This window comes from Marinobacter manganoxydans MnI7-9 (assembly GCF_000235625.1).
Taxonomy (GTDB): domain Bacteria; phylum Pseudomonadota; class Gammaproteobacteria; order Pseudomonadales; family Oleiphilaceae; genus Marinobacter; species Marinobacter manganoxydans.
Map to the genome: position 1 here is coordinate 1 of NZ_AGTR01000013.1, position 57671 is coordinate 57671.

53 protein-coding genes (1 of these 53 running past the window's edge) are annotated in these 57671 nt (G+C 58.1%); 30 read left to right on the forward strand and 23 right to left on the reverse strand.

The window, feature by feature from the left end; all coding sequences use genetic code 11:
• From tsaE to KYE_RS02480, 10 genes are all read left to right on the forward strand, one after another.
• A partial coding sequence (tsaE, locus tag KYE_RS02435) for a tRNA (adenosine(37)-N6)-threonylcarbamoyltransferase complex ATPase subunit type 1 TsaE (protein ID WP_008170049.1) occupies nucleotides 1-350 on the forward strand: 350 nt, incomplete at its 5' end.
• 92 nt (nucleotides 351-442) lie between these two features.
• Nucleotides 443-1747, forward strand: a complete 1305-nt coding sequence (locus KYE_RS02440; RefSeq protein ID WP_413540216.1) for an N-acetylmuramoyl-L-alanine amidase — start codon at nucleotides 443-445, stop codon at nucleotides 1745-1747.
• Nucleotides 1748-1767: 20 nt separating this feature from the next.
• Nucleotides 1768-3678, forward strand: coding sequence for a DNA mismatch repair endonuclease MutL (gene mutL / locus KYE_RS02445; RefSeq protein WP_008170053.1), 1911 nt, complete (start codon nucleotides 1768-1770; stop codon nucleotides 3676-3678).
• Nucleotides 3679-3706: 28 nt separating this feature from the next.
• A complete protein-coding gene (miaA, locus tag KYE_RS02450) occupies nucleotides 3707-4711 on the forward strand; it encodes a tRNA (adenosine(37)-N6)-dimethylallyltransferase MiaA (protein WP_081467497.1) in 1005 nt (334 codons plus the stop codon).
• A 33-nt stretch (nucleotides 4712-4744) separates the two neighbouring features.
• The gene (gene hfq, locus KYE_RS02455; protein ID WP_008170056.1) at nucleotides 4745-4996 is read left to right on the forward strand and encodes an RNA chaperone Hfq; all 252 of its coding nucleotides are present in this window, start codon (nucleotides 4745-4747) and stop codon (nucleotides 4994-4996) included.
• Nucleotides 4997-5113: 117 nt separating this feature from the next.
• The gene (gene hflX / locus KYE_RS02460; RefSeq protein WP_008170060.1) at nucleotides 5114-6412 is read left to right on the forward strand and encodes a ribosome rescue GTPase HflX; all 1299 of its coding nucleotides are present in this window, start codon (nucleotides 5114-5116) and stop codon (nucleotides 6410-6412) included.
• An 83-nt stretch (nucleotides 6413-6495) separates the two neighbouring features.
• On the forward strand, nucleotides 6496-7683 hold the full coding sequence (hflK, locus tag KYE_RS02465) for an FtsH protease activity modulator HflK (RefSeq protein WP_008170062.1): 1188 nt from the start codon (nucleotides 6496-6498) through the stop codon (nucleotides 7681-7683).
• A gap of 2 nt (nucleotides 7684-7685) precedes the next feature.
• On the forward strand, nucleotides 7686-8561 hold the full coding sequence (gene hflC, locus KYE_RS02470; protein ID WP_008170064.1) for a protease modulator HflC: 876 nt from the start codon (nucleotides 7686-7688) through the stop codon (nucleotides 8559-8561).
• A 174-nt stretch (nucleotides 8562-8735) separates the two neighbouring features.
• The gene (locus KYE_RS02475) at nucleotides 8736-9917 is read left to right on the forward strand and encodes an ATP phosphoribosyltransferase regulatory subunit (RefSeq protein ID WP_008170066.1); all 1182 of its coding nucleotides are present in this window, start codon (nucleotides 8736-8738) and stop codon (nucleotides 9915-9917) included.
• Between the two features lie 83 nt (nucleotides 9918-10000).
• Nucleotides 10001-11296 (forward strand): adenylosuccinate synthase, encoded by a 1296-nt coding sequence (locus tag KYE_RS02480; RefSeq protein ID WP_008170068.1) that lies wholly within the window; start codon nucleotides 10001-10003, stop codon nucleotides 11294-11296.
• A 54-nt stretch (nucleotides 11297-11350) separates the two neighbouring features.
• On the opposite strand, the gene cmoB is transcribed toward KYE_RS02480, so the two are convergent.
• Genes cmoB through KYE_RS02505 form a run of 5 tightly spaced genes read right to left on the reverse strand, consistent with a single transcriptional unit; the run spans nucleotide 11351 to nucleotide 14967 of the window.
• Nucleotides 11351-12343 carry a tRNA 5-methoxyuridine(34)/uridine 5-oxyacetic acid(34) synthase CmoB gene (cmoB, locus tag KYE_RS02485; RefSeq protein WP_193364066.1) on the reverse strand — a complete coding sequence of 331 codons (993 nt, stop codon included), beginning with the start codon at nucleotides 12341-12343 and terminating at the stop codon, nucleotides 11351-11353.
• A gap of 2 nt (nucleotides 12344-12345) precedes the next feature.
• Nucleotides 12346-13122 (reverse strand): carboxy-S-adenosyl-L-methionine synthase CmoA, encoded by a 777-nt coding sequence (gene cmoA / locus KYE_RS02490; protein ID WP_008170072.1) that lies wholly within the window; start codon nucleotides 13120-13122, stop codon nucleotides 12346-12348.
• Nucleotides 13115-13483, reverse strand: a complete 369-nt coding sequence (locus tag KYE_RS02495) for a hypothetical protein (protein WP_008170074.1) — start codon at nucleotides 13481-13483, stop codon at nucleotides 13115-13117. Before KYE_RS02495 ends, cmoA begins: the two co-directional genes overlap by 8 nt.
• A 34-nt stretch (nucleotides 13484-13517) precedes the next feature.
• A complete protein-coding gene (locus tag KYE_RS02500; RefSeq protein ID WP_008170076.1) occupies nucleotides 13518-14534 on the reverse strand; it encodes a serine/threonine protein kinase in 1017 nt (338 codons plus the stop codon).
• Nucleotides 14535-14544: 10 nt separating this feature from the next.
• A complete protein-coding gene (locus tag KYE_RS02505; RefSeq protein WP_039881815.1) occupies nucleotides 14545-14967 on the reverse strand; it encodes a hypothetical protein in 423 nt (140 codons plus the stop codon).
• A gap of 164 nt (nucleotides 14968-15131) precedes the next feature.
• Here KYE_RS02505 and KYE_RS02510 point away from each other — a divergent pair, with 164 nt between their 5' ends.
• Nucleotides 15132-16229, forward strand: coding sequence for an NAD(P)/FAD-dependent oxidoreductase (locus tag KYE_RS02510; protein WP_008170080.1), 1098 nt, complete (start codon nucleotides 15132-15134; stop codon nucleotides 16227-16229).
• Here the strand turns inward: KYE_RS02510 and KYE_RS02515 are convergent.
• The gene (locus tag KYE_RS02515; RefSeq protein WP_227497727.1) at nucleotides 16226-16747 is read right to left on the reverse strand and encodes a ComF family protein; all 522 of its coding nucleotides are present in this window, start codon (nucleotides 16745-16747) and stop codon (nucleotides 16226-16228) included. The genes KYE_RS02510 and KYE_RS02515 overlap by 4 nt on opposite strands.
• Before the next feature lie 263 nt (nucleotides 16748-17010).
• On the opposite strand from KYE_RS02515, the gene bioB reads away from it, so the two are divergent.
• The 9 genes from bioB (at nucleotide 17011) to KYE_RS02560 (ending at nucleotide 26640) form a co-directional block, all read left to right on the forward strand.
• Nucleotides 17011-18069, forward strand: coding sequence for a biotin synthase BioB (bioB, locus tag KYE_RS02520; RefSeq protein WP_008170083.1), 1059 nt, complete (start codon nucleotides 17011-17013; stop codon nucleotides 18067-18069).
• A 73-nt stretch (nucleotides 18070-18142) separates the two neighbouring features.
• Complete coding sequence (gene bioF, locus KYE_RS02525) at nucleotides 18143-19318, forward strand: 8-amino-7-oxononanoate synthase (RefSeq protein ID WP_008170085.1); 1176 nt, start codon at nucleotides 18143-18145, stop codon at nucleotides 19316-19318.
• A complete protein-coding gene (locus KYE_RS02530; RefSeq protein ID WP_008170087.1) occupies nucleotides 19315-20070 on the forward strand; it encodes a hypothetical protein in 756 nt (251 codons plus the stop codon). The genes bioF and KYE_RS02530 overlap by 4 nt, the downstream gene beginning before the upstream one ends.
• Nucleotides 20058-20882, forward strand: coding sequence for a malonyl-ACP O-methyltransferase BioC (bioC, locus tag KYE_RS02535; protein WP_008170089.1), 825 nt, complete (start codon nucleotides 20058-20060; stop codon nucleotides 20880-20882). The genes KYE_RS02530 and bioC overlap by 13 nt, the downstream gene beginning before the upstream one ends.
• 22 nt (nucleotides 20883-20904) lie before the next feature.
• Nucleotides 20905-21597 (forward strand): dethiobiotin synthase, encoded by a 693-nt coding sequence (gene bioD / locus KYE_RS02540; protein ID WP_008170092.1) that lies wholly within the window; start codon nucleotides 20905-20907, stop codon nucleotides 21595-21597.
• A 51-nt stretch (nucleotides 21598-21648) separates the two neighbouring features.
• Nucleotides 21649-21894, forward strand: a complete 246-nt coding sequence (locus tag KYE_RS02545; protein ID WP_008170094.1) for a flagellar basal body rod C-terminal domain-containing protein — start codon at nucleotides 21649-21651, stop codon at nucleotides 21892-21894.
• A 22-nt stretch (nucleotides 21895-21916) separates the two neighbouring features.
• Nucleotides 21917-22567: a putative metalloprotease CJM1_0395 family protein gene (locus KYE_RS02550; protein ID WP_008170096.1), complete on the forward strand. Its 651-nt coding sequence runs from the start codon at nucleotides 21917-21919 to the stop codon at nucleotides 22565-22567.
• Between the two features lie 271 nt (nucleotides 22568-22838).
• Nucleotides 22839-24638: an acyl-CoA dehydrogenase C-terminal domain-containing protein gene (locus KYE_RS02555; RefSeq protein ID WP_008170097.1), complete on the forward strand. Its 1800-nt coding sequence runs from the start codon at nucleotides 22839-22841 to the stop codon at nucleotides 24636-24638.
• A gap of 211 nt (nucleotides 24639-24849) precedes the next feature.
• Complete coding sequence (locus KYE_RS02560; protein ID WP_008170099.1) at nucleotides 24850-26640, forward strand: acyl-CoA dehydrogenase C-terminal domain-containing protein; 1791 nt, start codon at nucleotides 24850-24852, stop codon at nucleotides 26638-26640.
• Between the two features lie 89 nt (nucleotides 26641-26729).
• On the opposite strand, the gene KYE_RS02565 is transcribed toward KYE_RS02560, so the two are convergent.
• The 5 genes from KYE_RS02565 to leuS all read right to left on the reverse strand — a co-directional run bounded on the left by KYE_RS02565 (nucleotide 26730) and on the right by leuS (nucleotide 32106).
• Nucleotides 26730-27365, reverse strand: coding sequence for an endonuclease (locus KYE_RS02565; protein WP_008170100.1), 636 nt, complete (start codon nucleotides 27363-27365; stop codon nucleotides 26730-26732).
• A gap of 187 nt (nucleotides 27366-27552) precedes the next feature.
• The gene (locus tag KYE_RS02570) at nucleotides 27553-27816 is read right to left on the reverse strand and encodes a hypothetical protein (RefSeq protein WP_008170101.1); all 264 of its coding nucleotides are present in this window, start codon (nucleotides 27814-27816) and stop codon (nucleotides 27553-27555) included.
• A gap of 111 nt (nucleotides 27817-27927) precedes the next feature.
• Nucleotides 27928-28935, reverse strand: a complete 1008-nt coding sequence (holA, locus tag KYE_RS02575) for a DNA polymerase III subunit delta (protein ID WP_008170102.1) — start codon at nucleotides 28933-28935, stop codon at nucleotides 27928-27930.
• Nucleotides 28932-29519: an LPS assembly lipoprotein LptE gene (gene lptE / locus KYE_RS02580; protein ID WP_008170103.1), complete on the reverse strand. Its 588-nt coding sequence runs from the start codon at nucleotides 29517-29519 to the stop codon at nucleotides 28932-28934. The genes holA and lptE overlap by 4 nt, the downstream gene beginning before the upstream one ends.
• 1 nt (nucleotide 29520) lies before the next feature.
• Nucleotides 29521-32106 (reverse strand): leucine--tRNA ligase, encoded by a 2586-nt coding sequence (gene leuS, locus KYE_RS02585; protein WP_008170104.1) that lies wholly within the window; start codon nucleotides 32104-32106, stop codon nucleotides 29521-29523.
• A gap of 483 nt (nucleotides 32107-32589) precedes the next feature.
• Here leuS and KYE_RS02590 point away from each other — a divergent pair, with 483 nt between their 5' ends.
• Complete coding sequence (locus tag KYE_RS02590) at nucleotides 32590-33138, forward strand: zinc ribbon-containing protein (protein WP_008170105.1); 549 nt, start codon at nucleotides 32590-32592, stop codon at nucleotides 33136-33138.
• Here KYE_RS02590 and lnt read toward each other — a convergent pair.
• The 5 genes from lnt to miaB form a co-directional block, all read right to left on the reverse strand.
• On the reverse strand, nucleotides 33107-34669 hold the full coding sequence (gene lnt, locus KYE_RS02595) for an apolipoprotein N-acyltransferase (protein WP_008170106.1): 1563 nt from the start codon (nucleotides 34667-34669) through the stop codon (nucleotides 33107-33109). The two genes, KYE_RS02590 and lnt, sit on opposite strands and share 32 nt — an antisense overlap.
• Nucleotides 34659-35504 (reverse strand): HlyC/CorC family transporter, encoded by an 846-nt coding sequence (locus KYE_RS02600; RefSeq protein WP_008170107.1) that lies wholly within the window; start codon nucleotides 35502-35504, stop codon nucleotides 34659-34661. Before KYE_RS02600 ends, lnt begins: the two co-directional genes overlap by 11 nt.
• Nucleotides 35501-35974 carry an rRNA maturation RNase YbeY gene (gene ybeY / locus KYE_RS02605; protein WP_008170109.1) on the reverse strand — a complete coding sequence of 158 codons (474 nt, stop codon included), beginning with the start codon at nucleotides 35972-35974 and terminating at the stop codon, nucleotides 35501-35503. The genes KYE_RS02600 and ybeY overlap by 4 nt, the downstream gene beginning before the upstream one ends.
• Nucleotides 35971-36954 carry a PhoH family protein gene (locus tag KYE_RS02610; RefSeq protein WP_008170111.1) on the reverse strand — a complete coding sequence of 328 codons (984 nt, stop codon included), beginning with the start codon at nucleotides 36952-36954 and terminating at the stop codon, nucleotides 35971-35973. Before KYE_RS02610 ends, ybeY begins: the two co-directional genes overlap by 4 nt.
• A 555-nt stretch (nucleotides 36955-37509) precedes the next feature.
• Nucleotides 37510-38856: a tRNA (N6-isopentenyl adenosine(37)-C2)-methylthiotransferase MiaB gene (gene miaB / locus KYE_RS02615; protein ID WP_008170114.1), complete on the reverse strand. Its 1347-nt coding sequence runs from the start codon at nucleotides 38854-38856 to the stop codon at nucleotides 37510-37512.
• 185 nt (nucleotides 38857-39041) lie between these two features.
• On the opposite strand from miaB, the gene trmH reads away from it, so the two are divergent.
• Nucleotides 39042-39779 carry a tRNA (guanosine(18)-2'-O)-methyltransferase TrmH gene (gene trmH, locus KYE_RS02620; protein ID WP_008170116.1) on the forward strand — a complete coding sequence of 246 codons (738 nt, stop codon included), beginning with the start codon at nucleotides 39042-39044 and terminating at the stop codon, nucleotides 39777-39779.
• A 162-nt stretch (nucleotides 39780-39941) separates the two neighbouring features.
• Here the strand turns inward: trmH and KYE_RS02625 are convergent, their stop codons facing one another.
• The gene (locus tag KYE_RS02625) at nucleotides 39942-40958 is read right to left on the reverse strand and encodes a nucleoid-associated protein (RefSeq protein ID WP_008170118.1); all 1017 of its coding nucleotides are present in this window, start codon (nucleotides 40956-40958) and stop codon (nucleotides 39942-39944) included.
• 611 nt (nucleotides 40959-41569) lie between these two features.
• Here KYE_RS02625 and KYE_RS02630 point away from each other — a divergent pair.
• The gene (locus tag KYE_RS02630) at nucleotides 41570-42778 is read left to right on the forward strand and encodes an alginate export family protein (protein WP_039881807.1); all 1209 of its coding nucleotides are present in this window, start codon (nucleotides 41570-41572) and stop codon (nucleotides 42776-42778) included.
• A 68-nt stretch (nucleotides 42779-42846) separates the two neighbouring features.
• Here the strand turns inward: KYE_RS02630 and cysN are convergent, their stop codons facing one another.
• From cysN to KYE_RS02645, 3 genes are all read right to left on the reverse strand, one after another.
• On the reverse strand, nucleotides 42847-44505 hold the full coding sequence (cysN, locus tag KYE_RS02635; protein ID WP_008170122.1) for a sulfate adenylyltransferase subunit CysN: 1659 nt from the start codon (nucleotides 44503-44505) through the stop codon (nucleotides 42847-42849).
• A gap of 1 nt (nucleotide 44506) precedes the next feature.
• Nucleotides 44507-45415, reverse strand: coding sequence for a sulfate adenylyltransferase subunit CysD (gene cysD / locus KYE_RS02640; RefSeq protein ID WP_008170124.1), 909 nt, complete (start codon nucleotides 45413-45415; stop codon nucleotides 44507-44509).
• A 159-nt stretch (nucleotides 45416-45574) separates the two neighbouring features.
• A complete protein-coding gene (locus tag KYE_RS02645; RefSeq protein WP_008170127.1) occupies nucleotides 45575-45985 on the reverse strand; it encodes a PilZ domain-containing protein in 411 nt (136 codons plus the stop codon).
• Nucleotides 45986-46300: 315 nt separating this feature from the next.
• Here KYE_RS02645 and rimO point away from each other — a divergent pair, with 315 nt between their 5' ends.
• Nucleotides 46301-47647, forward strand: a complete 1347-nt coding sequence (gene rimO / locus KYE_RS02650) for a 30S ribosomal protein S12 methylthiotransferase RimO (RefSeq protein ID WP_008170129.1) — start codon at nucleotides 46301-46303, stop codon at nucleotides 47645-47647.
• Between the two features lie 455 nt (nucleotides 47648-48102).
• Here rimO and gatB read toward each other — a convergent pair whose 3' ends face one another.
• From gatB to gatC, 3 genes are read right to left on the reverse strand one after another with little or no spacing between them, the layout of a single operon-like run.
• Nucleotides 48103-49554 (reverse strand): Asp-tRNA(Asn)/Glu-tRNA(Gln) amidotransferase subunit GatB, encoded by a 1452-nt coding sequence (gene gatB / locus KYE_RS02655; protein ID WP_008170130.1) that lies wholly within the window; start codon nucleotides 49552-49554, stop codon nucleotides 48103-48105.
• A 34-nt stretch (nucleotides 49555-49588) separates the two neighbouring features.
• Entirely contained in the window at nucleotides 49589-51046 is a 1458-nt protein-coding gene (gene gatA / locus KYE_RS02660) for an Asp-tRNA(Asn)/Glu-tRNA(Gln) amidotransferase subunit GatA (RefSeq protein WP_008170131.1), read from the reverse strand.
• Nucleotides 51047-51057: 11 nt separating this feature from the next.
• Nucleotides 51058-51345, reverse strand: coding sequence for an Asp-tRNA(Asn)/Glu-tRNA(Gln) amidotransferase subunit GatC (gatC, locus tag KYE_RS02665; RefSeq protein ID WP_008170132.1), 288 nt, complete (start codon nucleotides 51343-51345; stop codon nucleotides 51058-51060).
• Nucleotides 51346-51719: 374 nt separating this feature from the next.
• Here gatC and KYE_RS02670 point away from each other — a divergent pair, with 374 nt between their 5' ends.
• The 6 genes from KYE_RS02670 to KYE_RS02695 all read left to right on the forward strand — a co-directional run.
• Nucleotides 51720-52760: a rod shape-determining protein gene (locus KYE_RS02670; RefSeq protein ID WP_008170134.1), complete on the forward strand. Its 1041-nt coding sequence runs from the start codon at nucleotides 51720-51722 to the stop codon at nucleotides 52758-52760.
• Between the two features lie 92 nt (nucleotides 52761-52852).
• On the forward strand, nucleotides 52853-53686 hold the full coding sequence (mreC, locus tag KYE_RS02675; RefSeq protein WP_241956165.1) for a rod shape-determining protein MreC: 834 nt from the start codon (nucleotides 52853-52855) through the stop codon (nucleotides 53684-53686).
• Nucleotides 53686-54162, forward strand: coding sequence for a rod shape-determining protein MreD (gene mreD / locus KYE_RS02680; protein ID WP_008170138.1), 477 nt, complete (start codon nucleotides 53686-53688; stop codon nucleotides 54160-54162). Before mreC ends, mreD begins: the two co-directional genes overlap by 1 nt.
• A gap of 2 nt (nucleotides 54163-54164) precedes the next feature.
• The gene (locus tag KYE_RS02685; protein WP_008170141.1) at nucleotides 54165-54770 is read left to right on the forward strand and encodes a Maf family protein; all 606 of its coding nucleotides are present in this window, start codon (nucleotides 54165-54167) and stop codon (nucleotides 54768-54770) included.
• Nucleotides 54767-56248 (forward strand): ribonuclease G, encoded by a 1482-nt coding sequence (gene rng, locus KYE_RS02690; RefSeq protein WP_008170144.1) that lies wholly within the window; start codon nucleotides 54767-54769, stop codon nucleotides 56246-56248. The genes KYE_RS02685 and rng overlap by 4 nt, the downstream gene beginning before the upstream one ends.
• A gap of 40 nt (nucleotides 56249-56288) precedes the next feature.
• Nucleotides 56289-57671: the beginning of a YhdP family protein gene (locus KYE_RS02695; protein ID WP_008170146.1), read on the forward strand. It continues 2373 nt past the right edge of the window; 1383 of the gene's 3756 nt are visible here — the first part of the coding sequence; its start codon is at nucleotides 56289-56291; its stop codon lies beyond the right edge, outside the window.

The following is a 57671-nucleotide window of genomic DNA, read 5'->3' on the forward strand; positions in this document are numbered from 1 at the left end:
CCATCAGTCGGGGCGTCATGCGCGGATTGGGTCATGAGGGGGCCGTAAAGAGCCCGACCTATACCCTGGTAGAGCCCTACGAGACTCTGAATCCACCGACATACCATTTTGATCTTTATCGCCTGGGCGACGCCGAAGAACTGGAATACATGGGCATCCGCGATTATTTTTCCGCCGAAAACCTGTGCCTGATCGAGTGGCCCGAGAGAGGCAAGGGCATATTGCCCGAGCCGGACCTGGAGGTTCATCTCGAAACCCGGGGAGAGGGGCGCTCTGTAGTCCTCAGGGCCCGCTCAGAGCTGGGCGCCGGGGTGCTGAACGAACTGGAGTTGATTGGTCCGGCGTCATAGTGAGCCCGGAACCGGGAATAAACTGGCAGGTAAGCTTTATGAATTGTGCAAAGCTGAGTAAACAACTGGTCTGGCCGATTGCGCTATTGCTTATGACATTGGCGTTTCACGGTTCGGCGGCGACACAGGTTGAGAGTGCCCGTATCTGGCCCGCGCCCGATCATACCCGGCTGGTTCTGGACACTGGCGGGCAGGTGGAGCACAACATTTTCTCCCTGAGCGGCCCGGCGCGGCTGGTGATCGATCTCAAGAATGCCAACCTGAAGACCGATTTTTCCGGTCTGGACCTTTCCGGCAGTCCGATCAAGAGAATCCGCAGTGCCCCCAGAAACGGCACCGATTTGCGCGTCGTTCTGGATCTCAAGGCTGACATCAAACCGCGGAGTTTTCAGCTCGAGCCGAATCAGCAGTACGGCCACAGACTGGTGGTCGACCTGATTGATGAAAGCGGTAGCCGGCTGGAAAAGGCGACAACGCCCACAGTGACCCAGGATTCATCAGGGAAGCGGGACGTTATTGTGGTCATTGATGCCGGGCACGGCGGGGAAGATCCGGGTGCTATTGGTCCGCGGGGAACCCGTGAAAAGGATGTGGTTCTGAAAATGGCGAAAACCCTGGCCAACCTCATCAATGATCGGCCGGGTTATACCGCCAAGCTGACCAGAACCGGGGACTACTACATTGGCCTTCGCAATCGCACGATTCTGGCCAGGAAATACAACGCTGACCTGTTCGTCTCGGTCCATGCCGACGCCTTCCGTACACCACAACCCAAAGGTGCCTCGGTCTTCGCCCTTTCCCAACGCGGCGCCACCAGTGAAACCGCCCGTTGGCTGGCCAATAGTGAGAACCGGTCGGATCTGATCGGTGGTGCCGGCGGGCTGTCCCTCGATGGCCGTGACGACATGCTTGCCGGTGTTCTGCTGGACCTCTCCATGACGGCCAGTATCAACGCCAGTCTGGGGGTTGGCAGTTCGGTCCTGGGCAAATTGGGCGGCGTGGCGAAGTTGCACAAGCCTGGCGTTGAGCAGGCCGCTTTTGCGGTTCTGAAATCACCGGATATTCCCTCCATCCTCGTGGAAGCAGGCTTCGTATCGAATCCCCAGGAAGAGAAAAACCTGGCCACTGAGTGGTATCGCAACAAGCTGGCCGGCGCCATCATGAAAGGCATAGATGACTACTTCCAGAAAACGCCCCCGCCTGGAACCCTGCTGGCGTGGCAAAAACAGAATCGCCAGGGTGGAAACAGCATCAGCCACTATCGGATACAGCGTGGAGACACGCTATCCGGCGTGGCCCGGAAAAATCAGACGACCGTCAGTGAGCTGATGCAGTTTAACGACCTTCGGGACGACCGTGTTATGGTAGGGCAAACCATTCGTATTCCCGCGTCCTGATCAAGAGGTTTTTCTGTAACATGCCCCCCATTCGATTGCTGTCACCGCGGCTCGCGAACCAGATTGCCGCGGGTGAGGTGGTTGAGCGCCCCGCGTCTGTCGTCAAAGAACTGGTTGAAAATGCCCTGGATGCCGGCGCCAACCGCGTCGATGTTGAGGTGGAGCAGGGCGGCGTCAAGCTGATTCGAGTTCGGGATGACGGCAGTGGTATTGAGGAAGACGATCTTCCCCTGGCGCTAAGCCGCCATGCGACCAGCAAGATTGCCAGTCTGGACGATCTGGAAGCCGTGGCGTCCCTGGGTTTCCGGGGAGAAGCGCTTGCCAGTATCAGCTCTGTCTCTCGTCTTACCCTGACCTCAAGGACCGAGTCGCAGGAAGCGGCCTCTCGGGTCGAGGTCGAGGGCCGGGAAATGGACGCGAGAATTTCGCCTGCAGCGCATCCGGTCGGAACGACCGTTGAAGTGCGCGACCTGTTTTTTAACACCCCGGCTCGCCGCAAATTCCTGCGTACTGAAAAGACAGAATTCAATCACGTCGAAGAATGTGTGCGGCGCCAGGCGCTGAGCCGTTTCGATGCTGGCTTCACGTTGCGCCATAACCAGCGTGTCGTTCAAAGCCTCAGGCCAGCGGAATCGGCCCTCGATCGCGAGCGTCGGATTGGATCCCTGTGCGGCCAGCAGTTTATCGATAACGCGGTGGTTATTGATGCGGAGGCCACCGGGCTGCGCCTCTGGGGTTGGGTCGCTCTTCCCACATTTTCGCGCAGCCAGGCCGATCTTCAGTATTTTTTCGTCAACGGCCGCGTTATTCGTGACCGCCTGGTAGCTCATGCCGTGCGCCAGGCCTATCGGGATGTACTCTACAATAACCGGCACCCGGCGTTTGTATTGTATCTGGAAGTCGACCCCGCCACCGTCGATGTAAACGTCCACCCGACCAAGCACGAGGTCCGGTTCCGGGATGGTCGGCTGGTTCACGATTTCATCTTCAGAACCCTGCACAAGGCGCTGGCCGATGTCCGGCCGGACGATCATTTCCGCGGCGCGGTGGCGCAGTCCTTTGGTCGCGAAGCAGTCACCCAGGGTCAGGAAGCCGTTCCGTCCACCGGTGCCTCTGCAGAGGCGGGCTGGAACGGCCAGCCATCGGTATCCAGCTATGGTTACCCCGGCAGCTCAGGCGCCGGCTTTGGCGGACAGTCGCAGCCCCAACAGGAGTGGCGCGCCAGCGATCAGATGGCGTTTTATCAGTCCCTGAATGCCGGTGGCGGAAGCGACGGACAGCAGGCTATGCCCGTAAGCGATCGCGCCGCCACACCAATGCCAACACCGCCTGCAGACAGTGACCAGGAGCCGCCGCTCGGATATGCCATCGCCCAGCTGCACGGGATCTATATTCTTGCCCAGGGTCGTGCGGGGCTCATTGTTGTGGACATGCACGCGGCCCACGAGCGCATTACCTATGAGCGAATGAAGCGGGCGCTTGCCGAGCAGGACCTTAAAAGCCAGCCGTTGCTGGTGCCGCTGTCGCTGGCGGTCAGCCAGAAAGAAGCCGCCCTGACCGAGAGTCACGGTGAAGAACTGCAGAAGCTTGGTCTCCAGATTGAGCGGATTGGTCCGGAAACCCTCGCTGTGCGGCAGGTGCCCGCGCTTCTGCGGGGTGCTGACACAGAACAGCTGGTGCGTGACGTTCTGGCGGATCTCATTGAGCACGGTCAGAGTGATCGTGTCGAGGCGGTGACGCATGAGCTGCTCGGCACCATGGCATGCCATGGTTCAGTGCGTGCCAACCGGCAGTTGACCATTCCGGAGATGAATTCGCTGCTCAGGGACATGGAGGCGACCGAGCGCAGTGGCCAGTGCAACCATGGCCGGCCGACATGGACCCTGGTGACCATGTCTGAGCTGGACAAGCTGTTTCTCCGGGGGCGCTGAGGTGTCACTGCCTCCTGCCATCTTTCTGATGGGGCCCACGGCTTCCGGAAAGACAGACCTGGCCATGGCGCTCTGCGACCACCTGCCTTGCGACATCATCAGCGTAGATTCCGCAATGATCTATCGGGGTATGGATATCGGAACGGCCAAACCCACGGCCGCAGAGCTCGCGCGGGCGCCCCACAGGCTGATTGATATCTGCGATCCGGCGGAAACATACTCCGCTGCGGATTTCCGTCGGGACGCGCTGACCGCCATGGCCGAAATAACGGCCGCAGGCAGGATCCCGCTTCTAGTCGGCGGCACCATGATGTATTTCAAAGCGTTGCTGCATGGAATGTCCGGTCTGCCATCGGCCAGCCCCGACGTACGACGGGCGCTGGAGCAGGAGGCAGAGGAGCGGGGTTGGGAGGCTTTGCATGAAGAGCTGCGGGCCAGTGATCCGGTGGCAGCCGAGCGGATCCATCCGAACAACCGGCAGCGTCTGATGCGGGCCCTGGAGGTATTGCGCCTTACCGGCAAGCCGATTTCGGAGTTCTGGCGAGCCGATCAGGGTGGCTGTGAGCAAACGACGGCAGTGGCGCAGGTCGGCGACATTGAGGATTACACCTATTTCACTCGCTGGCAGGCAGACGAAACATCTTTGCTTCCGTATACTGTAATTCAACTTGCCGTGACGCCGCCTGAGCGGCGGGTGCTTCATGAGCGGATTCGCCTGCGGTTTCTAAAAATGCTGGAGGCGGGGTTCGTTGATGAAGTTCGGGCTCTGATGATCCGGGACGACCTGCACCCTGATCTCCCTTCCATGCGTTGTGTCGGATATCGCCAGGCCTGGAGCTATTTGTCCGGGGAAGACGACTACGAGACATTTGTCAGCAAGGGAGTGGCAGCAACACGCCAACTGGCGAAGCGGCAGTTGACCTGGTTGCGCAAGTGGTCAGATGTGGACTGGCTGGACAGCGGCGACAAACATATCGCTGAGGTAGCCTTGAAAAAAATCCGACTTCGCACCACATTTAATTTTGACAAATGACGATCTGCATTTACTAAAAACAGGAGAAAACACATGTCAAAAGGGCATTCGTTACAAGACCCTTACCTCAATGCATTGCGCAAGGAACGCATTCCGGTTTCCATCTTTCTGGTCAACGGTATCAAGCTTCAGGGCCAGATTGAGTCTTTCGACCAGTTCGTGATTTTGCTGAAAAATACTGTCAGCCAGATGGTCTACAAGCACGCTATTTCCACTGTGGTTCCTGCCCGAAATGTCCGCATTCCGCAGCAGGCTCCGGGAGGAGAGGGCGAGTCTGAAGACTGATCCATCCGTTTCCCGATCTTGCCACCCGCGTTCCAGAGGATCCCGACAAGGGGTCTTGTGGCTGCGGGTGTTTGTTTTTATGACCCTCATCATGTGTTTACCCGGAGTTGATGCCAATTGTTTGAACGTCCTGATGTCGGTGAGCGCGCGGTCCTCGTCCACATCGATTTTACTGCCCACGATGGTACCGAAGACCCCGGTGAGTTCCGGGAGCTGGTCACCTCTGCCGGTGTTGAGCCTGTCTCAACCGTTACCGGGTCCCGCAAGCAGCCCAGCCCCAGATTTTTCGTTGGTGAGGGCAAGCTGGAAGAAATTCGTGATGCAGTAGCGGCGAACGAAGCGGATGTGGTGTTGTTCAACCATGCCCTGAGCCCACGCCAGGAGCGCAACATTGAGCACGAGCTCAAGTGCCGTGTGCTGGACCGCACCGGTGTGATTCTTGATATCTTCGCTCAGCGGGCACGGACTCACGAAGGTAAGCTTCAGGTAGAGTTGGCGCAGCTCGAGCATATGTCCACGCGACTGGTTCGGGGCTGGACCCACCTTGAGCGACAGAAAGGTGGTATCGGGCTGCGCGGGCCTGGTGAAACCCAGCTGGAAACCGACCGCCGGCTCTTGCGGGAGCGCATCAAGTCTATCCACAAGCGTCTGGAAAAGGTTCGTCGCCAGCGCAACCAGGGCCGCAGGGCCCGTCAGCGGGCTGACATCCCCACCGTATCGCTGGTTGGATATACCAACGCCGGTAAATCCACTTTATTCAACCGTATTACCACTTCCTCCGTATATGCTGCAGACCAGCTGTTCGCCACGCTGGATCCGACGTTGCGGCGGCTGGAACTTCCGGATGTCGGGCCGGTCGTAATGGCGGACACCGTGGGCTTCATCCGGCATCTGCCGCACAAGCTGGTTGAGGCGTTCCGGGCGACGCTTGAGGAAACAACGCAGGCGACGCTGCTGCTTCACATCATCGACAGCCATGACCCGCGCCGCGAGGAGAACATTGAGCAGGTTGAGGAAGTGCTTGCGGAGATCGGGGCGGACGACATTCCCATGCTGCAGGTGTTCAACAAGATTGATCTGCTTGAAAATTTCACGCCTCGGGTTGAGCGCAACGAAGAGGGTATCCCGGTGAGAGCGTGGGTTTCCGCGGTTACTGGCGAAGGCCTGGACGGCTTGTTCGATGCGATCGTGGAGCGTGTGGCCGAAGACGTCGTTCACCACTTTGTCCTGCTGGGTCCCGCGGATGGCAAACTGCGTGCACTTTTGCATGAGGCAGGATCGGTGATCAGCGAGGAATACCGGGATACCGGCGACACGGTGGTTGAGGTGCGCCTGCAGAACCGGGATTGGCATCAGCTGCTGAGCCGCGCCGGTGTGAATGAAAAGTCAGTCAGGCTGGACGTGGGTCACGCCTGAAACCGCAGCGGCTATTGCCGGGGCGGAGATAAATCCCTAGTATTTGCAGTCATTCTATTTATAAGTCAGTAACGGAGAGCACTATGGCCTGGAACGAACCGGGTGGAAACCGTAACGACAATGACCCCTGGGGTACCGGTGGTGGTCGACGCGGCAATGATCAGGGGCCGCCAGACCTCGATGAGGCGCTGAAAAAAGGTCTCGACAAGCTCAACAAGATGCTGGGCGGCAAGGGTGGCAAGTCCGGCGGCAGCGGTGGCAGTAGCGGCGGCAGCGCCGGTGGTTTTGGTGCGATTCTCGCACTGGCAGCCATACTATTGGTCGGCTATGTCATCTTCCAGTCCTTCTATACCGTGGACGAACAGGAGCGGGCGGTGGTTCTCCGTTTCGGTGAATACCACCAGACCGAGAATCCTGGCCTGAGATTCAAGGTGCCACTGATCGATAGCGTCACCAAGGTCCGCGTGACTAACGTGCGTACCGCTGAGTCCAGTGGCCAGATGCTGACCCAGGACGAAAACCTGGTAACGGTTGACCTCCAGGTGCAGTACCGCGTTGGCGACGCAGAAGCCTACGTGCTGAATGTGCGTGACTCCAACCAGGCGCTGGCCTTTGCAACGGATAGTGCGATCCGTCACGAGGTCGGTAGCTCGACACTCGACGACGTACTGACCGAAGGTCGTGCAGAACTGGCCGTGCGGGTCGAGCAAAGGCTCCAGATGTTCCTGCGGGAATACGGCACTGGTCTGGAGTTGGTGCGGGTTAACGTTGAAAGCACCCAGCCACCACCAGCGGTCCAGGATGCCTTCCGTGAAGTCCAGAGGGCCCGTGAGGACGAGCAGCGGGTGAAGGAAGAAGCTGAAACCTACCGCAACCGGATCGTTCCGGAGGCTCGTGGTGAGGCCCAGCGCATGATCGAAGAAGCCAACGCCTACAAGGAAGAGGTGATCGAGCGGGCCCGTGGTGAGACCTCGCGTTTCCTTGAGCTACTGGCCGTCTATCAGATGTCTCCGACAGTCACTCGCGAACGTTTGTACTTACAGACGGTCGAAGAAGTCCTTGCTAACAGCAGCAAGATCCTGGTTGATACGGAGAGCAGTGGCAACATGATGTACCTGCCGCTTGATCGACTGACCCAGGGCTCGCTGCCCCGTACCGGTGGATCATCCTCCGGCAACAACCAGGGCAACGTGGACATCCAGACCCTGACTGATCAGGTTCTTCAGGAACTGCGAAGCAGGCAGGATACTACCGTTCGGAGGAGCAGATAATTATGGGACCTAAAGGTGTAGTGGGCCTTGCAGGCGCCCTGATCGTTGTCCTGCTGGTACTGTCCAGTGTTTACATCATTCCGGAAACCCATCGGGGTGTTCTGCTCCGGTTCGGTGAGCTGGTAGAGACCGATATCCAGGCCGGTATCCATTTCAAGGTTCCGGTCATCGACCAGGTTCGTGAATTCGACATCCGGGTTCTCACCATGGATCTGCCCTCGCGGCAGTATCTGACCGTGGAGAAGAAACCGCTGGATGTGGATTCGTATATTGCCTGGAAGATCCGTGATGTGGACCAGTTCTATCGAGCGACCGGCGGTGACGAGTTCCGCGCTCAGTCCCTGTTGTCCTCCCGTGTTGATAACGGCCTGCGGGACGAGTTTGGTATCCGGACCATGGTCGAAGTGGTCTCGGGCCAGCGGGATGAGCTGATGCACACGCTGCGGGATCGCGTAAACCAGACTGCCCAGAACGAATTCGGTATCGAGGTTCTCGACATTCGTGTAAAGGCTATCGAATTCCCGGGTCAGGTGAGCGAAAACGTCTACCGTCGGATGGCGACCGAGCGTGAGAAACTGGCTCAGGAATTCCGTTCGCGGGGTCGGGAGTTGGCCGAAGGTATTCGCGCCGATGCGGATCGTCAGAGAACCGTTATTCTCGCGGAAGCCTTCGCTCAGTCAGAAGAAACCCGGGGTGAAGGTGACGGTCAAGCGGCCAGAATCTACGCCGATGCCTACGGCTCCGACGCGGAATTCTACAGCTTCTACCGAAGCCTGCAGGCTTATCGCAATACCTTCATGAGCAAGGATGACATCATGGTGATTGATTCCAACAGCGCGTTCATGAAGTTCCTGAACGATCCGCAGGGTGCCCGTTAACCCTGCACGTTCAGACCAAAAACCGGAATACCTCTGTATTCCGGTTTTTTTGTGCCCGGCAACCGTGTAAAATTCTGCCGGTTTTGTGTAGGGCTTTTGCCGAGTGCCGCCTTAAATCCTGTGTGATCCCCCAGCCGACTGTGCCGGTGCGGATATAACGGACAACGGAATCTCATGACAGTATCTGATCGCTGGTTACTGCCAGACGGGGTAGAGGATATTCTTCCCCCGCTGGCCGGACGGATCGAATCCCTGCGTCGGGATGTAATGGATACCTGCCAGCGCTGGGGCTACCAGCTGGTAATCCCACCGCTCATTGAATATCTCGAATCCCTGTTTACCGGAACCGGAAACGATCTGGAGCTTCAGACCTTCAAGCTCACCGATCAGTTGACCGGGCGGATGATGGGTGTTCGCGCCGATATGACGCCTCAGGCGGCGCGCATTGATGCCCATACCCTGGGCCAGGAAGGGATCACCCGTCTTTGCTATGCAGGGCACGTACTCCACACCCGCCCAAGGCACATGCTGACAGGTCGAACACCGATTCAGGCCGGCTGCGAACTGTTTGGCAGTGGCTCCGAAGCAGCGGATATGGAAGTGATCAGCCTGATGCTGGAAACCCTCAGGGTTGCCGGCTTGCCCCGTATCCATCTGGATCTGGCTCATGTTGCCATCTATGAGAGTCTGATCGGCGAGGCGGATTTTGATCGGGATACGGAGAGCGCCATTTTTGACGCCATGGCCCGCAAATCGGTGCCGGAGCTTGATCAACTGTTGGGTCAATGCCCTCCAGGCTCTGCGGGTGCTCGTTTGCGTGAGCTTGCCCGGGTCAGTGGTGGCCCGGAAGCCTTGAACGAGGCCCGTCGGATCCTGCAGGGTGCCTCTGACAGCCTGGACGCGGCACTCGACCAGCTTGGGCGTGTGTCTGAAATGCTGGGAAGGGATTACCCGGATATCAGCTTCGGATTCGATTTCTGTGAGCTTCGTGGCTACAACTACCACACGGGCCTGGTGTTTGCAGCCTACGTGCCGGGCCACGGCGATTCCGTGGCCAAGGGTGGCCGTTATGATGCGATTGGAAGTGACTTTGGCCGCGCCCGCCCGGCAACGGGGTTCAGTCTTGATATTCGCTCGCTCGTCTCTCTTGGCGAGCGCGTGACTCGCAGTGCCGGCGCTGTCTGGGCGCCGGCGGATGACGACCCCGCCCTGGAAGGCGTGATCTCCGGTCTGAGAATGACGGAAACCGTTGTTCGTGCACTTCCCGAAGACGAGGGCGTTAACCCTGCCGCCAGAGGCTGTGACCGTGAGCTGGTCAAACAGAGTGGCCAATGGGTTGTGCAGAAGCTGGGCTGATGCCCCCGGGGCCTCGGTGAATTCATTTACAGGTAAACTTGCGAAACGCCTGTCCTGCGGGGCAGCCGCATTGAGAGAGAATCATGGGTAAAAATGTTGTTGTGCTGGGCACCCAGTGGGGTGATGAAGGCAAGGGTAAGATTGTTGACCTGCTGACCGACAAGGTTGCAGCGGTTGTCCGCTTCCAGGGCGGGCACAATGCCGGTCATACCCTTGTAATTGACGGCAAGAAAACAGCGCTTCACCTGATTCCTTCCGGCATTCTGCGGCAACACGTCTATTGCCTCATCGGCAACGGTGTTGTCCTGTCGCCCGAGGCTCTGCTGAAAGAAGTGCGCGAGCTGGAAGCCAATGACGTGGCGGTTCGCGATCGCCTCCGCATCAGTCTGGCGTGCCCGATCATTCTGCGTACTCATGTTCGAATTGATCAGGCCCGTGAAAGGGCTCGTGGTGTCGACAAGATCGGCACAACCGGTCGCGGTATTGGCCCGGCCTATGAAGACAAGGTTTCCCGTCGTGGCCTGCGCCTGGGCGATCTGTGCAATCCCGCCGACTTCGAAATGAAGCTCCGGGAGATCATGTCATACCACAACTTCATCCTGACCGAGTACTTCAAGGAAGAGGCTGAGGACATTGATGCCGCACTGGAAGAGCTGAAGCAGATGGGCGAGGAAATTTTGCCCATGGCGGCAGACGTGACTGACATGCTGCATGATTTCCGTAAGCGTGGAGAGAATATCCTGTTCGAGGGTGCCCAGGGCTCGCTCCTGGATATCGATCTTGGCACCTATCCGTATGTGACTTCTTCCAACACCACCGCTGGCGGCACGGCCACCGGTTCCGGCTTCGGCCCGCTGTTCCTCGACTATGTGCTGGGAATCACCAAGGCGTATACCACCCGTGTAGGCTCCGGACCGTTCCCGACCGAACTGTTCGACGATATGGGCAACCACCTGGCGGTGAAGGGCAACGAAGTCGGCACTACAACCGGGCGCGCCCGCCGTTGTGGCTGGTTCGATGCGGTGGCTCTGCGCCACGCCATCCAGATCAACAGTGTGTCCGGTATCTGTCTGACCAAGCTGGACGTGCTGGACGGACTGGAAACCGTGAAGGTTTGCGTAGGCTACAAGACGCCTAACGGCGAGATTTTCCGGCCGCCCATCGGCTGCGACAGCTACAAGGACATCGAGCCGGTTTATGAGGAACTGCCCGGCTGGAGCGAAAGCACCGTTGGCCTGACCAGCGTTGATCAGTTGCCGGAGAACGCCAAGGCCTACATCCGTTTCCTGGAAGAGCAGATCGAAGCGCCGATCGATGTGATATCTACTGGTCCGGATCGTATCGAGACGATTACATTGCGTCACCCGTTCGGCGAGTAATCGCCAACGTTAAAAAAACCGCCCTGCTTAAAAGGCACGGCGGTTTTTTTGTGTTCAGGGCTTCTCGGCAATCACGGTAGCACGCAACGGCCCCGGGTATCCTTCCACGGTTTTTGAGGGGTCGTTCGGATCCAGAAAATCCTGGAGGGAGTTGAAACGCATCCAGTCGGTGCTTCGCTGTTCGTCTGTGGTCGTAGGGGTGACATCGACCACCCGGGCATTCCGGAAGCCGGTGCGGTCCAGCCAGCGCAGCAGTGTGTCGCAGGACGGGAGGAACCAGACGTTCCGCATCTGCCCATAGCGATCCTCGGGCATCAGGCTGAAGCCCTCAGGGCCTTCAACGACAAGTGTTTCCAGCACCAGTTCCCCGCCCCTGCGAAGCGTCCCCTTCAGTTCAAGCAGATGATCGAGCGGTGAGCGCCGATGATAGAGAACCCCCATGGAAAAGGTGGTGTCGAAGGTTTCAAGGTCGGCGGGGAGGTCTTCCATCCGAACGGGCAGCAGGTCTATCGGGACATCACCGAGGTAGTCCTTGACGCTGAAGAACTGGAACAGGAACAGCAACCCCGGGTCGATGCCGATCACCCGACCCGCGCCTTCGCCCAGCATGCGCCAGCAGTGATACCCGGAGCCACAACCCACATCCAGTATGCGACGACCGGAAAGGTCTGAAAGGTAAGGCGACACGCGGTCCCATTTCCAGTCAGAGCGCCATTCGGTATCGATGTACGTACCGAAGAAGTCGAAGGGGCCTTTGCGCCAGGGCATCAGGCCGCGTAATCCGAGTTCCAGTTGCTCCCGTTGTGCCACGGTCAGGGGCTGCCTGGAGGTCAGGGTTACCGCGGATTGGTCCAGTTGCGCGTCTATCTGAGTCAGACCGGGTAGCTGGTCAAGGGCAGCTTGCCAGCGATCGAGATCGCCGTGGGGGCGGTCCTCAAAGCGGTGGGTCAGTTGCTGTTGGAGTTGCGTCGCCCAATGCTCCAGGCCGTCTTTCTCAAGTTCATCGATGATAGGCCCGAACCGGGCTTTCCAGTCAAAGTCTGCCATGGTCATTCGGTGGTTTGGTTGGCCTTTATGGCGAGCATGGAAACAAAGTTGAAGCACTGATACCACACCACCACGTCATCGAAACCTGCCGACAACAGGCGCGCCTTGTGCGCAGCCAGTGTTTCGGGAATCAGCACCTGTTCGATCGCCGTGCGTTTCTGGCTTATTTCAAGATCCGAATAGCCGTTGGCGCGCTTGAATTCGTGATGCAGTCGGGTCTGAATGGCTTGCTCGTCGTCAGATTCAAAGCGAACTTTCTCCGACAGGATCAGGACACCGCCAGGACGCGTGGCATCAGCAATGCGCGCAAGCAGGCCGGCCCGCTTCTCCGGATCGACAAACTGCAAGGTGAAATTCAGAGTGGTCACCGAGGCATTACTCAGCTCGGTGTCCAGAATATCCTCGCACCTGAGGGTAACGGGGAGCGCACTGTCGTCCAGTGCAATGTAATGCTCGCAGCGTTCGATCATGGCGCTCGAGTTATCCACTCCGATCAGGTTGCAGTCCGCATTGGCGATACCATGGCGCATTGCCAGCGTGGAAGCGCCGAGTGAGCAGCCCAGGTCATAGCAGTTGGTGGCGGGCTGGGCATATTGCTCCGAGATAACCTCGATCATCGGAATGACGGTGGTGTAGCCCGGCACCGAGCGCCGGATCATGTCCGGAAACACCCTTGCCACCGATGCGTCGAATCGGAAGTCCTCCGGCCGGCGCTCTGTGGCAAACAGCCGGTCCGTGGTCTGCTCGGGTGCCTCCGACGGCTTGCGGGATTTATTCATTGGTGTCCGGAGTCTCGGGAGCGGGCAGAACGGCAGGCCCGGTCGGGGAGGGCCTTGAGCAGCGTACGCCGCGATTTTTATAGTCCACCAGGATTCCCCGGAACGAGGGATCCACATCGGCGGCAATTGCCAGGTAACCATTTTCGCAAACGGCGTGCAGTTCCGAGGCTTTGGGCGACATGCGAAACGGATCCTCCTCGGTTACATGGATGGCCTGGAAATCGCCAACAGGCATATGATCCTTGTTCTCGCTGTGGTTGATCCTGCCGCTCATCTCCAATACAAGAACGGTGCCAATAGCCGCAACCACAGCGGTTACGATCAGGCTACGGACGGTGTAACGGGCCTCATTCTGGCTCATGCATACCTCAAATCAAACGAATTAAAAGTGTTGGTCAGTATTGTCCCGGCACCGTGATGGCCGGTGACTGCAAGGCTGATAACTGCTCCCGGAGCGACAGAATCTGGTCTGACCAGAACCGTGGCTGGGCAAACCAGGGAAAGAAGCGCGGAAATGCAGGGTCGTCCCAGCGCTTTGCCAGCCACGCGCAATGGGCAATCTGCCGGTAGCAGCGCAGCGGCTCAATCAGGTGGCGCTCGCGGCGATTGAAATCACGGAACATTTCATAGCCCTCCAGCAACTCTCCCAGCTGGGCGCCGCGCTCGAAGTCGTCTCCGTTCAGCAGCAACCACATATCCTGGATCGCGGGTCCGGTGCGGCAATCGTCGAGATCCACGAACAGCATCTGTTCGTCCCGGCAGAGAATATTGCCGGCATGGCAGTCGCCATGAAGTCGCAGGGTTTCCACCGGACCGGCTTCGTCAACCCGAGCGGCACAGAGTCTTTGCAGGTCAGGAATCAGGCTGTCCCAGGCTGGCCTCAGATCCGTGGGAATCCAGTCTCCCCGTAACAAAAGCCGATTGCTGGCTTCGATGCCATCCAGCAAATCCATGCCCGAGCGATGGGCAAACGGTTTTTTGGCGCCAATATTGTGGATCTGACCCAGCCATTGCCCCAGCCGGTAAAGGGTATCGGTAACACTGGTGTCTGGTGCTTGCCCGCCACGCTGCGGAAATACCGCAAACAGGAACTCACCATGGCGCCCGAGCGTGTCCCCGGTCGCCAGCTTCATAGGTGCTACAACCGGAATGTCGGCTTCCAGGAGCTCCAGGGTGAATGTATGTTCCTCGCGGATTTCCGCTTCGCTCCATCGGCCCGGCCGATAGAACTTGGTAATTACCGGGGCGCCTTCATCCAGGCCTACCTGATAGACCCGGTTTTCATAGCTGTTCAACGCGAACAGTCGGCCACTTACCGCAAACCCTGCCTCTTCCATCGCATCCAGAATGATATCCGGCGTCAGGGAATCGTAGGGGTGGGTGGATGCCGCAAGTGAGGGGTCATGGGTCATAAAGGGCGTTTCAGAGCCTTGTGTCGTATTTGGATTTCATGGTTTGCAGATGGTACCAGTTTTCGTCCAGCTCCCAGCGGATACGGCTGATGCCAGAAGCCCCAAGAATAACGTCTCCGGCACGGGCCTGAACCTGTGCAAGCTCGCGTTCTGCCCGCTGCCAGTCGCGATGACTGTCCCCAAGATTGCGCATACTCGGAAATACCGCACTCAGCGCCTTGTGGGTGGACGTGGTGTGGGACCGCAGTGAGCTCATAATGGCCGTGTCGCCCTCCACCCTCAGTACCCGGTGCTTGTAGGGGTAGCTGGCAACCACCTCATCCGCTTTCAGCCGCTCGTTCAGGCTGATTACTTCAAAGCCCCGCCAGCCTAGCCACCCGACAAAGAGGGCCGCCACCACCATTACCAGAACAAACTGCTTCCTGTCAGACATCATAAGCCGGGCTCCATGCACTACTTTCCGGAGCCAAGTATAACCGGTATGGGCTCTTGAGTAATGTATTGAGCCCGCCGGCGCCCGTTTTCGCCGGGCTGGCGGTATAGGATATGCTCAACCTCTTGTCAGTGGAGCAGGGCCAACCATAAGTGTCGACAGAAGTGCTGGAAATCCAAACCGTTGTTATCGGCGCCGGTGTCATTGGGCTGGCTATTGCCCGCGCTCTGGCTAGAGCCGGGCATGAGGTCATCGTTCTGGAAAGCTCAGACCGGTTTGGTGAGGGCATCTCCTCACGAAACAGCGAAGTCATTCATGCCGGCATTTATTATCCGCAAGGATCACTGAAGGCGGAGTTGTGTGTTGAGGGTCGACGGCAGCTTTACGACTATTGCCTGACGCACAAGGTTGGACACCGTAAATGCGGTAAGTGGATTGTTGCCGTCGACGAGGCACAGAATGACAAGCTCTTTGATATTCAGGCTGCGGCAGCCAGCAACGGTGTTGAACTTGAGCTGTATGATGGCGAAAGAGTCGCCCGAGGCGCTCCGGGTATTTGCGCCAGCTCGGGGCTCTGGTCCCCCGAAACCGGTATTGTCGACAGCCACGGGCTGATGCTCTCCTTGCTTGGCGAGCTCCATGATGCCGGCGGCCAGCTCGCTCTACGCTCACCGGTAGCGGCTGCTGAATCGGATAGCCAGCGGCACCGTCTAAACGTGGCAGGCGAAACCCCGCTAATTCTGGAAGCGAAAAATGTCATTAACGCCGCCGGGCTCGGCGCCGTCCCGCTGGCAAAAAACTGGGCAGGTCTGCCCGACGACTGCATTCCCCGGCAATGGTTCGCGAGGGGCGTCTACTTCAGCTACAGCGGACGAACACCTTTCAGGACCCTGATCTATCCGGTTCCTGAACCCGGGGGCCTGGGTATCCACCTGACTCTCGATCTCGCTGGCCAGGCCCGTTTCGGTCCGGATGTAGAGTGGATCGAAAAGGAAGACTACACCGTGGAACCCAGCCGCCAGGAAGGCTTCGCCAGAGGCATCCGCCAATGGTGGCCAGGACTCGACCCGACCCGACTTCAGCCCGCCTATGCCGGCATCCGACCGAAGCTGATAGGCCCCGATGGTGGCTTCGCGGATTTCCGGATTGATGGTCCAGAGACGCACGGTATGCCGGGACTGGTTAATCTGTTCGGTATCGAATCGCCGGGTTTAACATCCTGCCTGGCAATTGCTGAGCGTGTAAAAGCTTTGCTGTCTTAACCTGGCGTCCGGGCTAGTGCCCAAACCTGAATGTTCCGGGCCCCGGCCTCCCGAAGTGCTGATGATAAAACCCTGACGGTCGCGCCGGTGGTCACCACATCATCGACAATCGCTATTCGCTCTGGCACTGGCGGGATGACCTCAAATACCCCGCGAAGATTCGCCAGTCGGGCCTCCCGGTTCAACTCCCGTTGAGACCGGACACGGCGAACCCTTCTGACAAGTCCGTTGTCGACCGGGAGATCCAGGGCGCTGGCAATCGTCTCGGCAATGTCCTGGGCCTGATTGAACCCGCGTTGCCGGCGTCGCCGCGCATCCATTGGCGCGGGTACCAGTACTTCTGGCATTGCGATAGCACCATCGAGCCGAGCCTTCTGCACCAAGTCAGCAAAATCCGCCATCAATGGTCTTCCGAACTTGCGCTGGCCCCGATACTTGTATCGGCCAATCATGCCGTCGAGTGGGTACTGGTAGCGCCAGGGAATAAAAGAGCTATCGAAAGCCGGCGGGTGTTTCATACAGTCACCGCAGAGCAGCTCCGAGGAGGGAAAAGCCAGGGGCAGGGCGCAGCAGCGACAGTGCCAGCGGTTCACTGGTAGGTCGCCCCGGCAAGGCTGGCATAAGCCGTTGAATGCCTGTGAGGAAAGGCAGGCGACACACAGTCCGCCGTGCCTGATGCTGTTAACCTTTTTGTCCACGAAGGTTGACAGCCAGTTCAGTCCCTTTATCATCTGATTCATCCGTAAACCCAGAGACCGGGAAAGGTTAACAGGACTTTTACATGACCGCTACAGAACTCCGCCACGACTGGACACTGCAGGAAGCTCGCGAGCTTTTCGAACTCCCTTTTAACGATCTACTGTTCCGTGCCCAGAGTGTGCATCGCCAGTATTTTGATCCTAACGAGGTTCAGGTAAGCACCTTGCTGTCGATCAAGACCGGCGCCTGCCCGGAGGATTGCAAATACTGTCCCCAGAGCGGTCATTACAACACCGGTCTTGAGAAAGAGAAGCTGCTGGAAATCGAAAAAGTTGTGGCTGAGGCCAGGGCCGCGAAAGAAAAGGGGGCTTCCCGGTTTTGCATGGGCGCCGCCTGGCGCAGTCCTTCGAAGAAGGACATGCCTTATGTTCTGGACATGGTCAAACAGGTGAAGTCCCTGGGGCTTGAGACCTGCATGACCCTTGGCATGCTCAAAGAGGAGCAGGCGGCAGAACTGGCCGATGCCGGGTTGGATTACTACAACCATAACCTGGATACCTCTGAGAAGTACTACAGCCACATCATCACCACTCGAACCTACCAGGATCGACTGGACACTCTCGACAATGTTCGCAAGGCCGGAATGAAGGTTTGTTGCGGTGGCATTATGGGTATGGGCGAAGACGAGGATGACCGGGTCGGACTGCTGGTTCAGCTCGCGAACCTGCCCCATCATCCGGAAAGTGTGCCTGTGAATATGCTGGTGAAGGTGAAAGGCACGCCTCTGGAGGACGTCGAGGACCTGGATCCGTTCGAGTTCATCCGGATTATTGCGGTGGCGCGGATCTTGATGCCGGCTTCCCACGTTCGCCTGTCAGCTGGGCGTGAAAACATGAATGAGCAGATGCAGGCTCTGTGTTTCATGGCTGGTGCCAACTCGATCTTCTACGGCGAAAAGCTCCTGACCACCGCCAATCCGGAGGCCGATGCCGATATGCTGTTGTTCAAACGCCTCGGTATTCGCCCAGAGCAGCGGGAGCAGTGTGCGTCGGAGGAGCAGGAAGAGGAGGCGATTGCCGAGGCCGTGGAGTATGAGGCGACCCGTCACATGTTCTACGACGCTACGCGGGAGTCTGCCTGAGTATTTGATCTTGGGAGGCAGCGAGCTCACCCGCTCGTTGCCCGGATCGTTGAGTTAACCTCCAGGTGCTATCGTGCGGGATTTTGCCCTTGAACTCGAAGAGCGGAAACAGGCCGGTCTGTATCGGACGCGTCGGCATGTAGCCGGTCCTCAGAGGCCCTCTCTCATTGCTGACGGCAAACCTTTGTTGTCGTTCTGCAGTAATGATTACCTTGGTCTTGCCAATAACCCTGCCAATATCGAGGCCCTCCGTGATGCGCTTTCCAAAACAGGCCTTGGGGGCGCGGCTTCCCATCTGATTTGTGGTCACCATGATGCCCATCACCAGTTGGAGCTTCGTCTGGCGGAGTTTACCGGACGCAGTTCGGCGCTGTTTTTCTCCACTGGCTACATGGCGAATATGGGCGTTATTTCGGCACTGGCCGGGCGGGGCGATACGATTTTTTCGGATCGGCTGAATCACGCCTCCATTATCGATGGCTGTATTCTGAGCCGTGCCCGGGTTCGGCGTTATGCCCATGGAGATGTAGCAGCGCTGGCGACGATGCTGGCGGAGACGTCCGGGCACAAGCTGGTGGTAACCGATGGTGTGTTCAGCATGGATGGTGACATTGCGCCGTTGGCGGAGTTGGCTCGGGTCTGTCGGGCCCATGATGCACTACTGGTTGTTGATGATGCCCACGGAATTGGTGTGCTGGGGCCTGAGGGGCGGGGCAGCGTCGCTGAAGCGGGGTTGTCCGAAGAGGATGTCCCCGTGTTGATCGGCACCCTGGGCAAGGGGGTTGGTACCAGTGGCGCATTTGTTGCCGGGCCGTCGATGCTGATGGATTATCTGGTGCAGAAGGCCAGGACCTATATTTATACGACGGCGATGCCGCCGGCGCTTGCCATGGCAACCATTTCGAGTCTGGATCTTATTGAACGGGATCAGGGGCGCCGTGATCATGTGTTGGGGCTGGTTTCGCGGTTTCGTCGGGAGGCCTCGGCCATGGGGTATGAATTGATGCCTTCACATACTCCGATCCAGCCGATCATGGTTGGCGATAATCACGACGCCCTGGCACTGAGTCAGGCGCTGGAGGAGCGAGGTTTGCTGGTCTCGGCGATTCGCCCGCCCACGGTTCCGGTGGGTGAGGCCCGTTTGCGGGTTACATTCAGTGCCGCACATTCTCAGGAGAATCTTGATTGTCTGTTGAGCGCGCTTTCCGAGTGCCGTCATCTGGTTCAAAAGGCGGATGTGGCGATATGAGCTCCGGTAAGGTCTGTCCTCGTCTGGTGGTGGTTGCCGGTTGGGGCGTTCGTGCAGAGATGCTGTCGGAACTTTATGGTAACTGGCCCGGGGAAGTAGTGCCGGTGTCGCTGGATGATGAGTTGCTGGCCCGTTGCGATTCGCTTTCAGAAGTAACCGATGAGCTGTTGTCCCTGTATCCGGAGCCGTCGGTCTGGATGGGTTGGTCCCTGGGCAGTCAGGTTGTGATGGAAGCTGCCGCACGGGAGACTGGCTCGGTATCCTGCGCCATAACGTTGGGCGGTTTTCCCAAATTTGTTGCCGATGAAAGCTGGCCCCGTGGGATGCCGGCAGGGGATTTCCGGGCTTTCGCCCTCGGTATCCGGCGCGATCCCCAGCGGTATTGGTTGCATTTTCTGTTGTTGATGATTAACGGCGCTGCCGATGAGAAAGGGGAGCGGCAAAGACTCAAACCCTGGCTGGAAAAAGGCACCCTGGTTTCTCACGAACACCTCTGCAAGAGTCTGGCCTGGTTGGAAACCGGGGATCAGCGAGCTTTATGGCATTCGATCGCCACGCCCGCCCTTCATATCATGGGTGAAAAGGATATTGTGGTCCGGTCCTGGGCTAATGATCTTCCCGTTCCGTCTTCAAGCAGCCATGCGATGGTTTCGGGCATGGCGCACTGGCCGGGTGGATGTTCGGCCTCTGATTGCTGGGGTGCAATGCAGGCGTTTTTTGCCTCGCAAAGGGGGCCGTCATGGGCGTTATAAGCTTCGCGCCGGAGACAGCGGGTGCTTCCCGTACCCTGAAGTCGGATATTGCCCGGGGCTTTGGCAACGCCAGCGGCTCATATGACAGCGCCTCCCGGCTGCAGCGATTCATGGGTAACACCATGCTGCAAAAACTCCAGTCCAGAGAGGAAGGCCCGTTTCGTTCAAGCGTGCTGGACCTTGGTTGTGGCACCGGTTGGTTTACCCGCAAGTTCGCTGACCTGGGGCGCGTTGAGGCACTGGCCGGGGTGGATCTGTCAGCGGGTATGCTGGAGCAGGCTCGTGAGAGTGGGCCTGACGGAATCAGCTGGATTGTGGCCGATGCCGAGCACCTGCCCTTACCCGATGACAGCGTCGACCTGATTTTCAGTAACCTCATGATTCAGTGGTGTGATGATCCCCGTTCGGTGCTTAGGGAATGCCTGCGTGTTCTGCGTTCCGGTGGGTCTCTCATGATCTCGACGCTTCTTGATGGCACGCTGCGTGAACTGAAAAACGCCTGGCAGGCAGCAGATCCGGATCATCAGCACGTGAATCAGTTTGAGACCGAGCTCGGATTGCAGGCCAAAGTGCGCGCCGAATTGTCCGATGCCAGCATTGAAACCCGCACCATCAGGCTGCCCTACGATTCGCCCATGGCCCTGGCAGGTGAGCTCCGCCATCTTGGGGCGGGCTTTCGGGGCGGTGGTCGGCGAAAAGCAGTTACGGCACCCGGCAGAGTGCGGGCAATGTGTAAGCAGTATCCCAGGGAGCCGGACGGCTCTATCATGGCAAGCTATGAAGCTGCCTGGGTTTACTGGCAGAAACGATAGGACTCCGCGACAGGACGCAATAATGGCCAACCATTCTTTCTTTGTAACCGGTACCGATACGGGAGTGGGGAAAACCCTGGTCTCTGCTGCCATCCTTCATGCGGCCCGGGCCATGGGGAAGCATACCCTGGCGATGAAACCCATCGCATCGGGTTGCGATCGGACGTCCGAAGGCCTTCGCAACGAAGATGCGCTGATGTTGCAGAACGCTATTACGGAGCCGCTGGCTTACGAGCTGATCAACCCGGTGGCCCTGGAGCCGGCCATTGCCCCCCACGTGGCGGCGGAGCAGGCCGGGCGCCATATCACCTCGGATCGCCTTGTCGGATTCTGTCGCGGGCTGCAGATTCGTCCGGCGGACCTGTTGTTGGTGGAGGGTGCTGGCGGCTGGCGGGTCCCGCTCAACGATCGGGAAACCTACTCGGAGTTTCCCCGGCAGCTGGCCATGCCGGTTATTCTGGTGGTATCACTTCGCCTGGGTTGCATCAACCATGCGCTGCTGACAGCGGAAGCCATAAGGAGTGACGGACTGAGAGTCGCAGGATGGGTTGCCAACCGCACAGAGTCCGAGCCCATGAGTTGCGAGCAGGACACCCTGAATTACCTGGTGAACCACATGGGGGCGCCCTGTCTGGGTATTCTTCCGTGGTTGGAGCAATCCCGGCCGGAAATGCTGGCTGGTTATCTTAATATTGATGGGCTGTTTGAAAATTGACCAGATATGTGGCTTAATTAAGTCAATTAATGGTCATCGGGCGGCGCAGTTATGATCAGTAACACTCTCGCAGTTGGGATTCAGGGCATTCAGGATGGCATGGTCGGCATGGACAATGCCGCCCGCAAGATTGCCCGTGCCGGCACCGATGGCCCCCAGGGAACCGCCGAAGGTGCGGGCAGTCTTGTTGAGCCCATTGTTGATCTCAAGATCTATGAGCGCAGCGTTGAAGCGTCCGCACAGGTGGTAAAAACCGCGGATGAAACACTGGGAACACTCCTGGATATCATGGCTTGATAGCTGAAAGAGCGCCGAGTCCGTGCTTTCTTCTTTCCCTCCTGTTCCCCCATTTCCCCCCGGGGCCTCTTTTCAAGGCCAGGCTTCGCCACGTGTCCAGGCACCCGGTTCGGCAGCGGCGGAGCCCGAGGCGCCTTCTGCGGAAGCCAGATTCACTGAGGCTTCCGGTAAAGCCGAGTCTGCTCGGGAAAACCCCAAGTCAAAACCTGATGGCAAGAATTCCGATAACCCGCAGGGCCTGTCTGAGCAAGAGCTGAAAGCCCGGGATCGTGAAGTTCGCGCCCACGAAGCCGCGCATCAGGCGGTGGGTGGCCAGTATGCCGGTGCCATGTCCTTTACCTACCAGCGGGGCTCGGATGGCGCCCAGTATGCGGTAGGCGGTGAAGTCTCCATCGACCTGTCTCCGGTGCAGGGGGACCCCCAGGCTACCATTGAGAAAATGCGAGTCGTCCGGGCGGCCGCCATGGCGCCGGCAGAGCCGTCGGGGCAGGATCGTGCCGTGGCCGCCCAGGCCATGCAGATCATGCTCCAGGCCCAGTCTGACCTCGCTACCGAATCCGGATCCTCTTCAAGGGCGGCAAGCGATGCCTATCGTGAAGTTTCTGCCATGGGAGACGTTGAGCAAAAAAGTGACGAAAAGCGCGTCTCATCCTTCGAGCCGGTGTCTGCCTGACCCCTTCCTTCCCCTGGCCCTGAGCCACAGATAAATATCCCGCCATTACAGGCCACTTGTGCCCGGCATGCACTGTCATGGCGCGCGATCCGGTGACAGTTCGCAACACAAATTTTGCATCCGGCTATTGACAATTCTGTACCTCTAAACGTATGTTTCAAACAAGTGTTTAATTAAGGCTGCGGCGCATTGCGTTGCGGTGTCTGAGCAAACCCAAGGCCAGAAGCTGTCAAACCTGATTCAGCTGAGCCCGAGAACCGAGGTGGATTCCATGCCTGAGTACAAAGCGCCCCTGCGTGACATCAAATTCGTAATGACCGAGCTGCTGAACAGCGAGCAGCACTACGCCAACCTGGAAGGTGCCGAAGACGCTACTCCGGATATGGTGGATGCCATTATCGGGGAAGGTGCCAAGTTCTGTGAGCAGGTTCTGTCTCCGCTGAACCAGGTGGGTGACAAGGAAGGCTGTATCTGGAGCGAAGACGGTGTGAAGACACCGACTGGCTTCAAAGAAGCTTACCAGCAGTATGTGGAAGGCGGCTGGCCGTCCATGACCGCCGATCCCAACTACGGTGGCCAGGGACTGCCGCACTCTCTCGGTCTGGTCATGAGTGAAATGGTGGGCACCGCCAACTGGTCCTTTGGCATGTACCCGGGCCTGAGCCACGGTGCAACCAACACCATTGAAGAGCATGGTACCGAAGAGCAGAAACAGACTTACCTCACCAAGCTGATCAGCGGCGAGTGGACCGGCACCATGTGTCTGACCGAGCCGCACTGCGGTTCCGATCTCGGCACCCTGCGCACCAAGGCCGAGCCGAATGCCGATGGCACCTACGCCATCACCGGTACCAAGATCTTTATCTCTGCCGGTGAGCACGACATGGCCGAGAACATCGTCCATATCGTTCTTGCGCGTCTGCCGGGCGCACCGGAAGGCACCAAGGGCATCTCCCTGTTTATCGTGCCCAAGTGTCTGCCGAACGAAGATGGCTCTGCTGGTGAGCGCAACGCCGTTTCCTGCGGTTCCATCGAGCACAAGATGGGTATCCACGGCAACGCCACTTGCGTGATGAACTTCGACGGCGCCAAGGGCTGGCTGATCGGGCCGGAGAACAAGGGCCTGAACTGCATGTTCACCTTCATGAACACCGCCCGTATCGGTACTGCGATCCAGGGGCTGGGTGCCGCCGAGCTGGGCTTCCAGGGCTCACTGGCCTACGCCAAAGAGCGTCTGGCCATGCGTTCACTGAGCGGTCCGAAGAACCCGGAAGGCATTGCTGATCCGATCATTGTTCACCCGGACGTTCGTCGCATGCTGCTGACACAGAAAGCGGTTGCCGAAGGTGCCCGTGCCCTGATTTACCTGACGGCACAGCAGGCAGACGTTGTTCACAGCGGCAAAACCGAAGAAGAGCGCAAGGCAGCCGATGAGGCGCTGGGCTTCCTGACACCGATCGCCAAGGCGTTCCTGACCGAAATCGGTTACGAGGCAGCGAACCTTGGTATGCAGGTCTTTGGTGGTCACGGCTTTATCTCCGAGTGGGGCATGGAGCAGAACGTTCGTGACGCCCGTATCGGCATGATCTATGAAGGCACCACCGGTATTCAGGCGCTGGATCTGTTGGGCCGCAAGGTTCTGATGACCCAGGGCGAATCCCTGAAAGGCTTCACCAAGCAGGTGCATCTGTTCTGCAAGGAAAACGCGGAAGACGAGCAGCTGAAGGAATTCATCGAGCCGCTGGCGGCGATGAACAAGGAATGGGGCGAGCTGACTACCAAAATTGGTATGTCTGCCATGAAGAATCGTGAGGAAGTGGGCGCGGCCTCTGTGGACTACCTGATGTACTCCGGTTACGCAGTGTTTGCCTACCTGTGGGCCCGTATGGCCAAGGTTGCCCTGGACAAGATGGTTGAGGGTACCACTGAAGAGATGTTCTACAACGCCAAGATCCAGACTGCGCGCTTCTACTTCAAGCGTATGCTGCCCAGGGCCAAGGGCCACGCAGAAAGCATGCTGGCTGGCGCTGACAGCCTGATGGACATGCCGGAGGAAGCCTTCGCCATCTAAGGCGCGGGCACCGAAGGACGGTTCCAGAGGACAGAAAGCCCGCGCTCCCCGGAGGCGGGCTTTTTTCATGAGTTGCGGTCCGCTTTTAGGGTAGAATAGGCGCCCATAAAAATAATCTTCAGCGGACACATAGCCCGAGCAGGTGTGACTGGCCCAGACTGAGGCCCTTTTGCCACCTGAACAGACTGACAGAATTTTTGGAGAGTTTTAGATGGCTGATTATCAGGCACCCCTACGTGACATGCGCTTTGTTCTGAATGAGGTTTTCGATGCCCCCGCACTGTGGGCCTCACTGCCCAAGGTTGCCGAGCATGTGGACCCGGAAACGGCGGACGCCATTCTTGAAGAAGCCGGCAAGATCAGCAGTGGTGTACTTGCGCCCCTGAATCGCGAAGGTGATGAGCAGGGCTGCAAATGGAACGATGGTGAGGTAACGTCTCCGGAGGGCTTCAAGGAAGCGTACCAGACCATCGTTGAAGGCGGCTGGAACGGTCTTGGCGGCAACCCGGACTTTGGCGGCATGGGCATGCCCAAGACCCTCGTCGCGCAGTTCGAGGAAATGATGCAGGGCGCCAACATGGCATTCGGGCTGGCCCCCATGCTTACGGCCGGCGCCTGCCTCGCGCTGGACGCCCACGGAAGTGATGAGCTGAAAGAAAAGTACCTGCCTAACATGTATTCCGGTGTCTGGTCCGGCGCCATGGATCTGACCGAGCCCCACGCCGGCACAGACCTCGGGATCATCCGCACCAAGGCGGAACCGAACGATGACGGCTCCTTCAACGTTACAGGTACCAAGATCTTTATCACCTGGGGCGAGCACGACATGGCGGAGAACATCATCCACCTGGTGCTGGCCAAACTGCCGGATGCGCCGAAAGGTCCAAAGGGCATTTCCATGTTCCTGGTACCCAAGTTCCTGGTGAATGACGATGGTTCCCTGGGTGAGCGCAACAGCTTCAGTTGTGGTTCCCTCGAGAAGAAAATGGGCATCAAGGGTTCTGCGACCTGCGTAATGAACTTCGATGGCGCCAAAGGCTGGCTGGTCGGCGAAGAAAACAAGGGTCTGGCGGCGATGTTCACCATGATGAACTACGAGCGCCTGGGCGTTGGTATCCAGGGCATTGGCGCTGCCGAAGCCTCTCTGCAAAGCGCTCGGGAATACGCCCTTGATCGTATCCAGAGCCGTGCACCGACCGGTGCCCAACAGCCTGAGAAGGCGGCAGACCCAATCCTCGTGCACCCGGATGTCCGGCGCATGCTGCTCACGATGAAAGGCTATGTGGAGGGCGGTCGTACTTTCTCAACCTACGTGGCCCAGTGGCTGGATATCGCCAAGTTTGCCGAGGATGATGAGCGTCGCAAACACGCTGAAGGTATGGTGGCGTTGCTGACACCGGTGGCCAAGGCATTTCTCACGGATCGCGGCCTCGATACCTGCATCATGGGTCAGCAGGTCTTTGGTGGTCATGGTTTCATCCGCGAGTGGGGGCAGGAGCAACTGGTTCGTGACTGCCGCATAACCCAGATCTACGAAGGAACCAATGGTATCCAGGCACTGGATCTGATGGGCCGGAAAGTGGTCGGCACCCAGGGCAAGCTTTACGAGCTGTTTGCCCAGGACGTCGCAAACTTCCTGGAGGAGAACAGTGGTAACGATCATCTGCGCCCGTTCCTTGAGCCGCTTGCTGCTGCGGTTGAGCGTCTTGATGACGTTACCGAGCACGTGATCAAACAGGCTGGCGATAACCCGAATGCCATTGGGGCAGCGTCTGTGGACTATCTGGATCTGTTTGGCCTGACCGCTCTGGGTTATATGTGGGCGAAGATCGTCAAAGCGGCTGCGCCCCAGGCGGATTCAGATACCTCCGGATTCTACAGCGGTAAACTGAAGACCGCGCGCTTCTACTTTGACCGCCTGCTGCCCAAGACCGTTTCACTGGCTGAAGGTATTCGTAGCGGCAGCGACTCCATGATGGCGCTGACGGCTGAAGAGTTCTGATTAGCCAGCAAGACTCAGGCACAAAAAAACAGGCCCTCGGGCCTGTTTTTTTATGGTTAATTGGTCAGCAGGGCAAGCTTCCCGGACTCTCAGAGTCGCTCCATTCTCTCCGGGTTGGTAATAAAGGGATTGGCACTACCCTGGATTTCGACAATGCGCCCGTGACGGGTCAGCTCGCTATCATCCGGCGGGTCCAGCCTGTTCCAGCCCTTGAACACCGCCGAGGAGCCAAGCCAGGGCAAATCATAGGTGTCCACCATGTAGGCCACCGTGCGCGCCACATCTCCCTTTACCCGCCCCGGGGGCTCAAAGAACTGGGCGCTCTGGCGAATGCCGCATTCGTCTTCGCTTACTGACGAGCCCAGGTCCTCGTAACGAGCGTTTCGCCGGCCCATCTCGGTCCGGCTGCGCACCGGTACCATGTTGTGCATGTCAGACGCGATCTGACGGTAGCGGTTATCCTGTTCACATTGACGCGAGGTGCCACAGTCGAGTGCGCTGCGGACATCGGCCAATGGATAGACATAACCGTCCGTCAGAACGAATCCTTTGCTTGTAAAGGCGGTGTTGCAGAAGAAGGAATTGCCGCCACTGGCGTAAAGGTCACCCCAGAAGTGATCGGTAACAACGGTTTTTGGATCACTGAACCGGGTATTCTGGCCAATCACGAGGGTAGTGGTGAGCAATAGGCCAAGTGCTGTGGGTATCAGTAAGAATCGTTTCATACGCCTTTTATACCTCGCAGTGTGTTCAAGCACCCTGTCAATTCGGGCCTCACTGGTCAGGATCTGATCAAGCGGGTCAAAACTATGACGCTTTGTTCACGGATATTGTGAAGTATGGCACAGAGGCTCCAAACCACGGAGCCTCCAGGCTAGAAATTTGTGGCGTAATGTTAACGGGTTAACAGTATTACTTCAGTTTGTTGCGGATGTTCTGGTAACCGGTTTTCAGGTCTTCGCCAAGTTTGGATGCGGTCTGACGAGCTTCCTGGGACGCGTTCTCGGCATCGTGCAGAACTTCATCGATCTTGCTTCTGAAACGATCCCAATCCTGTTCGAGATCCTCCCATTCGTCCTTAACGTCTTCACGGGCCAGATGCATCTGGACGCGCGCCTCATCCCGGTATTGTTTCACTTTTTCCGACAGCTTCTTGAGTTCTTCTTGAAGACTCATATCAAGCACCTCCTTGGATTGTTGGTGTGCTTACAATGCGCCCGATCGTAAAAAACTGTCAAGGGGCCGGCAGGGCCAACAGGGCACAACGAAGGCTGAGTTTGATTCAGATCAGGAACGGCCGGCGAGCAGGGCAGACATATCCCGCAAATAGTGCCAGGGGGAGAGGGAATCGAAGCCTTTCGCCGCGCGGTCGATCTGGCTGCACAGGGTGATGGCCTCATTCAGTTGGTTCCGGTTCAGCCGGCGAGCGGCCTGTTCCATTGCGCGGGCACGTTGCGGCTGGAATACGCCCCGTTTTTTCAGGAATGCGGCGGGATTTTCCGACTGGCCGGCCGCAGATTTCAACTCAAGCAGCAGGTTCAGATCCCGGCTGAGAACGGATAGCAAACCGAGCGGGTTTTCTCCCTCTTGCTGAAGCACAGTGATCATCTTGCCGGCGTGGGGCGCGCGGCCACTGATCAGCTCGGTCACGAGTTCAAAGCCATTGAATCGGGAACTGTCCTGGACCGCCTGTTCAACGGTTTCCTCATCAATGGTATTGCCGTTTGCGAGCAGTGACAGTCTGTCGAGCTCCTGGCTCGCGGCGAGCAGATTGCCCTCGAGGCGTTCGCTCATGATGGCCAGGGCACCCCGGGTCAGGCTGAGGCCGCGGTTGCTGGCCCTCTGCTGCAGCCAACCCTGGAACTTGTCGGCGTCGACGGGCCACACCGGTACGTGCACGCCCTTTCCCTGAAGCTCCTTGTACCATTTGCGGCGGGTTTCCGCCGCGTCCAGACGGGCACTGATGAGCACGAGGATGATATCGTCGGGAGGGTCGGCCAGGACTCGTTCCAGTACCGCGCGGCCGTCGCCCAGCTTGCCGGTTGGCAAGTGAATCTCGATGCGCCGTTTTTCCGCGAACAGGGACATGGCACTGAACTCCTCGCCAACGGCGTTCCAGTCCAGTTGGTGGTCAGCGTGAAAGGTCAGGCGGTCATGAAAACCGGCGTCTTTTGCGGCCTTACGAACTTGGTCACAACATTCCTGAACCAGCAGGGGTTCGTCCCCGGATATAAGATAGACGGGCGAGAGGCCCTTTTTTAGCAGCTGGGATAACTGGCCTGGATTGGTCTTCATGGCTGGCCTGTGGCTGGGGCGTCGGCTTCCTGTTCACGCTGGTAATCCGCCCGGATGGCGTCGATGCGTTGCGGGGTCAATGGTGCCAGCCGGAATATCACCTGCTGCGCAAGACGATCGTCCATTTGCTGGCGGAGGGTCTCTTCTTCCCGCTGTCTTGCCAGCACGTTGGTTTCGTCGTAGCGGTAACTCTCGCTGGTGGTCAGGCGTGTCGTGCCCACCATGGGAATCCGATCCGCGCTGATTACTTCTAGATCAACAGAGTGACGCAGCGTGTATTCCGCGGCTGCGGCCTGGGCGGTGATGGCACTTGCGCGACGGTCACGCTCGAAGTTCTTCAGCCGCAGAATGTAGTCGGCCTCCGCCGCTGGCGCCACACGGACCTTGCCCAGGTTCAGCTGTTCACGCAAGGAACGGCACAGCGTGTCGGGCACCTGTGAGGAGCAATCCACGGCAAGAGGCTCGAGGGCCGAAGAAACCGGTGGGGCACCCCGCAACTGGAACCCGCAACCACCAAGCAGCGCCGCTATTACAGCGGTCAGCATCAGGCGTGCTGACGATTTCAGAGCGGAGTGCCGGGACATATCAGTTAGCCACCACGTTCACCAGTTTGCCGGGGACCACGATAACCTTGCGCACCGTCGCTCCCTCAGTAAAGCGCATGACATTCTCGTTTTCCAGGGCCAGCTTTTCGAGGTCCGCCTTACTGATGTCTGCAGGCACGTCTTCTTTGGCCCGCACCTTGCCATTCACCTGCAGTACCACCTGGATCTGGCTGCGAACCATGGCGGCTTCATCGGCTTTTGGCCAGGGTGCATCAACCACGGGCTCCTGGTGGCCGAGCGCCTGCCAGAGGGTGTGGCAGATGTGCGGGACGATCGGCGACAGCACAAGCACTGCGGTGTCCAGCGCTTCCTGGCGTACCGCCCGGGTCTGGGGTTCGTCACCTTGCAGTTTGCCGACCTCGTTAAGCAGCTCCATCACCGAGGCAATGGCCGTGTTGAAGGTCAGCCGACGGCTGATGTCGTCACTGACTTTGGCAATGGTTTCGTGAGTCTTGCGTCGCAGGTTTTTCTGGTCATCGTTCAGGCTTGCCGCGTCCAGAGCGGGTGCCGGGCCAGCGGCGGCGTGTTCGTTCACCAGACGCCAGACCCGCTTGAGGAACCTGTGTGCGCCTTCAACACCGCTGTCCGACCACTCCAGGGACTGTTCTGGCGGGGCCGCAAACATCATGAACAGGCGAACCGTATCGGCGCCGTGCTCATCAATAATAGCCTGGGGATCGATACCGTTGTTCTTGGACTTGGACATCTTGGTGACACCGCCGGAAACCACCGGCTCACCATCTTCCCTGTGTACTGCTCGAACGGGCTGCCCCTTTTCGTCACGCTCGACGGTCACGTCGGCGGGCGAAATCCATACCTTGCCGCCTTTGCCATCGTCGCGGTAATAGGTCTCCGCCAGAACCATGCCCTGGCAAAGCAGCCGGTTGAATGGCTCTGAACTGGTTACCAGCCCGACATCCCGCAAGAGCTTGTGGAAGAAGCGGGCGTAGAGCAGGTGCAGGATCGCGTGTTCAATGCCACCGATGTACTGATCCACTGGCAACCAATAGTTGGCCGCGGACGGGTCCAGCATGCCCTGGTCGTAATTGGGGCTGCAGAACCGTGCGTAGTACCAGGAGGACTCCATGAACGTATCAAAGGTGTCGGTTTCCAGCGTCGCCGGCTGGCCGTTGAACTCCGTCTTGCACCACTCAGGGTCGGCCTTGATGGGAGACTGGACACCGTCCATTTCCACATCTTCCGGCAGACGTACCGGCAGCTTGTCATCGGGCACCGGCATCTCTGTGCCATCTTCCAGGGTCATCATCGGGATCGGTGCACCCCAGTAGCGCTGGCGGGATACGCCCCAGTCGCGCAGGCGGTAGTTGACGGTGCGCTTGCCGATATTCTGTTCTTCCAGGTAGCTGGCAATCTCGTCGAAGGCTTCCTCGCTGGTCAGGCCGCTGTATTTGCCGGAAGACACCAGCGTGCCTTTTTCGGTAAACGCCTCTTCCTGAACATCAATTTCATGGCCATCGCGGGCGGCAATAACCTGCTTGATGGGCAGCTTGTACTTGCGGGCGAATTCATGGTCCCGCTCATCGTGGCCCGGAACAGCCATCAGGGCGCCTGTGCCGTAATCGGTCAGAACGAAGTTGGCGACCCAAATCGGAATCTCTTCCTGGGTCAGCGGATGGACAGCCTTGAAACCGGTGTCGATACCGCGCTTCTCCATGGTGGCCAGCTCGGCCTCGGCAGTTTTGTTGTTCCGGCACTCATCAACAAATTCAGCCACATCCCGATGACGCTCTGCCGCCTCTTTGGCCAGCGGATGCTCTGCGGCCACGGCCATGTAGCTCACGCCCATCAGGGTGTCGGGGCGCGTGGTGTAAACGGTCAGGCCGCTGTCACGGTCCTTAAGCGGGAAGGTCAGCTCGGTACCTTCCGACTTGCCGATCCAGTTGCGCTGCATGGTCTTGACCTGCTCGGGCCAGTCTTCCAGCTCATCCAGATCGTTCAGCAGTTCTTCGGCGTAATCGGTAATGCGGATAAACCACTGGGGAATCTTTTTCTGTTCCACCAGCGCTCCGGAGCGCCAGCCGCGACCGTCCACAACCTGCTCGTTGGCCAGAACCGTCTGGTCCACCGGGTCCCAGTTCACCGTGGACATCTTCTTGTACACCAGACCCTTCTCGTAAAGGCGGGCGAAGAACCACTGCTCCCAGCGGTAGTAATCCGGCTTGCAGGTCGCCAGCTCCCGGTCCCAGTCGTACCCGAAACCCAGCTGCTTGAGCTGGTTTTTCATGTACTCGATGTTGGCGTAGGTCCACTTGGCCGGAGCGGTCTTGTTGGCAATGGCAGCGTTCTCGGCGGGCAGGCCGAAGGCATCCCAGCCCATTGGCTGCATTACGTTCTTGCCCTGCATACGCTGGTAGCGGGAAATCACATCGCCGATGGTGTAGTTACGGACATGCCCCATGTGCAGCTTGCCACTGGGGTAGGGGAACATGGACAGGCAGTAGTACTTGGGTTTGCCCGGTTCTTCCTTCACCGTGAAGGTCTTGTTCTCCTCCCAGAAATTACGGGCATTCTGTTCTACGTCACGGGGATTGTATTGCTCGTCCATTCCTGCCATTACCGAAATTACCTTGTGTGGAAAAATAAAAGCCTGTGTCAAAATCACGTCCGGAGCGGGCCGAACATTCTAACGCACACTAGCCTTTACAGGTAGTCTGCCAATTTTCTGTTCTTGTGCCAGACTTACAGTATTGGTGGGAGACGGCGGCCGGCGCAGCTTCCTGAGACACGCCGTAAATACGTCCCTGTAGGCTTGATCGCAGCATCCATGCTGCTCACAGTCTCAGGAAGCTGCACCGGCCGCCGTCCCGAACCCTGGGAGGAATCGTCGAGAATGCGAGCACCAAATGTCCGGGAGGCAGGGTGTGTCGGGTCTTTCCGGGACTGTCTGCAGCATGGATGCTGCAGTCAAGCGTACATGGATGTATTCACAGCGTGTCCCGGAAAGACCTGACGCAGCCTGACTCCTCCCCCAATAGTTCGACTAAACGCTTGTTTTTAGGAACCCCGAGGTCCATTTCAAGGAGCAGTTATGACACAACCGGAAAGAAGTCATCTCTCAGGCAAGGCACTGGAAGTTTACGACCGTATGCTGGAGCGGGTAAAAACGCGTCTCCATGACCTGGAGGAAACATCGCTCCAGAACCTTGAGGAAGAAGTCCAGAGGGCGGTGGAGTTCGAGTACGAGCTGGAGGAAATGACCAGAGATGAAGCGGCCCTGCTCGGCGAATACCTCCAGAGAGATCTCGAGCACCTTCTGCACTTCGTGGAAGAGACCGGCGAAGGCCTGAGTGAATGGTTGCAGCTTGATATCGCCCTGCTGGAACACCAGCTGGCGGATAGCCTGTTCTCGGTTGCTGATAAAACCGTTGTCGACTTTCTGGAGCTCAAACAGAAACTGGAAAACAACGAAGTGGGCCAGTACATCTCGGGCGAGGTGGCCACCGCTGGTATGTTCCAGTGCCTGAACTGCGGGCACATGCGGTGTCTGACAGCCACCAGCCATCTGGAACCCTGTGAAGCCTGCGGCTCCCACTACTACGAGCGGGTTACGAGCCGCTGGCCGAAACAGGAGGAATAATCCGCTCCCGGACAAACACGATGAGAATAACTGCGAGGGTCAGGACCGGCCAGGAGCCAGTCTGCATGTAAGGCGTGCTGCCCGTGGCGGTGAACACCTCGCCGGTCAGGGTGGCGCGCTCGAACTGGGGGATGGTTTCGGTCAGTTCGCCCCGGTTATTGATGATCGCAGTCACGCCGTTGTTGGTGCCCCGGAGCATGTAGCGACCGGTTTCCAGTGCCCGCATTCTGGCAATCTGCAGATGCTGTAACGGCCCAATGGAATCGCCGAACCAGCCATCGTTGCTGATCGTGAGCAGCAGGCCCGCGCCCCGGGCATTAAAGGCAACAAAATCCGGATAGGCGACTTCATAGCAGATGAAGGGCATCACATTGACGCCATTGGCCTTGAGCGGATCCTGCCACTCCGGTCCCCGGCTGAAATCGCTCATGGGCAAATCGAAGAAACCAATCAGCCCCCGCAACACGCTCTGCAGTGGCACGTACTCCCCGAAAGGCACCAGCTTCTGCTTGTGGTAGATGCCCTCGCCGTTGCCGATGGCCATGATGCTGTTGTGAAACGTGAAATCTTCAATTCGGTCACTGAATCCGTACCAGGGTATGCCGGTAATCAGGGTGCTGTTGTCGCCCAGCTCTGCACTGATGTGATCGATGATCTTGCCAGCCTGATCCTGGGGAATGGGAATGGCGGTTTCCGGCCAGAGGATCAGATCCGTGTCCCAATGGTCTTCGGTCATCCCCAGATAGGTGACGATCTGGTCCTTCAGGAACTCCGGGTCCCACTTGATCTGCTGGGGAATATTGCCCTGCATGGCGGCAAAGGTTATAGGGTCTTCGCTCAGATCCGTCCAGTCGACACGGTTCATGGCCGGGGCAACCAGCCAGGGAATCAGGGCAACAAAGAGGGTAACGCCCGCAGCCACCGGTTTGGGGCGCTTCAGCAGCCACCAGCCGCCGTAAAGTGCGGCACCGGTCGCAGCAATCCAGAACGTGATGCCATGCACGCCGGTCAGAGGTGCCAGCCCGGCCAGTGGGCCGTCAGTGTGCGCGGTGCCCAGATACAGCCAGGGAAAGCCGGTGAGCAGCCAGCCCCGGAGCCAGTCGCCCAGGATCCAGATGGCCGGAAACAGGATCAGGCGCCGGGCCGGGCTGTCCTTGGCCAGTTTGCCCCAGAACCAGAAGGCCAGGCCGTGGAACAGCGCCAGGCCTGCAACAAAGAGAACCGTCAACAAAACGGCAATCGGAATGGCGGTATTACCGTGTTCGCTGATACTGACGTAGACCCAGCTGGCGCCGCTGCCGAACAGCCCCAGGCCAGTAAGCCAACCGGCCCGGAAGAGCTTCTCTGGAGCCAGCGGAACCGTCACGAGGAGAATAAGAAGGACTGAAACCGGTCCCAGCCACCAGAGGTTGAACGGTGAAAAGGTCAGGGTTTGCATGGCGCCGGCAACCAGAAGGGTTGCCGCGCCAAGTAATGCGTTTGAGGAAAGCGGGGTCTTCAGCGCTCTGGTATTTTTCGCGTCACTGTTCACTTCGGGTTACCTGCAGCAGACGGATTACACGGTTATCGGCGTTGGCAATGGTAAAGCGCAAACCGCCGAATTCAACCGATTCGCCCCGTCTGGGCAGGTGTCCGAATTCCTTGAGAACCACGCCACCGATGGTGTCGAATTCCTCTTCGTCCAGTTCGGTCTCGAAGAATTCATTAAAATCATCAATGGGTGTTACCGCTTTTACGGCATAGCTGCCATCGCCCCGGGCCTTGATGTGGGTCTCTTCATCAAAATCATGCTCATCTTCGATTTCGCCCACAATCTGTTCCAGCACGTCTTCAATGGTGATCAGGCCGGCCGTACCACCGTATTCGTCGACCACAATCGCCATGTGGTTACGGTTTTCCTTGAATTCCTTGAGCAACTGGTTCAGACGCTTGCTCTCGGGTACGAAAGTGGGCGGGCGCAGAATTTCCCGGATACGATTCCAGTTGAGGTCGTTGTTCAGAGCCAGGGGAAGCAGATCCTTGGCCAGAAGAACGCCAATCACGTCGTCCTGGCTGTCCCCGATGACCGGGAACCGGCTGTGTGCAGAATCCATGATTTCGCCCAGGAACTCCTTGGGCTCCTGGGATGCCTTTACGGTGACCATCTGGGAGCGGGGAATCATGATCTCATCCACCCGCATGTCGATCACCTGCATGGCACCTTCGATGATGCTCATGGCATCAACATCGATGATGTTCTGGGACTCGGCGTCCCGAAGGATTTCCAGCACGTCCTCAACGGACTCAGGCCCGCTGGAGAAGGCCTGGGATATACGTTCCAGCCAGGACTTGCCGCCCTGACTGCGACTCGACTGATCGTCGCTCATGAGTCTTGTTCCGTTTCCTCTGCTTCGTAGGGATTGCCGAATCCGAGCTGCGCAAGCAGTCGGACTTCGAGGGCTTCCATGACCTCGGCATCTTCGTCTTCAATATGATCAAAACCCTGGAGATGCAACATGCCGTGCACCACCATGTGCGCCCAGTGGGCGACCAGGGTTTTTTCCTGTTCCATGGCCTCTTTCTCGACAACCGGTGCACAAATCACCAGATCTCCGGCCAATGGCACCGTTATACCGGCTGGCGCCTCAAATGGGAAGGACAACACGTTGGTCGCGTAGTCCCGCCCACGGTACTGATGATTCAGGGCCTGGCTTTCTTCGGTTCCGACAATACGGACCGTCACCTCGGACGGATCCTCGCCCTGCCAGGCAAGTTGCGCCCATTTTTGAACCTGCGTCTCCGAAGGTATTCCTGGCGCCTCAAAAACCTGCTGAAAATCCACAGTCAGCTTATTCACTGGCCCGTCGCACTCCCGTCGTCAAAGGAATCGTAGGCTTCAACAATCCGCTGTACCAGCGGGTGCCGAACAACGTCCTTTGCTTCGAACCGTGTGAACCCAATACCTGATACCTTGCTCAGAACCCCGGCAGCGTGAATAAGCCCCGAATTCTGACCCCGTGGCAGGTCTACCTGAGTGGTGTCGCCGGTAATCACAGCCGTGGAGCCAAAGCCGATCCGGGTCAGAAACATCTTCATCTGCTCCCGGGTGGTGTTCTGGCTTTCGTCCAGAATGATGAATGAGTTGTTCAGCGTCCGGCCGCGCATGAACGCCAGCGGCGCAATCTCGATCACGCTTTTCTCAATCAGCCGGGTAACCTGGTCAAACCCAAGCATTTCATAGAGAGCGTCATACAGCGGACGCAGGTATGGGTCGACCTTTTGTGCGAGATCGCCGGGAAGAAAACCAAGCTTCTCGCCGGCCTCGACCGCGGGCCGAACCAGCAAAATCCGCTTCACCTGCTCGTCTTTCAGTGCTTCAACGGCACAGGCCACCGCCAACCAGGTCTTGCCGGTACCCGCCGGCCCAATCCCGAAGTTGATATCGTGGGTGCGGATATTGTGCACATACTTCTGCTGATTCGCGCCCCTCGGCTTGGCCTGAAGCTTGGGGGTCTTGATGACCGTCACAGCGCCATCGTAGGGCACGTCTTCGGGCAGGCGTTCAAAACCGGTTTCCCGGATAAACAGATGCACGGTATCCGGAGGAAGGTCATCGGTAGCCTCGGTTTCCCGATAAAGATGCCGGATAACCTCAACGGCCGCCGCCACATGCTCGGTCTCACCCTCAACTCGGAAATGATGGCCGCGCCTGCCGACTTTCACGTGCAGGCGTTTTTCAATCATTTTCAGGTTTTCATCAAACTGGCCACAAAGCGTCGCCAGCCGACGCTGGTCCACCGGGTGCAGGTCAAATTGTCTGTGATCGTTGGCGTTCAAAAGTGCTCCGTTTTGGTTTGGGAGAACGAGTATCTGATGTTGGTGAAACGGGCAAGGGCCGGAAGGTGTTTCCAAAAAGCGCCCGTAAATACGTCCCTGTAGGGCTCGGTCGCGCCATCCCTGGCGCTCCACGTTTTTGGAAACACCTTCCGGCCCTCGCCCTGATCATTCTATGTGCAGGCCCGAATGCTAAAAAACAAGTAGATCGGAGTAGCTGGAGGCGTAATCCGACTGGTTTCTTCGTTACAGGCATGTTGCTCGATTACGAATTCGTCCAATCCAACCTACGAATGCGGAGCATAAACTGGGCAGACGGCTCTGGGGCCTACGGAGAGTGGTGGGGCTCCCCTCCCAAAAATGTCGGCGGCCAAGGATGGCCGACGCCAAGCGCACATGGGCGGAGCAAACGCTTTAGAAGCGAAGCTTCGCGTGCCGCGGAGCGACAGCAATCTACGATTGCTGGCTGGACCCGCTTGCGGGTGCTCGTAGCGGTTTTTGGGAGGGGAGCCCCACCACTCGCCAAACTCCAAACCCAAGACGAATAGGATCCGAGCTTTAGTAAAACTCCGAATTCACGGGCACACCGCGAAGTGAGTTGGGATAGGCCTCCACAATATCGACATCAATAAAGTGCCCAACAACCTCCGGATTCTCATGCCGGAAATTCACAATCCGGTTGTTCTCGGTACGCCCCGCATACTCACCAGGGTCTTTCTTGGACAAGCCAGTCACCAGAATCCGCTGAGTAGAACCCACCATCTTGCGGCTGATGTCCATCACGTTCTGGTTCAGGCGATCCTGCAGGATGCTCAGCCGCTGTTTCTTGATGTCCATCGGCGTATCGTCCGGCAGATCTGATGCCGGCGTGCCGGGCCGTGCGCTGTAAACGAAGCTGAAGGACATGTCGAAGCCGATGTCGTTGATCAGCTTCATGGTGTCTTCAAAGTCCTTCTCGGTTTCGCCCGGGAAGCCGATGATGAAGTCGGACGAAAAGCTGATGTCCGGGCGGATCTTGCGAAGGCGGCGGAGTTTGGATTTGTACTCCAGGGCTGTATGGCCGCGCTTCATGGCCGCCAGAATACGGTCGGAACCGCTCTGAACTGGCAGGTGCAGATGGCTGACCAGCTCCGGAACGCGCTCATAGACCTCAATGAGAGCATCAGAGAACTCCACCGGGTGCGATGTGGTGTACCGGATCCGGTCGATGCCATCAATGGTTGCGATCAGCTCGATCAGCTCCGCCAGGTCCATGTTGTCGCCGTCGTGGGTTTCGCCACGGTAGGCATTCACGTTCTGGCCCAGCAGGTTAACCTCGCGAACACCCTGGCTGGCGAGGTGGGCCACTTCAGCGATGACGTCATCAGCCGGGCGGCTGACTTCTTCCCCGCGGGTATAGGGCACCACACAGAAGGTGCAATACTTGCTGCAGCCTTCCATGATTGAAACAAACGCGGAAGGGCCGTCTGCGCCGGGCTCGGGCAGGTTGTCGAATTTTTCGATTTCCGGGAAGCTGACGTCCACCACGCCAACACCGTTACCCTTGGCGCGCACTTCGGTAATCATGTCCGGCAGGCGATGCAGAGTCTGGGGGCCGAAGACCATGTCCACGTAGGGTGCGCGGTCAATGATCGCCTGGCCTTCCTGGGAAGCCACACAGCCACCCACGCCGATGATCATTTCCGGCTTTTTGCTTTTCAGCTTTTTCCAGCGGCCAAGCTGGTGGAACACCTTCTCCTGGGCTTTTTCCCGAATGGAGCAGGTGTTCAGCAGCAGGATGTCGGCGTCATCGGGTGAATCGGTCATTTCGACGGTTTCACCGGTTTTGAGCAGGTCTGCCATGCGGGCAGAGTCATACTCGTTCATCTGACAGCCGTGGGTTTTGATGTACAGCTTCTTGGCCATGGGTCTCACGTAATCTGATGGATGTTGCGCCGGGAACTGGTTTTTGAAACGGGGCGCCAGCAAAAAGGAACTGCGTATTATAACGGGGTGCTTAAACTTCAACCACCTTTGTCTCGGCTAGTTGCTAGTCCGCTTGTGGTATTATTTTTGGTTCTTTAAATCGACAATCAAGCCCGAACACGATCATGACCCCCGAACGCCTCGCCCGAATCAAACAAACCCTGAACACCCGGCAGCCGGACCTGAGCGTCCTAACCGACCAGGTCCACAAGCCCCGGAATCTGTCCGCCATCATCCGCTCCTGCGATGCGTTTGGCTTGGCGAACATGCACGTGGTCTGGCCAAAAGAAGGCTTCCGGGCATTTCGCAAAACCGCCGGTGGCAGCTACAACTGGGTAACAACCCACACCCACCGGAGCATGGACGAAGCGATCGAGAGTCTGAAAGGGCAGGGCAACAAGCTCTATGCGGCGCAGCTCTCCGACCGGGCTATCGATTTCCGGGAGGCAGACTACACGGTGCCCTGTACCGTGATCATGGGTAACGAGGTTGATGGCGTCAGCCCCGATGCGGCGGCCCAGGCCGACGAGCACATCGTGATTCCGATGATGGGCATGGTGGAGTCGCTCAACGTCTCTTCGGCCTGCGCGATTATCCTGTCCGAAGCGCAGAGGCAGCGAAAATTGGCCGGCATGTTCGACCAGCGTCGGTTGCCAGACGACGAGTATAACCGTCTACTGTTCCGCTGGTGCCAGCCCACGGTTAAACGCTACTGTGACGACCGCAACCTGCCGTACCCGCCGATAAACCCGGAAACGGGTGAGTTGGTCGACGGTGTGGGCTGGATGCAGGAAGTAAGAAAGTTAAGGGCGAATCGCCCGCGGTGGGATGACGAACCCAAAGTCACCGCAGATGAGCAATAAAAAGAAAATTACTCTTCTGTGAGATCGGTCCGGGGGTGGGAGGTCTTTTCTGTCGGGAAAAGATGTCTGAGCGAAGCGAGTTGCTTTTCCCAGAAGAAAAGGCCTCCCACCTCTGGACCAGCCCCCAAATCGAGCAGGCTACTTAGCAAAAGCTAGAGCCCATCACTCCTCGCGAGCCTCAAGATACCGCTGAAGCTGCTCCCGCAAAGCCTTGGGAAGCCGGGTAATCGTCAGGGCATCTTTGTCACGGTCGTAGTAAACCGCCTGATTTACCAGGTCGGAAGAGAAGGACACGCTCATTCCGCCTCCCGAGCCTGCAATCCGTACCAACTTTTTCACTTTCCGATGGTCCGGGTGCAGCACGCCGCTTTCCGGCAGTTCAGCAGTTTTTGAGGCAAACTCCTTGAAGCGTTGCGGCTCACTCTCGTCTAGGTAGCCGGACAATGCCTCGATTTCGACCGGCTCGCCCAGGGCATGCTGCTCCTTACAGAACTCATAGGCCTTGTTGCGAACCTCTCCGGCTTTCTCGGGCTCGGAGGACTTGGCAAAAGCTTCCACCGCATCCAGGAAGGTCATGGTTTCCTTTTCCACATCCACCTGATTGGTAAACCCGCACAAACGGATAAACAGCTCTCCTGGCTCGCCGGTGCCGCGGCCGTGGACCAGTGTCAGGTAGTTTTCCGCCGGGTTGTTGCCGCGCCAGTCGTCCAGCTCGATGCGAACGGCCAGGTTCAGACGGGAGAGGCTCAGGACGTCGGTCGCATCCAGTGACTGGTTGCCATCGAACCGCATGGCGCTGTCGGTTTCCAGGATAAACAGGTAAACCACCTCGGCGTCCGCTAGGGCATCGTGGACGATCATCAGATGGCCATCGAACTCCTCCTGACTGCCGGTCAGGAGCTCCTGCCACTGCCCGAACAGGTGGTCGGTCATGGCGCTGAAGGTTTGCTTGTCTTCCAGGTAGTCGTTCAGCCAGGCGCTGAACGGGCACTCGCCCAGATCTTCGGAAAACCGGCCGTATTTCTTACCGGGCTTGCTGTTGAACAGCCGCTTCATCTGCTTGTGCAGGCCCTCGTAGTCGCCACCGGGCTCCCTCAGAGAGTCTCCGGCACTGAGATGGGCTGCCTGGTCCGGCTGGAAATGCGTAAAAAAGGCAGACCTCAGGTGTTTGATTGCCATGGTTAATTACCCTGTTGCCGTTGTCCTGACTGAAAGGCCTCCATGATGAGCGTTTCATCGGGATGGTAAAGCCAGTCAAATCCAATGGGTTGCGCAGTGAGTGATATGGGAGAGAAGGCCATAGTCCAAGGAGCGGCAGCTTATTATGAAAAACGCGGAAATCCAAATTTCCACCCATCCTGATGCATTATCGTTCAAAGCCGATTTTGACACGTGAGAATTCCGCAATATCGCCTTTTCAGCTCTGAAGCCGCCTTCGGGACCCGCACTTTGACTGCTCCATGTCTGTGCCTGTGCCTGAATAAGGGGCAGTTTTCAGGCTTGGCAGGGCTACCCCGCAGAGGTTGGGAAAGGGTCGGAAGCGCCAGAGTAAAGGCCTGAACAAGAATTGGCGCAATCCATGCTTATGGTTCAGGTCAGCGGGAAGAGTCGCGTTGTGTCGTGCGACACAATTCTCGTGGAATAAGTCACTCAAGCAAAAGCGCTTATTGGCCCGGAGATTTCTTCGGTTCAATAGGCGCTTTTTTTTTGGCAAATGGCCAGTGAGGCGGCTCGGAATTTTTCTTCGGTCTCCTCTTGACCAGTCAGTTTAACAGAAACGGAGAACTGCGATGCAATGTGTAATGAAAAAGGCCGGATTGGCGATAGCGATTGCCCTGATGGGTGGCTCGGTGCAGGCCGCACAGACCGGGTTTCATGAAGCCCTGAGTAAGGGCGAGGTATACGGAGATCTTCGCTTGCGTTTCGAACAGGTGCAACAGGACAATGCACTCAGGGACGCGGAAAGCGTAACTTTGCGAACCCGCCTTGGCTATCGTACTGCGGATTACAATGGGTTATCCGGGCTTGTCGAGTTTGAGGACGTTCGGAACGTGGCTGGGCTTGACGACTACAACGACACGCTGGGGAAGAATCCAAATTACTCTGTTATTGCCGATCCCGAGACAACAGAGCTGGACCAGGCTTACCTTCAGTACAGGTTCGGAGATATAACCGGTCGGTTGGGGCGTCAGGTGATAACTTACGACAATCACCGGTTTATTGGCGACGTTGGCTGGCGCCAGGATCGCCAGACGTTTGATGCGGCCCGCCTGACTTACACCCCGTCAACCAACCTCGCAATCGACTACGCCTTCCTGAGTCAGCGCAACCGCATCTTTGCCGAGAGCCAGGACCTGCCATCCAAGGATCACATAGTCAACGTTGCCTACCAAACACCCCTCGGCAAGCTGACCGGCTATGCCTATCTGCTGGAAATTGATGAAGGCGTTGACAACTCGCTCGACACCGTCGGGCTTCGTTATGTTGGCGGGTATGACCTTGAGCCGCTGGGGATAATCTACGAAGCCGAATATGCGATCCAGGAGGCAGAATCGGGCGGTGCTGATTTTGATGCCGAGTATTACAAACTGAATGCGGGCATTGATATCGCGGGCGTCATTGTTTCAGCGGGACTTGAAGTCCTTGGGTCGGATAATGGCAACTACGGCTTCTCTACACCACTGGCAACCCTGCACGGTCAGAACGGCTGGGCTGACCAGTTTCTGAACACCCCGCTGGTCGGGTTGGAAGACGCGTCGCTCAGCGTAAAGGCACCCGTGGCGGGCGGCGGCCTGACCCTTAAATATCATGACTTCAGGGCCAGTGACTCGCCTGGCGGTGCCAGTGACTTGGGTAGCGAGGTTGATGTGGTCTATCAGCGCAAGTTTGCGGAGAACTACTCAGCAGGTATTAAATACGCTCGCTACATGGCCGGAGATGCAGCAACCGGAAAAGTGGATACTGACAAGCTCTGGCTGACTCTGGCCGCCAAGTTCTGAGGCTGATATCCGAAAAAAAGCCCCGGCGGCGTCCACTGCCAGCGGGGGCCTTTCATCCGTCATTCGGCTCAGATTCGCTTGTTGCGCACCAGGTCTTGCACCAGTTTGCTGACCGCGCCTGCGATTTCTTCACTGTCGTCTGCGCAGATGGAAGCCGAGGCGATGTCCGAGCCGAGCTTTGCCGCAATCGCGATGACGCCGTGGGCGCTGATGACCTGTGCGAAGCGGCGGCGATCATCGACAGTGCCGGCGTTGTCTTCGCTGAGCACGATGGACGTTTTACCCTGATCAAACAGCGCCCGTTCCAGGGACAAGGCCAGGGCCGCTGCCTGCTTGCCATTGCACGCGATGATGGCAGGCTTCTGGGCCAGACGACGCCGGCGCTCGTCAGCGCTGACCGGGTCCAGCGATTCCACCGTTTCCGAGGTTCCTGCGATCATGCCCGCGCCGATGGTCACGTTGCTCAGCCGGTCGATAACGATAAAACTGCCGGTTGCGTGGTTGTTGGGATAAGGATCGAACGCAACGGGTTGGCTCAGGGTCAGTTCGCACAGGCCGATTTCGTTCAAGTTCAGTTCCGGAGGGTTTTCCCGTTTTTCCAGCGTGTTTACGTCTGTCTGATGCTGAATCTTTCTCACCGTGGCCGATGAGAAGGTGGGGCCCAGCTTGATGTCATAGAGGCGACCGGTTTCCAGCGGCGCGTCGGTCATCCAGACGATGTTGGCGAGGAAACGGTTGCCCACTTCAGGCTCATCTTCCGCTTTTACCAGCATGTCGCCACGGCTGACGTCGATTTCGTCGGTCAGCGTGAGGGTGATCGCCTGGTCGATATAGGCTTCTTCAAGGTTGCCGTCGAAGGTTACCACCTCTTTCACCGTGCTGGTGCGCCGGGAGGGCAGCGCCATGATTTTCTCGCCCGGGCGGATCACGCCGGAGGCGATGGTGCCGCAGAAGCCGCGAAAGTTCAGGTTCGGGCGGGTTACGTACTGAACCGGGAAGCGGAAATGCTCCAGGTTCTTGTCCCGACCGACTTCCACGGTTTCCAGGATTTCCATCAGCGGCTGGCCGGTGAACCAGGGGGTGTGCTCGCTCTTGTTCACCACGTTATCGCCTTCCAGGGCGGAAATCGGCACGAAGCGGATGTCCTTCAGGCCCAGTTTGGCGGCAAACGCCAGATAGTCGTCCCGGATCTCGTTGAAGCGCTCTTCGCTGAAATCCACCAGATCCATCTTGTTGATGGCGACCACAATGTGGCGGATGCCCAACAGCGAGGCAATGTAGGAATGCCGGCGGGTCTGGGTCAGCACACCGTGGCGGGCATCGATCATCAGGATCGCCACCTGCGCCGTGGACGCGCCGGTGGCCATGTTGCGGGTATACTGCTCGTGGCCCGGAGTGTCGGCGATGATGAACTTGCGCTTGTCGGTGGAGAAATACCGGTAGGCAACATCAATGGTGATGCCCTGTTCGCGCTCCGCCTGCAGGCCGTCTACCAGCAGGGCCAGGTCCAGCTTCTCGCCGGTGGTGCCCATCTTGGCACTGTCGGTTTTCAGGCTGGCCATGTGATCTTCATAGATCATCTTGGTGTCATGCAGCAGGCGACCAATCAGCGTGCTCTTGCCGTCGTCCACGCTGCCGCAGGTGAGCAGGCGCAGGAGTTCCTTGTTTTCGTGCTGTTTCAGGTAGGCCTGAATATCTTCCGCAATCAGATCAGACTGGTGTGACATCTTAGAAGTACCCTTCCCGCTTTTTCTGTTCCATGGAGCCGGCTGAATCATGGTCGATAACGCGACCCTGACGCTCGGAACTGGTGGCCAGCAGCATTTCCTGGATGATCTCCGGCAACGTGGTGGCTTCGGATTCAATGGCGCCGGTTAACGGGTAGCAGCCGAGGGTGCGGAAGCGGATGGATTTCATCATCGGCTTCTCGCCTTCTTTCAGCGGCATTCGGTCATCGTCCACCATGATCAGGGTGCCGTCGCGCTCAACCACCGGGCGCACCGCGGAGTAGTAAAGGGGAACGATCTCGATATTTTCCAGGTAGATGTACTGCCAGATATCCAGCTCGGTCCAGTTGGACAGCGGGAATACCCGAATGCTTTCGCCCTTGTTGATCTTGCCGTTGTAGATGTTCCAGAGTTCAGGACGTTGGTTCTTGGGGTCCCAGCGGTGGTATTCGTCGCGGAAGGAATAGACACGCTCCTTGGCACGGGATTTTTCTTCGTCCCGGCGGGCGCCGCCGAACGCCGCATCAAACTTGTACTTGTCCAGGGCTTGCTTGAGGGCCTGGGTTTTCATTACGTCGGTGTGCTTGGCACTGCCGTGAGTGAATGGGCCAATGCCCTGTCTGATGCCGTCCTCGTTCTTGTGAACGATCAGGTCCAGACCGTATTCCTTCACCTTGCGGTCCCGGAAGTTGATCATATCCCGGAATTTCCAGGTGGTGTCCACGTGCATGAGAGGGAAGGGCGGTTTACCCGGATAAAAGGCCTTGCGGGCCAGGTGCAGCATTACCGCGGAGTCCTTGCCGATGGAATACAGCATTACCGGATTGTCGAACTCGGCTGCCACTTCCCGGATGATGTGGATGCTTTCCGCTTCCAGCTGTTTCAGGTGCGTGAGGTTATATGTGGTCATGATAATCCGTTGCCGCCGTGCGGGCCGTGTTGGCTGTGCGAATGAATACGGCAACTATACCAGAGGGGGTAAGGGCATAAGAAGACGCCCAACTAGAAATTGGCGTTATAACAATATAGCAGTGGCAGGCTCTGACCGTGAGTGAGCAGACGGTGACGTTCAGGCCGGATTGCGGGAGTCGGCCAGCAACTTGGCAACGTAGCGATCGACGTAATCGAAGCCGTTACCTTCAAACTCAGCGAACTGGATGCCCAGCTGAAATTCGTCCCTTGCGATGCGTCGCATGTGAACGATGTTGCCGTCGGCAATAATGGAAACCGGTTGCGTTGCAACCACCGGCACGGAGAATCGGGTCTTCACGGCAATCCAGTGTCCTGGAGCCGGGGCCTTTTGCTCGGGAATGAGTTGTTTCACCGTTTCCTGATTACAGGAAATCATAACGCCCGTGCGGGAGAGATTGGATACCGAACAGGTCAGGCAGCAGCCGTCCGATTTCTCAATAGTAATGTCGGTGGCTACGTCCACTCGCTGTTGGTTGCGCAAATTCAATTTGGCGGCGACAGGTTTCATGTTGACTCTTCTGGCGTGTCTGGTTGCGAATGATGCTGCCTTTCCCATAAATCCCTTCCAGAAAAACACTTAAACGCATGATAAGCGAATGAAAGTGTAGTTGTTTACTTTGTGATCAGCAAGAAGCCTGCCGCCTATAGTGGCAGATTTGTTAAATCTTTCTGAACAAGACGTCACAAATTTTGACGTCCGTCAGTTTCCATCCGTTCCAATACTCGTCGGACTTTTGCTGCAGGCGGTCCCTGAGCTGGTGTAAAATATAGCCCTTCATTCATTTGTGGGCTCGCGCTGAGCTCCGGGAATTCCAAGCCTTCTATGACAGATAACACCCAGACCCCTGCCTCGTCCGGCAACGGCAAAGTCGGTTTCATCAGCCTCGGTTGTCCCAAGGCTCTCGTCGACTCCGAGCGCATTCTCACGCAGCTCAGGCTGGACGGCTACGATGTTGTGCCGACCTATGACGACGCTGACATTGTTGTGGTCAACACCTGCGGATTTATCGATGCCGCCAAACAGGAGTCGCTGGATGCGATCGGTGAGGCCATCAGCGAGAACGGCAAGGTGATTGTCACCGGTTGTATGGGTGTAGAGGCCGACAAGATTCGCGATACTCACCCTGGTGTTCTGGCGGTTTCCGGCCCCCACGCCTATGAAGAAGTGGTCGGCGCGGTTCACGAGTTCGTTCCGCAGAAAAAGCAGCACGATCCGTTCACCGATCTGGTTCCGCCGCAGGGAATCAAGCTGACCCCCCGGCACTACGCCTACCTCAAGATCTCCGAAGGTTGTAACCACCGCTGCACCTTCTGCATCATCCCCTCCATGCGCGGCGACCTGGTCAGCCGCCCCATCGGCGATGTGATGGATGAGGCCCAGCGCCTGGTGGATGCCGGTGTAAAAGAGCTGTTGGTCATCTCCCAGGACACCTCCGCCTACGGCGTCGACACCAAATACCGCACCGGCTTCTGGCAGGGGCGGCCGCTCAAGACCAAGATGCAGTCACTGTGTGAAGCGCTCGGCGAAATGGGCGTTTGGGTACGCCTGCACTACGTTTATCCCTATCCTCATGTCGACGACATCATTCCACTGATGGCCGAGGGAAAAATCCTGCCGTACCTGGACATCCCGTTCCAGCACGCCAGCCCGAAAGTACTCAAGGCCATGAAGCGCCCGGCCCACGACAGCAAAACCCTGGAGCGCATCCGCAAATGGCGGGAAATCTGCCCCGAGCTCACCATCCGCTCCACCTTCATCGTCGGCTTCCCCGGTGAAACCGAGGAAGACTTCCAGTACCTGCTGGACTGGCTCGACGAGGCTCAACTGGATCGTGTTGGCGCGTTCAAATACAGCCCGGTGGAGGGTGCCAAAGCCAACGAACTGGAAGGTGCGGTTCCCGAGGAAGTCAAAGAAGAGCGCCTGGCCCGTTTCATGGAAAAACAGGCAGAGATCTCAGCAGCCCGCCTACAGGCCAAAATCGGCCAGACAATCGACGTGCTGATTGACGAGGTCGACGAGGAAGGCGCCATCGGCCGCTCCAAGGCAGACGCGCCGGAGATTGACGGTATGGTTTACCTTAACGACGAGACCGACCTTGTTCCGGGTGAGATTGTTCAGGCGGTTGTTGAGCATGCCGATGAGCATGATCTTTGGGCTCGGCTTCTTTGATGGCTTCCGGCTTGGGCACCTAGCCTGCCGAATTTGGGGGTAGGCCTCGGCGGGGTGTGCCTCCCAAAAACCGCTACGAGCACATCCATGTGCGCTTGGCGTCGGCCATCCATGGCCGCCGACATTTTTGGGAGTCACACCCCGCCAAGGCCTCAGAATCTTCAGGGATAGGGAGCAATCGGGCCGGATAAACAAGGTCAGTAGGTCGGATCAGGTGAAGCCGTAATCCGACCTATCATTTTGTTTTGATGGCCTGTCTTCGCGAGGGCACGCCGCCAGCTCGAGTGCCGTGGTGGGTAGAGCCTCCCAAAAATCTGGAGCGCCAGGGATGGCGCGACGAAGCCCTACAGGGATGTATTCACGGGCGTTTTTTGGGAGGCTCTACCCACCATGGCAGTCCCCCCAAGCTAGCAGGCTAGGGCCGCAGTCAGAAACCACGACCCAAGCCAAAAGGGTCACCCCCCAAGCTTGCGAACAAGAATCTCATTAAACAGCTTGGGATTCCCCTGACCTTTGGAGGCCTTCATCAGAGGCCCCATGAAACCCCCAAGCATCTTCTTGCGCTTCTTCGGGTCTTCCTCGTTCTGATACTGCGCCACCTGATCCGGCATGCCCGCCAGAACCTCGTCTACCATGGCTTCCAGGGCGCCGGTGTCAGACACCTGCTTCAGCCCCTTGGCATCGATGATGGCGTCAACGCTGTCGTTCTCACCGGACCACAGCGCCTCGAACACCTTCTTTGCGCCGGCGGATGAAATCGTATTGTCGGCAATCCGTACCACCAGATCGCCCAGCTGAGCACCGCTGATGGGCGAATCGGCAACCGATTTCTCCTCTGCATTCAGGCGCGCAGAGAATTCGCCCTGGATCCAGTTGGCGACCAGCTTTGCGTCTTTGCCCTGGCTGGCCGCTTCTTCAAAGAACGTGGCCAGTTTTGAGTCGCCGCTGAGCAGGCTGGCGTCGTAGTCGTTCAGGCCGTAATGGTCCATAAAGCGGACTTTGCGGGCGTCCGGCAGTTCCGGGAGACTGTTGCGGGCTTCTTCAATGAAGGAATCATCGATTTCTACCGGCAGCAGGTCCGGGCAGGGGAAGTAGCGGTAGTCGTTGGCTTCTTCCTTGGTGCGCATGGAGCGGGATTCGTCACGGTCGCCGTTATACAGGCGGGTTTCCTGCACGATGCTGCCGCCGTCTTCCAGAACGTCCATTTGCCGCTCAACTTCGTGGGCAATGGCCTGCTCCATGAACCGGAACGAGTTCAGGTTCTTGGTTTCGGTACGTGTGCCCAGAGTGTCGGACCCCTTCGGTTTCAACGAAATATTCACGTCGAAACGCATGGAGCCTTGGGACATGTCGCCGTCGCAGATGCCCAGGGATGTCACGATGCTGTGCAGCTTCTTCGCGAAGGCGACGGCTTCTTCCGCGTTGTTCATATCCGGTTCGGTGACCACCTCAATGAGCGGTGTGCCGGCCCGGTTGAGATCCACGCCGGTCATGCCGTGGAAATCCTCATGCAGGGATTTGCCGGCATCCTCTTCCAGGTGGGCGTGGTGAATGCGAACGCGCTTGGTCTCACCGTTCGGCAGATCAATGTCCACGAAACCGGGGCCGACAATCGGGCGCTCCAGCTGGGTGGTCTGGTAGCCCTTGGGCAGGTCCGGGTAAAAGTAGTTCTTCCGCTCGAATACCGAACGGCGCTCGATCTGGGCGTTCACGGCCAGGCCAAACATCACCGCATAGCGGAACGCCTGCTCATTAGGCACCGGCAGAGTGCCGGGCATGGCCAGGTCAACCGCGTTGGCCTGGGTGTTGGGCTCGGCGCCGTAAGAGGTGCTGGAGCCGGAAAAAATCTTGGTCTTGGTGGCGAGCTGAACGTGAATTTCCAGCCCGATCACAATGTCCCACTGCATAGTTGCTCTCTCCTGTAAGGGGCCTGTCCCGGGCTTATTGCGGTTCACGCTGGTGCCAGTCGGTCACCTGCTGGAACTGATGGGCGGCGTTCAGCAGACGCGCCTCGGAGAAATAATCCCCGATTATCTGAAGACCCACCGGGAGACCGTCCACGAAACCGGCCGGTACCGACATGGCCGGTACACCCGCCAGGTTGATGGCGATGGTGAATACGTCTTCCAGGTACATGGTCACAGGATCGCTGGTTTTTTCACCCTGAATAAATGCCGGCGAGGGCGTGGTGGGGCTCATCAGCACATCCACTTCCTTGAAGGCATTGATGAAATCCTGCTGGATCAGCCGCCTCACCTTCTGGGCTTTGAGATAATAGGCATCGAAATAGCCGGCAGAGAGAGCGTAGGTGCCCACGAGAATCCGACGTTTCACCTCTTCACCAAAACCCTCCGCGCGGGAGCGGGTGTAAAGATCCATCAGGTCCTTGGGATCCTCGCAGCGGTAGCCATAGCGTACCCCGTCAAAACGGGACAGGTTGGCGGACGCCTCTGCTGGAGCAATTACATAGTAGGCAGCAATCGCGAGCTTCGCGTTTGGCAGCGACACCTCTTTAACGGTGGCGCCCAGTTTCTCGTATTCCTTTACTGCGTTGCGAACCTGCTGCTCCATCGCCGGGCTTAGCTGATCGCTGAAATATTCCCTGGGCAGGCCGATTCTTAAACCTTTTAGGGGCTCGTTCAGCGTGGCGGTGTAATCCGGCACCTCGCGGTCAATAGACGTCGAGTCCTTCGGATCAAAACCTGCCATCACATTCAGCATCAGCGCATTATCTTCTGCTGTGCGAGCCATAGTGCCGCCCTGGTCGAGACTGGACGCAAAGGCAATCATCCCGTACCGGGACACCCGGCCATAAGTCGGCTTCAGGCCAGTAACACCACACAGTGCCGCCGGCTGACGGATCGAGCCGCCTGTATCCGTGGCGGTAGCCGCCGGAATCAGTCGAGCGGCAACCGCCGCAGCCGACCCGCCAGACGAACCGCCCGGCACCCGCTTGTTGCCTTCACTCAGGCCCCAGGGGTTGGTCACTGCGCCAAAATAACTGTTCTCGTTGGACGACCCCATGGCGAACTCGTCCATGTTGGTTTTGCCCAGGCACACCGCACCGGCCTGGCGGAAATTCGCCGTAACGGTGGCATCATAAGGCGGAACAAAGTTCTCCAACATCTTCGAACCGCAAGTGGTCCGAACGCCGTTGGTACAGAAAATGTCCTTGTGCGCAAACGGGATCCCCGTCCAGGGCGTCGCATTCCCCGCCGCACGCTGGTCATCCGCGACCCGGGCATCGGCCAGGGCCTGCTCTTCGGTCACGGTAATAAAGCTGTTGTACTTCGAATCTTCCCGCTTGATGCGGTCGAGGAACTCCTGGGTCAGCTCCACGCTGGAAACCTGGCCGCTCTCCAGCTCCCGGGAAAGCTCTGCTACGGATTTGTTATGCATGACTTGTCCTTTCACTCAATCACTCTGGGAACCAGATAAAGCCCGTTCTCGGTAGCCGGCGCAATCGCCTGGAACGCCTCACGCTGATTGGTCTCGGTTACCTCGTCAGCGCGCAGGCGCTGCACTGCATTCAGCGGATGGGCCATGGGCTCAACCGAATCGGTGTCGGCAGCACCCAACTGATCCACCAGATCCAGGATGTTGCCCAGATCCTTCTCCAGAGCCGAAACCTGCTCGTCATCCACACGAATGCGGGCGAGCACAGCGACTTTCTCAATGTCCTCACGGGAAATGGTCACGCATTGCCTCCCAGATAAATGAAATGTCATTAATAAATGTTTTGAAAAAAGAGGGCCGCTCTGAACTGCGGGGACGTTCGGAGATCCCTTTTCAAAACTGTAGAGGGCCAAGGATGGCCCGAAACAAGCGCACATGGACGTGCTCGTAGCGTGTTTTGAAAAGGGATCTCCGAGCGGCCCTACACCGAAGCCGGAAAATCAGGTGGACCATGGTAACAGATTCGAACAATGGCGGGAGGCCCCAGCCCATAAGGTAAATGTGTGAACCGTAAGGCTTGAGGCCCGTTAGCGCCTTGCCTGCAGGGGTGCTCACTGCTAAAGTTGCCGCATCTTTTCTTTGCGACTGCAACTCTCAGGTTGAAACTACACGAATGTTGATAAAAAGACTCCGAGGCATCTTCTCCAGCGATCTGTCCATCGACCTGGGCACCGCCAACACCCTGATCTACGTGCGTGAGCGCGGAATCGTGCTGAACGAGCCCTCGGTAGTGGCCATTCGCACCAACAATTCCCAGAAAATGGTTGCCGCTGTCGGCGCTGAAGCCAAGCGCATGCTCGGCCGTACACCGGGCAACATCACCGCCATCCGCCCGATGAAAGACGGCGTGATTGCAGATTTTGTGGTAACCGAAAAAATGCTCCAGCACTTTATTCATAAGGTGCATGAGAACAGCTTCATTACCCCGAGCCCGAGAGTACTGGTGTGCGTGCCCAGCAAGTCTACCCAGGTAGAGCGCAAGGCCATTCGAGAGTCCGCGCTTGGCGCCGGCGCCCGGGAAGTCTTCCTGATCGAAGAGCCCATGGCCGCCGCCATTGGTGCCGGTCTGCCGGTTGAAGAAGCCAGCGGCTCCATGATCGTGGACATCGGCGGTGGTACCACCGAGATCGCCATTATTTCCCTGAATGGCATCGTTTACGCAGAGTCTGTGCGGGTGGGCGGTGACAAATTCGACGAAGCCATCGTAACCTACGTGCGTCGCAACTACGGCAGCCTGATCGGTGATTCTACCGCCGAGCGTATCAAGCACGAAATCGGTTGCGCATACGAAGGCCTCGAAATCCGCGAGATCGATGTGCGCGGTCGCAACCTCGCCGAAGGTGTGCCCCGGGCATTTACCCTCAACAGCGAAGAGATTCTCGACGCGCTGCAGGAATCCCTGGCGCAGATCGTTCAGACCGTCAAGAGTGCTCTGGAACAGTCTCCGCCCGAGCTGGCGTCCGACATTGCCGAGCGCGGTATTGTTCTGACCGGCGGCGGCGCACTGCTGCGCGGGCTGGACAAACTGATCAGCGAGGAAACCGGCCTGCCGGTGATTATCGCTGAAGACCCGCTGACCTGTGTGGCCCGTGGTGGCGGCAAGGCGCTGGAAGTGATTGACCGGGGTGGCATCGGAATGTTCTCCCAGGAGGGATAATCCTGTGGGGAGGGCTCGCCATTAAAACCATCTTTGTCCAGGGGCCTGTTCCCGGCTTCAGACTCCTCATTGTTCTTCTCGTATCGGCAGCCCTGGTGGTTGCCGATGCGCGTTTCGACAAGCTCTCAACGGTGCGAAGTACCATTGCAACCGGTCTGGCACCCGTGTACTGGCTGGGGAATGCGCCCTACGAATTTTCCGACTGGTTCGCCGGGCTGTTTGAAAATAAACAGGATCTTCAGGAAGAGAATGAAGATCTCCGGGCTCGTTTGCTGATCCTCGAGCGTCGCGCCCTGAAATACGCCGCGCTTGCTTCCGAGAACAACGAGCTGCGCCGCCTGATGAACTCATCAGAAGTATTGGATGACCGCGTCATCGTTGGCGAGGTGGTCGGTGTCTCCCCGGATCCCTTTTCCCACGAAATTATTATCAACAAAGGGCGCAGTGACGGCTTGTCGCCGGGCCAGGCCATTCTGGACGCCCATGGTCTGATGGGCCAGGTGGTGCAGAGCAGCCAGATTACCTCCCGCGTCTTGCTCGTCTCCGACAGCAGCCACGCCGTTCCGGTGGAGGTTGTGCGTAACGGTTTGCGCGCCATCCTGCTGGGTACCGGCGATACGGATACCCTGGATCTCGTTCATGTGCCGGATACGGCGGATATTCGCGAGGGCGACCTGCTCGTCAGTTCCGGTCTTGGTGGCCGTTTTCCGAGGGGCTACCCGGTCGCGGAAGTCAGCCGCATTTCCAAGGAGCCGGGCGAACCCTTTGTGTCCATCGAAGCCACGCCCAAGGCGCAACTGAACCAGAGCCGCCTGGTGCTGGTGGTTTTCCCGCCTGAGAACGCCTCTCTGGCAGAGGCCGAGACCGAAGAGGGTCAGTCTGCTGCCAACGCTGGCGAAGAAAACACCGTGGGAGGGCAGGACTGATGTTATCGGTAATCAGTTATCCGGTCTTTATACTCTCTGTGGTCGTTGCCCTGGTGTTCAGTATTTCCCTGTTCCCGGTGGGGTGGTTCGAGTTCCGCCCGGAGTGGTTGGGGCTGGTTGTTTTCTACTGGACATTCCGGGCTCCGGCCCAGTTCGGCATCCTGCTGGCCTGGTGTCTGGGCCTGCTTCTGGATGTGCTGGAAGCCACGCATCTTGGCGTGAATGCCATGGCGATGGCCTTGATCGCTTTTCTGGTGCTTACTATCCACCAGCGTTTGCGCATGTATCCAATGCCCCAGCAGTGCCTGATGGTGTTCCTGTTGTTGGGCATCAATCAGATGCTGGTGCATTTTGTAAAGCAATTGCTGGGGGCTGATGATGCTGGCTTCAGCTACCTCTGGCCGGCCCTGACCAGCGCCCTGGTATGGCCGGTATTCTGTATCCTGCTGGACAACATTAACCGCAAACTGGGTTAGCCATGCCATCAATCATTCTCGCCTCGGCTTCGCCGCGCCGGGCGGAGCTGTTGCAGCAAATCGGCCTGAATTTCTCGGTTCGTCCTGCAGACATCGACGAAACACCAGAGCCCGATGAAACCCCGGAACAGTATGTGGAACGATTAGCCCGGGAGAAGGCGTTGGCTGTGGCCGGGTCTTCTCCGAAATGCCTGGTTCTGGGGTCGGATACTTCCGTGGTGCTCGATGGCGAGATACTCGGTAAGCCGATAGACCCGGCCGATGCCCGGGAAACCCTGGTCCGCCTCTCCGGTGCCACCCACCAGGTCATGACTGCCGTGGCGCTGGCCACTGAAGGGCAATGCCAGTCGGTTCTGGTCAATACCGAGGTTTGTTTCAGGGAGCTTTCGGAAGGAGAGATCGAAGCCTACGTGGCCAGCGGCGAACCCATGGACAAGGCCGGAAGTTATGGAATTCAGGGCCTTGGTGGTATTTTTGTTAATGAGCTCCGGGGTAGCTACAGTGCCGTGGTTGGTCTGCCGCTGCAGGAAACCGCAGCATTGCTGGCTGGTGCCGGTTACCCGGTCTGGAAAAACTGGCCGCGCAGTCTGGAGAGCCAAACATTATGAGTGAAGAGATCCTAATCAACGTCACCCCGGTGGAAACGCGGGTTGCCCTGGTTGAAAACGGCATGCTGCAGGAAGCCTACATAGAGCGAACCAGCAGGAAAGGCATTGTCGGCAACATCTACAAGGGCAAGGTGGTGCGCGTTTTGCCGGGCATGGAAGCGGCGTTCGTCGATATTGGTCTGGAACGGGCTGCATTCATCCATGCGTCCGATGTGGTTCCGAGTCAGTCCAATGGCGATGAGCCCGCCGATACTCCGAAAACCGTCCCCGATATTCGAAGCCTGCTTCGGGAAGGGCAGTCACTGGTCGTCCAGGTTACCAAGGATCCGATCGGCACCAAGGGGGCCCGCCTGACCACCCAGCTTTCAATTCCGTCGCGGTATCTGGTGTTTATGCCAGGCGTTAGCCACGTTGGTATTTCGCAGCGAATTGAGGACGACACCGAGCGGGCCCGGCTGAAAACGCTCGTTGAGGAGGCCGCCGCCGAGGATCCGGATGTTCAGGGCGGCTATATTATCCGGACGGCCGCGGAAGCGGCGTCACCTGAGGATCTGATTGGCGACATGGCTTATCTGCACCGGTTAAGTCAGTCCATACACGAGCGAATTGCCCGGGTTCAGGCGCCGGCGGTTGTGTATCAGGATCTGCCGTTGTTCATTCGCACCATCCGTGACCTGATCCGGCCCCAGACCGAAAAGGTGCGTATCGACAGCCGCGAGAGTCATCAGCGGGTGATGGAGTTTGTCGAGGAGTTCGTTACGGAATTTGCCGACAAGGTCGAGTACTACCCGGGCGAGCGCCCTATATTTGACCTCTACTCGGTCGAGGACGAAATCCAGAAGGCCCTGAGCCGAAAGGTCCAGCTCAAGTCCGGTGGTTATGTGATTATCGACCAGACCGAAGCCATGACCACGATTGATATCAATACCGGGGCGTTCGTCGGGCACCGGAATCTGGAAGAAACCATCTTCAAGACCAACCTGGAAGCGGCTCGGGCCATCAGTCGTCAGCTGCGCCTGCGAAACCTGGGCGGCATTATCATCATCGATTTTATCGACATGGAAGATCCCGAGCACCAGCGCCAGGTCCACCGGATGCTGGAGAAGATGCTGGAGCGGGATCACGCCAAGACCAAGATCACCGGCGTCTCCGAGTTGGGCCTGGTGGAAATGACCCGCAAACGAACCACCGAGAGCCTTGGTCAGGTGCTCTGCGAACCTTGCCCCATCTGCGATGGACGGGGTTTTCTGAAAACCACCGAGACCGTTTGCTATGAGGTTTTCCGGGAAATTCTCCGGGTTAATCGCGCCTATGATGCCGAGAGCTATCTGGTGATGGCCTCCCAGAGCGTGGTGGATCGCCTGCTGGATGAGGAATCCGATAACGTGGCCGATCTTGAAACCTTCATCAGCAAGACCATTCGCTTCCAGGTGGAGCCCTTCTACAGCCAGGAGCAGTATGATGTTGTTCTGCTCTGATGCCGGGAAACTGCGCCGGTTACCGGGTTAAGGGGTCTGAATGTCCTCCGCTGACCACGAACCGCCGCTTCCGGAGAACCTGCCCGAGAGCCCTCCGGTTCGGCTTTTGGCGCGGCTCGCCAGCCTGATCTGGTGGATGCTGCTGACACTTCTGGTGCTGCTGGCCTTATACGCCGGTCTTGGCCGCCAACTGACCCAGAATGTGGACAGCTTTCGCGATGATCTGGCTCGTGAGCTGTCAGACCGACTGGGCCATGATGTCAGCATCGGTGGCCTTTCATCCCAGTGGTACTGGCTCGACCCCGCCTTTACGGCCAGCGACATTCAGGTCACTCACCCTGACACCGGAATTGTCGTTGCCAACCTTCAGCATCTGAATATCCGCTTTGCTGCGCTGGCCTCGCTGATGCGTCTGAGGATTGTCTTTGAGGACTTCCAGGCAGACGGTCTGGAACTGACCGTGAATCAGGAGCGCGGCGGTGATGTCGCGGTGAGAGGCGCAGAAATACCGGAACCGGTCAGCAATCAGTTGCAGGAGTGGCTGGAGCTTGCCGGTGACTGGCTCTCTGATCCTTACGTCAAGATTACCCGCGTCAATCTTGGTATCCGGGATAACCAGGGCAACCTGCGCCACCTGGATATTCCCCAGCTGGATCTCGACTACCGCCGTGGATTGTTCCACGCATCCGGCCGTGCCATGCAGTCTGGTACCACCCAGCAGCTGGCCAGTTTTGCCCTCGTGGGCCAGCATTTTTTCCGGGGCGACTTTACCGGCCAGTTGTACCTTGGCGTCGATTCCGGCCGGCTATTCGACGGACTGGTTGACGAGTACCAGTGGCGATCCCTCCGGGTGGAAGGCTTCGATCTTGGCGGGGAAGCCTGGCTTACGTTCCGCAATGGTTTGCTGCAACAGGTGACCGGTACGGTACGGACCCCCTATCTGCAGTTGGGTGTTGGCTCTCAATCCCTGGCGCCACTGGAAGACATCCGCGCGAGATTTGGCTGGCGTCGCCACGATACGGTGATGACCGACGAGACTGTGGTCGAATCCGGGGCCTTCGCCCTTGGCGAGTGGCATCTGAAGCAGCTCCAGTGGACCTGGGACGGCGATGTGGTTTCACCTTTCAGTCTGAGGCTGGCGCCGTCGGAGGGAGGCATGTCCGTCATTGCCGACGCCCTTCCGCTTGCGCCCACACGTCGCCTCGCTGCGCGGCTTCCGTTATTGCCGGAGCGTGCACTCCGGGCCCTGCAGGACTATCGGCCCGGTGGCTTTCTGGACCAGTTGAGAATCTTCTTCCCCGAGGGCGCCCCGGAAGACTTTCAGCTTTCCGGCCGGTTGCGTGACGTTAGTGTTCGGGCCCACGGCGGCGCGCCCGGCGTTACCTCTGTAAACGGAGACATCGCTCTGGACCGGCAAAGAGGC

Coding starts and splice junctions, on each gene's coding strand:
- lptE (WP_008170103.1), bottom strand. CDS start 29,519: ATGTCCCGGCACTCCGCTCTGAAATCGTCAGCACGCCTGATGCTGACC.
- rng (WP_008170144.1), top strand. CDS start 54,767: ATGAGTGAAGAGATCCTAATCAACGTCACCCCGGTGGAAACGCGGGTT.
- leuS (WP_008170104.1), bottom strand. CDS start 32,106: ATGGACGAGCAATACAATCCCCGTGACGTAGAACAGAATGCCCGTAAT.
- KYE_RS02475 (WP_008170066.1), top strand. CDS start 8,736: ATGACAGTATCTGATCGCTGGTTACTGCCAGACGGGGTAGAGGATATT.
- bioC (WP_008170089.1), top strand. CDS start 20,058: ATGGGCGTTATAAGCTTCGCGCCGGAGACAGCGGGTGCTTCCCGTACC.
- KYE_RS02565 (WP_008170100.1), bottom strand. CDS start 27,365: ATGAAACGATTCTTACTGATACCCACAGCACTTGGCCTATTGCTCACC.
- bioD (WP_008170092.1), top strand. CDS start 20,905: ATGGCCAACCATTCTTTCTTTGTAACCGGTACCGATACGGGAGTGGGG.
- gatA (WP_008170131.1), bottom strand. CDS start 51,046: ATGCATAACAAATCCGTAGCAGAGCTTTCCCGGGAGCTGGAGAGCGGC.
- KYE_RS02645 (WP_008170127.1), bottom strand. CDS start 45,985: ATGAAACCTGTCGCCGCCAAATTGAATTTGCGCAACCAACAGCGAGTG.
- KYE_RS02495 (WP_008170074.1), bottom strand. CDS start 13,483: ATGAGCCAGAATGAGGCCCGTTACACCGTCCGTAGCCTGATCGTAACC.
- KYE_RS02630 (WP_039881807.1), top strand. CDS start 41,570: ATGCAATGTGTAATGAAAAAGGCCGGATTGGCGATAGCGATTGCCCTG.
- KYE_RS02590 (WP_008170105.1), top strand. CDS start 32,590: ATGACACAACCGGAAAGAAGTCATCTCTCAGGCAAGGCACTGGAAGTT.
- mutL (WP_008170053.1), top strand. CDS start 1,768: ATGCCCCCCATTCGATTGCTGTCACCGCGGCTCGCGAACCAGATTGCC.
- KYE_RS02625 (WP_008170118.1), bottom strand. CDS start 40,958: ATGGCAATCAAACACCTGAGGTCTGCCTTTTTTACGCATTTCCAGCCG.
- KYE_RS02545 (WP_008170094.1), top strand. CDS start 21,649: ATGATCAGTAACACTCTCGCAGTTGGGATTCAGGGCATTCAGGATGGC.
- KYE_RS02560 (WP_008170099.1), top strand. CDS start 24,850: ATGGCTGATTATCAGGCACCCCTACGTGACATGCGCTTTGTTCTGAAT.
- KYE_RS02500 (WP_008170076.1), bottom strand. CDS start 14,534: ATGACCCATGACCCCTCACTTGCGGCATCCACCCACCCCTACGATTCC.
- holA (WP_008170102.1), bottom strand. CDS start 28,935: ATGAAGACCAATCCAGGCCAGTTATCCCAGCTGCTAAAAAAGGGCCTC.
- cysN (WP_008170122.1), bottom strand. CDS start 44,505: ATGTCACACCAGTCTGATCTGATTGCGGAAGATATTCAGGCCTACCTG.
- KYE_RS02515 (WP_227497727.1), bottom strand. CDS start 16,747: ATGAAACACCCGCCGGCTTTCGATAGCTCTTTTATTCCCTGGCGCTAC.
- KYE_RS02530 (WP_008170087.1), top strand. CDS start 19,315: ATGAGCTCCGGTAAGGTCTGTCCTCGTCTGGTGGTGGTTGCCGGTTGG.
- KYE_RS02600 (WP_008170107.1), bottom strand. CDS start 35,504: ATGAGCGACGATCAGTCGAGTCGCAGTCAGGGCGGCAAGTCCTGGCTG.
- cysD (WP_008170124.1), bottom strand. CDS start 45,415: ATGACCACATATAACCTCACGCACCTGAAACAGCTGGAAGCGGAAAGC.
- KYE_RS02440 (WP_413540216.1), top strand. CDS start 443: ATGACATTGGCGTTTCACGGTTCGGCGGCGACACAGGTTGAGAGTGCC.
- bioB (WP_008170083.1), top strand. CDS start 17,011: ATGACCGCTACAGAACTCCGCCACGACTGGACACTGCAGGAAGCTCGC.
- hflC (WP_008170064.1), top strand. CDS start 7,686: ATGGGACCTAAAGGTGTAGTGGGCCTTGCAGGCGCCCTGATCGTTGTC.
- cmoA (WP_008170072.1), bottom strand. CDS start 13,122: ATGAATAAATCCCGCAAGCCGTCGGAGGCACCCGAGCAGACCACGGAC.
- miaA (WP_081467497.1), top strand. CDS start 3,707: ATGGGGCCCACGGCTTCCGGAAAGACAGACCTGGCCATGGCGCTCTGC.
- KYE_RS02555 (WP_008170097.1), top strand. CDS start 22,839: ATGCCTGAGTACAAAGCGCCCCTGCGTGACATCAAATTCGTAATGACC.
- rimO (WP_008170129.1), top strand. CDS start 46,301: ATGACAGATAACACCCAGACCCCTGCCTCGTCCGGCAACGGCAAAGTC.
- gatB (WP_008170130.1), bottom strand. CDS start 49,554: ATGCAGTGGGACATTGTGATCGGGCTGGAAATTCACGTTCAGCTCGCC.
- KYE_RS02685 (WP_008170141.1), top strand. CDS start 54,165: ATGCCATCAATCATTCTCGCCTCGGCTTCGCCGCGCCGGGCGGAGCTG.
- trmH (WP_008170116.1), top strand. CDS start 39,042: ATGACCCCCGAACGCCTCGCCCGAATCAAACAAACCCTGAACACCCGG.
- hfq (WP_008170056.1), top strand. CDS start 4,745: ATGTCAAAAGGGCATTCGTTACAAGACCCTTACCTCAATGCATTGCGC.
- KYE_RS02570 (WP_008170101.1), bottom strand. CDS start 27,816: ATGAGTCTTCAAGAAGAACTCAAGAAGCTGTCGGAAAAAGTGAAACAA.
- cmoB (WP_193364066.1), bottom strand. CDS start 12,343: ATGGCAGACTTTGACTGGAAAGCCCGGTTCGGGCCTATCATCGATGAA.
- mreD (WP_008170138.1), top strand. CDS start 53,686: ATGTTATCGGTAATCAGTTATCCGGTCTTTATACTCTCTGTGGTCGTT.
- hflK (WP_008170062.1), top strand. CDS start 6,496: ATGGCCTGGAACGAACCGGGTGGAAACCGTAACGACAATGACCCCTGG.
- miaB (WP_008170114.1), bottom strand. CDS start 38,856: ATGGCCAAGAAGCTGTACATCAAAACCCACGGCTGTCAGATGAACGAG.
- KYE_RS02505 (WP_039881815.1), bottom strand. CDS start 14,967: ATGTCTGACAGGAAGCAGTTTGTTCTGGTAATGGTGGTGGCGGCCCTC.
- KYE_RS02480 (WP_008170068.1), top strand. CDS start 10,001: ATGGGTAAAAATGTTGTTGTGCTGGGCACCCAGTGGGGTGATGAAGGC.